Here is a 57671-nt window from a genome sequence, read left to right as displayed (position 1 = left end):
TCGGAGTCGGCCGGATCGCGGGCGAGATCGCCGCCTCCGACCAGCTCCCCGTCGTGTCCAAGGTGCAGACGATGGTCGGCGTCCTCGCCTCGCTCAACGTCGCCCTTCTGGTCTTCAACCTGGTGCCGCTGCTCCCCATGGACGGCGGCCACATCGCCGGCGCCCTCTGGGAGGGCCTGCGCCGCCGGATCGCCAAGCTCTTCGGACGCCGCGACCCCGGCCCCGTCGACATCGCCCGCCTGCTCCCGCTCACCTACGTCGTCGTCCTCGTCCTCGGCGGCATGAGCGCCCTCCTCATCTACGCCGACATCGTCAAGCCGATCACGCTGTTCTGAGTTGGATTCCACGCCGGGCCTCGCCCGGCGTGGCGCGGCCGGCTGCTCGGGGTGGGGCGTGGGTGGAGCGGGGTGCGGACGGCTAGGGCGAATCGCTGGCACGCGATTCACCCGTTCGCCTCGCGGGTGGCAGGACGGGCCTCGCCCGGCGTGGTGCGGTCGGCTCTGCGAGGTGGGGTGTGGGTGGAGCGGGGTGCGGGCGGCTGGGGCCGGTCGCTCGGACGGGATCGGCGGTTCGGCTCGGGGTGCGGCGACCGCGGATCGTCGTGCGGTCTCGGGCTGAGAGCAGGTGCGGTGGACGGGTTCCGAGGCGCGCAGGAGGGGCGGCGGCTGGGAAGGTGCGGCGAGCGGACGAGGGGTCCCGCGGCGCGCGTACGATGGGGCGCGTGCCAGCAGTGAATCTGGGTCTTCCCAAGGTCCCCATGACCCTCGCCCCCCGCCGCAAGTCCCGCCAGATCAAGGTGGGCAAGGTGCTCGTGGGCGGTGACGCGCAGGTCAGCGTCCAGTCGATGTGCACCACACCGACGACGAACATCAACGCGACCCTCCAGCAGATCGCCGAGCTCACCGCGTCCGGCTGCGACATCGTCCGCGTCGCGGTGCCGAGCCGCGACGACGCGGAGGCGCTGCCGATCATCGCCAAGAAGAGCCAGATCCCGGTCATCGCCGACATCCACTTCCAGCCCAACTACGTCTACGCCGCGATCGACGCCGGCTGCGCCGCGGTCCGCGTGAACCCCGGCAACATCCGCAAGTTCGACGACCAGGTCGGCAAGATCGCCGCCGCCGCGAAGGCCGCCGGCGTCTCGATCCGCATCGGCGTCAACGCCGGCTCGCTCGAGCCGAGCATCCTGCAGAAGTACGGCAAGCCCACCCCCGAGGCCCTCGTCGAGAGCGCCGTCTGGGAGGCCAGCCTCTTCGAGGAGCACGACTTCCACGACTTCAAGATCTCGGTCAAGCACAACGACCCCGTCGTCATGGTGAAGGCCTACCGCCAGCTCGCCGAGCGCGGCGACTGGCCCCTCCACCTCGGCGTCACCGAGGCCGGCCCCGAGTTCCAGGGGACGATCAAGTCCGCCACCGCCTTCGGCATCCTCCTCGGCGAGGGCATCGGCGACACCATCCGCGTGTCCCTCTCGGCCCCGCCCGCGCAGGAGGTCAAGGTCGGCCTGCAAATCCTCCAGTCGCTGAACCTCCGCGAGCGCAAGCTCGAGATCGTCTCCTGCCCCAGCTGCGGCCGCGCGCAGGTCGACGTCTACACGCTCGCCAACGACGTCACCGCCGGCCTCGAGGGCATGAGCGTCCCGCTGCGCGTCGCCGTCATGGGCTGCGTCGTCAACGGACCCGGCGAGGCCCGCGAGGCCGACCTGGGCGTCGCCTCCGGCAACGGCAAGGGCCAGATCTTCGTCAAGGGCGAGGTCATCAAGACCGTCCCCGAGGCCGAGATCGTCCAGACCCTCATCGAGGAGGCCAACCGCCTGGCCGCCGAGATGCCGGCCGACGACACCTCGACCGGAGCCCCGGTCGTCACCGTCGGCGCGAACTGACGGCGCGGGGCGGATCGACGTGGTCCGCCCCGCACTGCGCCTCGCGCTCGTGGTCGTCGCCGCCGCGCTCCTCGCCTCCGGTGTCGCCGCGCTCCGCAGCGGCCCGTCCTCCGAGGCCGGCGAATGCATCGACAGCCGCAGCCCGCAGGACCCCTTCGGCTGCGACCGCTGGGTGCTGACCGCGGCCGAAGGGGAGACCCCGTACACGGCCTGGGTCGAGGACGCCCGCGTCCGCCTCCGCTCCGAGAGCGTCGAGGGTGCGCCGACCCTGGTCGTCGGCACCGGCTGCCTCGTGGTCAGCGCCGCCTACCGGATCGACGACGGCGTGCTGATCCCCGGCGACGAGGTGACCGGATCCGACACCTGCTCCGACACGCCGAGCCCCGAGGCCATCCGGCTCCGGGCGCTCCTCTCCGGCCCGATGACGATCGGCGGCACCCCCGATGACGTGCTGCTGGACGGCACGGGCGGAGCGGTCGTCTTCTCGCGGATCCCCGACTGAGGCTCCCGGCGCCCTCGCGAGCCGGGGGAGCGCAGCGGATAGGATCGTCCCTCGTGGTCACCCGTCTCTCGCATCTGTTCGTCCGCACGCTCCGGGAGGATCCCGCCGACGCCGAGGTCGCGGGCCACCGCCTCCTCGTCCGCGCGGGCTACATCCGCCGTCAGGCGCCCGGCGTCTTCGCCTGGCTGCCGCTGGGCCTGCGCGTCAAGCGCCGCATCGAGCGGATCATCCACGAGGAGATGGAGGCGGCCGGCGCCCAGGAGGTGCACTTCCCCGCGCTCCTGCCCCGCGAGCCCTACGAGCTCTCGGGCCGCTGGACCGAGTACGGCGACGGCGTGTTCCGCCTGAAGGACCGCAAGGACGCCGACTACATGCTGGCTCCCACGCACGAGGAGTTCTTCACGCTGCTCGTGAAGGACCTCTACTCCTCCTACAAGGACCTGCCCCTGTCGATCTACCAGATCCAGGACAAGTACCGGGACGAGGCGCGGCCCCGCGCGGGCCTCCTGCGCGGCCGCGAGTTCACGATGAAGGACGCGTACTCCTTCGACTACACCGACGCCGGCCTCGACGCGAGCTACCAGCGCCAGCGCGACGCCTACGAGCGGATCTTCGCCCGCCTGGGCCTGGAGTACGTGATCGTGCAGGCCGACGCCGGAGCGATGGGCGGCTCCCGGAGCGAGGAGTTCCTGCACCCCACCCCCGTCGGCGAGGACACCTTCGTCCGGTCGGCGGGAGGGTACGCGGCGAACGTCGAGGCGTACCGCACGCCCGTCCCCGCGGCGCTGCCCGTCGAGGGCCTGCCCGAGGCGCGCGTCTTCGACTCGCCCGACACCCCGACCATCCAGACCCTGGTCGACCTGGCGAACGCGACGCAGCCCCGCCCCGACGGCCGCGCCTGGACCGCCGCCGACACCCTGAAGAACGTCGTCCTCGCGCTCACCGCGCTCGACGGCACCCGCGAGCTCGTGATCGTCGGCCTGCCCGGCGACCGCGACGTCGACCTCAAGCGCGCCGAAGTGGCCTTCGCCCCGGCCGAGGTCGAGGCCGCCACCGCGGAGGACTTCGCGAAGCACCCCGGACTGGTCAAGGGCTACATCGGACCCTGGTCGGCCGAGGGAGCCGTCCTGGGCGAGGAGTCGGCGACCGGCGTCCGCTACCTGCTCGACCCGCGCGTGGTCGACGGCACCGCCTGGATCACCGGGGCCAACGTCTCCGGGCAGCACGTCCTCGACCTGGTCGCCGGCCGCGACTTCCACGGCGACGCCACCGTCGAGGTCGCGGACGTCCGCACCGGCGACGAGGCGCCCGACGGCTCGGGCCCGATCGAGACCGCCCGCGGCATGGAGATCGGCCACGTCTTCCAGCTCGGCCGCAAGTACGCCGACGTCCTCGGGCTGAAGGTGCTCGACGAGAACGGGAAGCTCGTCACCGTCACGATGGGCTCCTACGGCATCGGCGTGACCCGCATCCTCGCCATCATCGCCGAGGCCACCCACGACGACCGAGGACTGCTCTGGCCCGCGAACGTCGCGCCGTTCGACGTGCACGTCATCGCGACCGGCAAGGACGCGGCGGCTCTCGAGCTCGCCGAGTCGGTCGGCGCCTCCCTCGAGGCCGCCGGCCGCGACGTGCTGATCGACGACCGCCCGAAGGTCTCGCCCGGCGTCAAGTTCGGCGACGCCGAGCTGATCGGGGTGCCCGTGATCGTCATCGCGGGCCGAGGAGCGGCCGACGGGATCGTCGAGCTGTGGGACCGCCGGTCCGGCGAGCGCGAGCAGCTCCCGGTCGCCGAGGCGCTCGCCCGGCTGGGCGCCTAGACCCGACACGCCGAGGGCCCCGCCACCGCTTCCCGTGGCAGGCGGGGCCCTCCGTGCGTCGGCAGGATCCGCGGGTGGAACCCCGGGCCGCGTCGGGTACCCTTGAGGGCTGATCCGGGTGAGAGCCCGGCAGGCGAACGACCGCGGTCACCACCGCGGCATCCAAGTGAATAGAGAGAAAGGCCCGCCCGTGGACATCGACCTGAGCGTTCTGCGACTCATGGAGCGCGAGCGCGAGATCCCCTTCGAGGAACTCGTGCAGATCATCGAGCAGGCGATCCTGACCGCCTACCTCAAGCACATCGGCCAGGCCGACGACGCCGACAAGGCCACCGCCGTCGACGCGCGCGTGCACCTCGACCGCAAGACCGGTCACGTCTCGGTCTTCGTGCCCGAGCTCGACGAGGAGGGCGCCGTCGTGGGCGAGGCCGAGGACTCCCCGCGCGACTTCGGCCGCATCGCCGCCTTCGCCGCGAAGCAGGTCATCAACCAGCGCCTGCGCGACATCGCCGACGAGCACGTGCTCGGCGAGTTCAAGGGCCGCGAGGGCGACATCGTCGCCGGCGTCATCCAGCAGGGCCCCAACCCGCGGATGATCCACGTCGACCTCGGCTCCATCGAGGCGATCCTCTCGCCCGAGGAGCAGGTGCCCGGCGAGGACTACAGCCACGGACGCCGCATCCGCGTCTACGTCACGAGCGTCGGCCGCGGACCCAAGGGCCCGTCGGTCCAGGTGTCCCGCACCCACCCGTCGCTGGTGCGCAAGCTGTTCGCCCTCGAGGTCCCCGAGATCGCGTCCGGCGTGGTGGAGATCGTCTCCCTCGCCCGCGAGGCCGGCCACCGCACCAAGATCGCGGTGCGCGCGACCGAGCCCGGCGTGAACGCCAAGGGCGCCTGCATCGGCGAGCTCGGCCAGCGCGTGCGCGCGGTGACCGCCGAGCTCAACAACGAGAAGATCGACATCGTCGACTACTCCTCCGACCTGCCGACCTTCGTCGCCAGCGCGCTCTCGCCCGCCAAGGTGACCAGCGCGTTCGTGATCGACCAGAGCCTCAAGGCCGTCCGCGCGCTCGTCCCCGACTACCAGCTCTCGCTCGCCATCGGCAAGGAGGGCCAGAACGCCCGCCTCGCCGCCAAGCTGACCGGCGCGAAGATCGACATCCAGCCCGATTCGGTGATGGACGGGGAGTGATCCCCGAGCATCGGCCGTGCGGGGGAGCGGTCCCGGAGGGGAGGGAGTAGAGTGGAAGCCGTCAGAACGTGCGTCGGCTGCCGTCTGCGCGCCCCCCGGGCCTCTCTTCTGAGGCTGGTCCTCCACTCGAACGTCCTCGCGGTAGACCCGCGTGCCGTCCGTACTGGTCGGGGAGCGTGGCTCCACGACACAGCCGACTGCTACGAGCTCGCGGTCAAGCGCCGCGCGTTCGGAAGAGCGTTCCGGACACGCGAGAGCGTGGACGCGAGCGAGCTGGAGCAGTACATCGCACGATCCGACCGGCTCGGCCCCTCGACCGGAGGGGCCGGAGCAGCGCACGATCACACCATAGAGAACAGGCAGAACGGCCCGTGAACTGATCATGAGCGAAGACTGATGAGCGGCTCGAAATGAGACCCGTCCGTTCGTGACGCCTGCCCCCGTCTTGGGTGCAGGCCCAAGACAGGAGAGAAGTGGCAAAACCACGCGTACACGAGATCGCATCCGAACTGGGTGTCGATAGCAAGGTCGCACTTGCGAAGTTGAAGGAGCTCGGCGAGTTCGTCAAGGGCCCGTCCTCGAGCATCGAACCCCCGGTGGCGCGCAAGCTCCGCCAGGCCCTCCAGGGCCAGGGCGGTTCCTCCGCGGGAGCGTCGGCGACCCCGGCCGCCCCCGCCGCCGGCGCCCGTCCTGGGGCCCCGCGCCCCTCCGGCGCCCGTCCGTCCGCGCCCACGCCAGGCCCGGCCAAGCCGCCCGCTCCGGCGCCCGCACCGCCGATGTCTGTCGCCGAGCGCCAGGCCCAGGCTCAGGCAGCCCAGGAGGCCGCGGCCGCTCAGCGCGCCCAGGCAGCCAAGGACGCGCCCGCCGAGGCCGCCGCTCCGGCTCCGACCGAGGCCCCCGCGGCTCCGGCCGCCGCCGAGAAGCCGGCGTCCGGCGCGACCCCCGGCGGACCCAAGCCCGTGACCCCGCGTCCGGCTCCCGCCACGAACACCCCGCGCCCCGGCGGCGTCTCGGGCGGCTCCAACCGCCCCGGCGGCACCCCGCGCCCGGGCAACAACCCGTTCGCCAGCAACCAGGGCATGGGACAGCGTCCCGCCGCCCCGCGCCCCGGCAACAACCCCTTCGCCAGCTCGCAGGGCATGGGATCGCGTCCGACCCCGGGTAACATCCCCCGCCCCGCTGCTCCGCGCCCCGGCGCGCCCCGACCCGGCGGACCCGGCATGGGCCAGCGCCCCGCCGGCTTCGGCCAGCGTCCCGGCGGACCCGGCGGCGGAGCAGGACGTCCCGGCGGTGCCGGTCGTCCGGCCGGCGGCGGCTTCCAGCGCCCCGGCGGCGCTCCCGGCGCCGGTGGCGGCTTCGCCCCGCGTCCCGGTGGCGGCGGCGGTCGCGGTCGCGGCCCCGGCGGTGGAACCGCAGGAGCCTTCGGTCGCGGTGGCGGCAAGAGCAAGGCCCGGAAGTCCAAGCGCACGAAGCGTCAGGAGTTCGAGCTCAGGGAGGCCCCGTCGCTCGGCGGCGTCAGCGTCCCCCGCGGCGACGGCAGGACGGTCATCCGTCTGCGCCGCGGCGCGTCGATCTCGGACTTCGCCGACAAGATCGAGGCCATGACCGGCGTGCCGGTGCCCCCCGGCAACCTGGTCACCGTCCTCTTCGCCCTCGGCGAGATGGCGACGGCCACCGAGTCGCTGGACGAGGCCACCTTCGAGGTGCTCGGCTCCGAGCTCGGCTTCAAGATCCAGGTCGTCTCGCCCGAGGACGAGGACAAGGAGCTCCTCGAGGGCTTCGGTCTCGACCTCGAGCAGGAGCTCGACGACGAGACGGACGAGGACCTCGAGATCCGTCCCCCCGTCGTCACCGTCATGGGTCACGTCGACCACGGAAAGACGCGCCTGCTCGACGCGATCCGCAACGCCAACGTCGTCGCCGGCGAGGCGGGCGGCATCACGCAGCACATCGGCGCGTACCAGGTCGTCGCGGAGCACGAGGGCATCGAGCGCCCGATCACCTTCATCGACACCCCGGGTCACGAGGCGTTCACCGCCATGCGAGCCCGCGGTGCCCAGGTCACGGACATCGCGATCCTCGTGGTCGCGGCGGACGACGGCATCATGCCGCAGACCATCGAGGCGCTGAACCACGCCCAGGCGGCCAACGTGCCGATCGTGGTCGCGGTGAACAAGGTGGACAAGCCCGACGCCAACCCGGCCAAGGTGCGCCAGCAGCTCACCGAGTTCGGGCTCGTCGCCGAGGAGTACGGCGGAGACGTCATGTTCGTCGACGTGTCGGCTCGCGCGGGCACCGGCATCCAGGACCTCCTGGACGCCGTGCTGCTCACCGCGGACGCCGGTCTCGACCTGCGCGCCAACCCCAACAAGGAGGCGCGCGGAGTCGCGATCGAGGCGAAGCTCGACAAGGGACGCGGTGCGGTCGCGACCGTGCTCATCCAGTCGGGAACGCTGCGCGTCGGAGACGCGATCGTCGCCGGAACGGCCTACGGCCGCGTCCGTGCGATGGCGGACGAGAACGGCAACGCCGTCCTCGAAGCCGTGCCGTCGCGTCCGGTGCAGGTGCAGGGACTCTCGTCCGTGCCCCGCGCCGGCGACACCTTCCTCGTCACCGAGGAGGACCGCACGGCCCGTCAGATCGCCGAGAAGCGCGAAGCCGCTCAGCGCAACGCCCTGCTGGCCAAGGCCCGCAAGCGCATCTCGCTCGAGGACTTCACCCGTGCTCTCGAGGAGGGCAAGGTCGAGTCGCTCAACCTCATCATCAAGGGCGACGTGTCCGGTGCCGTCGAGGCGCTGGAGGAGTCGCTCGTCAAGATCGAGGTCGACGACTCGGTGCAGCTGCGCATCATCCACCGCGGTGTCGGTGCGATCACGGAGTCGGACGTCAACCTCGCGACGATCGACAACGCGATCATCGTGGGCTTCAACGTCCGCCCCGACCCGAAGGCCCGCGAGCGCGCTGCTCGAGAAGGAGTGGACATCCGCTTCTACTCGGTCATCTACAACGCGATCGAAGAGGTCGAGAACTCGCTCACGGGCATGCTCAAGCCCGAGTTCGAGGAGGTCCAGTCCGGTGTCGCCGAGATCCGCGAGGTGTTCCGCTCCTCCAAGTTCGGCAACATCGCGGGTGTCATCGTCCGCTCCGGCACGATCACCCGCAACTCGAAGGCGCGCGTCATCCGTGACGGCGTCGTGGTCGGGGACAACCTGGCCATCGAGTCGCTGCGTCGCTTCAAGGACGACGTCACGGAGGTCCGTACGGACTACGAGGCCGGTATCGGACTCGGAAAGTACAACGACATCCAGATCGGCGACGAGATCGAGACGATCGAGATGAAGGAGAAGCCGCGAGGCTGATCCGCTCCACTGGAAGGCCCGGGTCCGCCCGGGCCTTCCGGCGTCTCACCGCGCTGTTCGTGCGGGATCGGGAGGGGACTCTCGTCCTCTCGCGCCCTGCGGGAGGAATCGGGGGCCGCCCGTGTCCCGGAGGTGCGGACCCTCCAGAGGGCGCTTCCGCACCTCCGGGCGTGGGAGGCCGTCCCCGATCAGACGTTCTTGCAGCGGTGACGGCGCCCGCTGAGCGAGCAGCGAGCCTGCGGGCGACGTCCGGCTCCCGATCCAGCACCTGAGCCTTCCCGCCCCCCGGTCCCCGAGGATCAGGGAGCCGCGAGAAGGCACCCCACCCGCGCCGTCGATGACGCGCGGTCGAGGGGCATCACGCCCCAGAAGCAAGGCCCCCTCGGACGCGACCGGTCGTCCGGGCGGAGAGTGGTTGAATGGCGAGCTGAACGGTTCGCCGAGAGAGATGTGAGGACCAGCCATGGCAGATCCGGCCCGGGCGAGGAAGCTCGCCGAACGTATCCAGGTGATCGTCGCGAAGCGGCTCGAGCGCGGTCTCCGCGACCCGCGCCTCGGCTTCGTCACCATCACCGATGTCCAGGTGACCGGCGACCTGCAGCACGCCTCGGTGTTCTACACGGTCTACGGCACCGATGAGGAGCGCGCCGATTCGGCCGCGGCCCTCAAGGCCGCCACCGGAATGCTCCGCACCGAGGTGGGCAGGAACATCACGTCCCGGCTCACGCCGTCGCTCGAGTTCATCCTCGACGCGGTGCCCGAGAACGCGAAGCACATCGAGGATCTGCTCGCCGCCGCGCGCAGCCAGGACTCGCAGGTGCAGTCGCTCGCCGCTCAGGCGGACTACGCCGGCGAGGCCGACCCCTATGTGAAGCCCCGCGAGGACGACGAGGACTAGGCGCCGAGCCCGAACACCGCGGAGCCCGTGGCGACGTCGACCGATTCCAGGACGACGACGACACGGGCTCCCGGCGTGAGCGGGGCCGGGACGTCGACGGTGATCTCCGGGTCGAGCAGCTGGACCGAGGAGCGGGTGCGCGCCGAGGAGACGACGATCCCGCTGAAGGAGGCTCCTTCGCGGCCTCGGAGGACGGCGGCCTCGACGATCGCGGTCGCCGCACGGGAGGCGGCTCCGGCCCGGCGGTCGCTCGCGGCGAGGAGCGGCGGGAGCAGGGGCAGCGCCTCGCGCAGCTGCGACGGGATCGTTCCGCCCCGGGACACCGCGAGGCAGACGGCGAGGCCGAACCGGTCGACCAGGCGCCGCAGCGGCGCGGTGACGTGCGCGTACGGCGCGGCGAGAGCCGCCTGCTCGGGATGCTCCGGCGGGGCGCCGTCGAAGGCGGTGTAGCCGGCGCCGCGGAACAGGCTCGCCGCGGCGTACATGATGGCGAGCTGGGCGGGGTCGGCGGTGTCGAGGCGGCGCAGGTAGGCGCCGTAGGCCTCCTCCTCGGGCCACGGGACGCCGAGCGCCGCGGCTCGGGAGCGGAAGGCCGCGACGGTGGCGGGGTCGGCCTCGGGCATGGTCCGGAGGATGCCGACCCCCGCGTCGAGCATCATCGTCGCCGCTGCCATACCGGTCAGCAGCGAGACCTGGGCGTTCCAGCCCTCGACGGCCAGGGGAGCGCGGCGCTCGACCCGGTAGCCGCCGTCGGCGGCGACGATCTCCTCCTCGGGCAGCGTCAGGCTCGCTCCTCCGCGCTCGGTCTCGCGCGCCAGGCGCTCGCGTCCGAACCAGGGGAGGAGGGCGAGGGAGGGGTGCGGATCGCCTGCGTCGACGCTGCGCTGCACGCCCTCGTAGTCGAGCCGGGCCACGCTGCGCACGAGCGCCCGCTCGAGGTGCACCGAGCGCGGCTCCGCCCGCTCGTCGAGGGTCAGCGTCCAGACCAGCGCTCGGCGCGTCTCGTCCGGCAGGAGCGACGCGGTCCCCTCGGAGAGGACCGCGGGGTGCAGCGGGACGCGGCCGTCCGGGAGGTAGTAGGTCTGGCCGCGGCGGCGCGTCTCGGCGTCGAGCGCTCCGCCGGTGCGGACGACCGCGGGCACGTCCGCGATGGCGTAGCGGAGGACGACGCCCTCCGACGTGCGCTCCAGGTGGAGGGCCTGGTCCAGGTCGAGCGAGCCGGGCGGGTCGATCGTCACGAAGGGGAGGTCCCTCCGGTCGACGCGGTCCTCGTCGTCCGCTCCGGCGTCCGCGTGCTCGGCCTCGGCCAGCGCGGCAGGCGGGAACGGGCCGGGCAGGTCGTTCTCGACGCGGACCGCGGCGAGGGCGCGCTGGACGTCCAGGGCGAGGTCGACGTCGAGGGCGCGCTCGACGGCGGCGTCGGGGCGGGGGAGGCGGAGGCGGCGACCGGTCACGGCGCCGACCCTACCCGCCTCCTCCGACGCGGACGGCGGTCGACGGGCCCTCAGGAGCCGGGGAGGAGGTAGCCGTCCTCCGGGCCGCCCGTCGCCAGGCCGTCGGCGAGGAGCCCGGCCAGGGCGCGACCGCGCTGGTCGGCGTCCGGCCAGAGAGACTCCACCTCGGCCGCGGTGACCGGGCCGTGCGCGGCGCGCAGCTCGGCGAGGATGAGGCCGCGGACCTGGCGGTCCGAGCCCTCGAACCGCTTCTGCTTCGCCTTCACGGGCCCGGTGTGCTCGGGGTACCCCTCCGCCCGCCAGCGGCAGAGGTCGCGGATCGGGCACTCGTCGCAGCGCGGAGCGCGGGCGGTGCAGACGATCGCCCCCAGCTCCATCGCGCCCGCGTTGAAGGCCGCCGCCTCGGAGAGCGACTCGGGCAGCAGCGCCGACATCGCGGCGAGGTCGGCCCTCGCGCGGGGCGGACCGGGCTCCGCCGCTCCGTCGACCGCGCGCGCGAGGACCCGGCGGACGTTGGTGTCGACCACGGGGTGCCGCCTCCCGTAGGCGAACACGGCGATGGCGCGGGCGGTGTAGTCGCCGATGCCGGGCAGCGCGAGGAGGGTCTCCACGTCGTCGGGGACCACGTCGCCGTGCTCCTCGGCGATCGCCACGGCGCAGGCGTGCAGGCGCAGGGCCCGCCGCGGGTAGCCCAGGGACTGCCAGGCGCGCACCGCCTCGCCGGGCGGGACGGCGGCGAGTGCGGAGGGTGTCGGCCAGCGCTCCAGCCACTCCGCCAGACGCGGGACGACGCGGACCACCGGGGTCTGCTGCAGCATGAACTCGCTGACGAGCGTGCCCCAGGCGGGGAAGCCCTCGCGGCGCCACGGCAGGTCGCGGGCGCTCGTGCGGAACCAGGCGGTGATCGCGTCGGCGAGAGGGTCGGAGGGCATCAGCCCACACTAGGCGGCGGCGCGTATCGTGGGCGGATGACCAGGTGGGCTCCGCAGAAGGCCGATGTGCTCGACGCTCTCGCGGCGGAGGTGCTGCACAACTACGGGCGCGGACGGGTCAAGGTCGGGATCGACGGCGACGACCCCGCGGTGAGCGCGGCGTTCGCGCTCGACCTCGCGGAGGCGCTCCGCCGGGCCGGCAAGGACGCGATCGTCGCGCACCTCGCCGACTTCCGACGTCCCCGCGCCGATCGGGACGACCCCGCCGTGCCCGACGAGCAGCGCTCCTACGCGGCCGGGTACGACTACGAGCTCCTGCGCCGCGTGCTGCTCGATCCGTTCACCCTCGGCGGCAGCACCGGGTTCGTGCTCGCGGGCTTCGACGCGGTGCGCGACGAGGCGCGGCAGGCGCGCTGGCGGACCGCCGGCCGCGACGCGGTGCTGCTCGTCGACGGCGAGTTCGCCCTCCGGCCGGAGCTGCGCGGAGCGTGGAGCACCAGCATCCGCCTCGACACGCAGGAGCCGCCGGTGGACGCGGCGTACCGCGCCACGACGGACCCGCGCCGGCTGGCGGGGATCCTCGTCGACATCCGCGATCCGGAGCAGCCCCGGCGCCTCTTCGCCGACTCCTGCTGAGCCTCGGGACGGAGGCCGCCGCCGCGGGCGGCATCCGTCCGACAGGGCCGCGCGCTCAGACCAGGGCGGCGCGGCGCACGACCTCAGCCGGCGGCACGAAGGCGCCCGCCCGCTCGACCTCGTGCACCAGGTCGACCAGCAGCTGGTTGACCGGTGCCTCGCGCCCGCCGCGGTGAGCGGTGCGGACCACGGCCCCGGCCAGGTGGTCGATCTCGCTCGGCACTCCGCGGCGGACGCTCTGCAGCGTCGACCCGGGGTTCGGCACCTCGCCCATCCGCGCGGCCATCCGGCGGGGGAGCAGCTCGACCAGGGGCAGGGGAGCGGCGGCCAGGGCGCGGACGGACGTGTTCGAGAGTCCCTGCAGCGAGCCGAAGCGGACGCCCGACGCGAGGCCCGTCCGGGCGGCCTCGCGCATCGACCGGGCGAGGACGCGCCGCAGCCCCGGATCGTCGATCGTCTCCTGGACCGAGAGCCCGGTGATCGCGGGCAGGGCGTTGACCTCGTTGATCAGCAGCTTCGTCCACTGCGCTCCGGTGAAGTCGTCGGTGACGGCGGTGGGGACCGCCTCGCCGAGCACGGCGGCGGCCCGTCGCACGTCGTCGTCGGCCGGGCGGCCGGGGACGCCGAGCGTGGTCGTGGCAGGAGCCGTGACGGTGACGCGGCCGGGTTCGAGGTGGCTCGCGGCGAAGAGGGCGAGAGCACCCACGAGCCGGGCGTCGCGCACCTGCCGGGCCGCCGCGGTGAGTCCGTCCAGTCCGTTCTGGACGACGACGACGAGGGTGCCGTCGACCGTGCGGCGGTTGGTGCGCAGCGCGTCCTCGGCGTCCTGCGCTTTCGTGCAGACGAAGGCGAGATCGGGCACGAGGTCGAGGGACTCGCCGCAGCGGACCCAGGCGGTGTGCTCGCCCCACGCCCCGTCGAGCCGGATCCCCGACCGGCGGATCGCGGTGAGGTGGTCGCCTCGGGCGGTGACCTCGACGTCGTGCCCGGCGCGGTCGAGAAGGGCGGCGATGGTGCCGCCGACGGCGCCTGCTCCGAGTACTGCGATCCTCATCCGGACAGCCTAGGACGGGCGGGCGAGGGCTCCGGCTCCACCCCGGGGGTACTCCCGATCCGTCCGTGTATCCTCGCACCCGTGCTCGAGACCCCCGCCCCGGCTCCGAACGGGATCCTCCTGCTGGACAAGCCCGGCGGCATCACCAGCCACGACCTCGTCTCGCGGACCCGCCGCCGCGCGGGGACCCGCAAGGTCGGCCACGCGGGGACGCTCGATCCGATGGCGACCGGGCTGATGATCCTCGGTCTCGGCCCCTCGACGCGCCTGCTCACCTACCTCGTCGGCCTCGACAAGCAGTACGAGGCGACGATCCGGCTGGGCTCCTCCACCACCACCGACGACCAGGAGGGCGAGGTGCTCGCCTCGGCGGAGCCCGCCCTCGTCGCGGCCCTCGCCCCGGAGTCGGTGTCCGACGCGATCGCGGCCCTCACCGGAGCGATCGAGCAGGTCCCGAGCACGGTCAGCGCGATCAAGGTGGACGGCCGCCGCGCCTACGCCCGCGCCCGCGACGGCGAGGAGGTCGTGCTCGCCTCCCGCCCCGTGACCGTCTCGGAGTTCGCCGTCCTGGCGAGCCGCCGGGTCGAGGGGTTCCTCGACCTGGACGTGCGCGTCACCTGCTCCTCCGGCACCTACATCCGCGCGCTCGCCCGCGACCTGGGCGCGTCCCTCGGAGTCGGCGGCCACCTGACCGCGCTGCGGCGCACCGCGGTCGGCCCCTTCTCCGTGGCCCAGGCCGGCGAGATCGACGAGCTCGACGTCCCCGCCGCGCTCCTGCCGCCGACGCTCGTGGCGGGCGAGCTGTTCCCCCTGCTGCGCCTCGACGCCCAGGAGGCGGGCGATCTCGCGAACGGCAAGCGCATCCCGGCCCCGGAGGCGGTGGCGGGCGCGAAGGGCCTCCTCGCCGCGGTCGGCCCGGGGGAGCGGCTGATCGGCCTCGCCGAGCGGCGCGGCACCCAGCTCAAGAGCGTCGTCAACTTCCCGACCGAGGACCTGCGGACGGCCGCCTCGTGATCGAGTGGTTCACGATCCTCCAGGTGGGGATCGCCGTCGCGGCCGGCCTGCTCTGCCTCGTGCTCGGGCTGCTCGCCCGCCGTCCCTCGGACGTCTCGGTCGGCGCGACGGCGATCGTCGAGCTGCTGCTGATCGTCCAGCTGGCGGTCGCGATCGTGTCGCCGCTGGTCGGCAACCGCCCGTCGGGGAGCCTGCCGGAGTACTACATCTACCTGATCTCGGCGCTTCTCCTGCCGCTTGCGGCCGGGTTCTGGGCGCTCATCGAGCGGAGCCGCTGGAGCACCGTGATCCTGGGTGTCGCCTGCCTCTCGATCGCGGTCATGGTCTACCGGATGCACCAGATCTGGTTCTTCCAGAGCGCCTGATCGGGCCCGCCACCGGGCCCGGCCCGGCGAGCGCCTAGCATGGACGTGCGATGTCGAAACCAGCCAGCGATGCGTCCGGACGGGCCGCTCACGACCCCTCAGTCCCCTCGGCCCCCGGGAGCGGCGAGCCGACCCGTTCCGCCCGCTCGCGCGGGATCGGCAGCCTCCTGGTCGTGGTCTACGGGATCCTCGCGCTCGCCGCGACGGGGCGCTCCGTCTTCCAGATCATCGACCGGTTCGACGAGGCGCCGCTGGCGTTCTCGCTCTCCGCGCTCTCGGCCGTCGTGTACATCGTCGCGACGGTCGCCCTGATCGTCCCGGGCCGCGCCTGGCAGCGCGTCGCGTGGGTGACGATCACCTTCGAGCTGGTGGGCGTGCTCGTGGTCGGCGCGCTCAGCCTCCTCGCTCCGCGGCTCCTCGGGCTCACGAGCGCCGACCCGTTCGGGCGCCAGTCGACGGTGTGGGCGGCCTTCGGCGCCGGCTACCTGCTGATCCCGCTCGTCCTGCCCGTGCTCGGCCTCTGGTGGCTCCGCGTGCAGGGGCGGCGCACGGCCCGGGCGGCCGCCTGATGCGCGTCGAGACCGGCCCCGGCGACCTGGCAGGGATCGGACCCTCCGCCGTCACGATCGGCAAGTTCGACGGCGTCCACTCCGGGCACCGGGCCGTCATCGGCCGGCTGCACGAGCGGGCCCGCGAGCAGGGGCTCGCCGCCGTCGTCGTCACCTTCGACCGCAATCCGCTCAGCGTGATCGCGCCGGAGAAGTGCCCGCCCGTCCTGGTCGGCAACGAGCAGAAGCTCGAGCTCCTCGCCGGGACCGGCGTGGACGCGACGCTGCTGCTCACCTTCGACGAGGCGTTCCGGGCGCTCTCGCCCGAGCAGTTCGTCGAGCAGGTGCTGGTGGAGGCGCTCGAGGCCCGCGTGGTCCTCGTCGGCTCCGACTTCCGCTTCGGCGCCCGGGGAGCGGGCGACGTCGACCTGCTGCGCGTGCTCGGCGGGCAGCACGGATTCGAGGTGGAGCTGATCGACGACGTGCGGCCCGAGGACGGGCGCCGCGTCTCCTCCACCTGGATCCGCGAGCTGCTGGCCGAGGGCGATGTGGAGCACGCGACGCGCCTGCTCGGGCACGAACCCGTGGTCCGCGGCGTGGTCGTGCACGGAGCGAAGCGCGGTCGCGAGCTGGGCTTCCCGACCGCGAACCTCTCGCCGGAGTCGCAGGGCCTGATCCCGGCCGACGGCGTCTACGCGGGCCGGCTCACCACCGACGGCGTCACGCATCCCGCCGCGATCTCGGTCGGCAGCAACCCGACCTTCGTCGGAGTGCCGCCCAAGCAGGTCGAGGCGTACGTGCTCGATCAGACGCTCGACACCCTCGACCTCTACGACCGCGTGGTCGACGTGGCGTTCGTCGGCCGGATCCGCGGCCAGGTCGCCTACGAGGGCGTCGAGCCCCTCATCCGCCAGATGAACCACGACGTGGTGCAGGTCCGCGAGGTCCTCGGCATCGACTGAGCGGGATGCCGGCCGCCGCCTAGCAGGGGCCGCGGGCCCGCACCAGCGGGAGAGGTCCCGGGGCCATCGGCGTACCGTGGCCGCATGAGCGAAACCCCCTCCGACTCGGCGCGCCCCCTCGCGCTCGTCACCGGCGCGACCGGCTACATCGGCGGCCGGCTGACGCCGCGCCTCCTCGAGGCGGGCTTCCGGGTGCGCGTCCTGGTGCGCGACCCGCGCAAGCTGGTCGACGTGCCGTGGGCGGAGGAGGTCGAGGTCGCCCAGGGCGATCTCGGCGATCCGGAGTCGCTGGAGGCCGCGGTCGAGGGCGTCGACGTCCTCTACTACCTCGTCCACTCGATGGGCTCGGGCAACGACCACGCCCACTTCGAGGAGGTCGAGAGCCGCGCCGCGCAGAACGTCGCCACGGCCGCGAGGTCGGCCGGCGTCGGCCGCATCGTCTACCTCGGCGGCCTGCACCCCGAGGGCCAGGAGCTCTCGAAGCACCTCCGCTCGCGCGCTGAGGTGGGCCGGATCCTGATGGAGTCGGGAGTGCCGACGATCGCCCTGCAGGCGGGCGTGATCATCGGCTCCGGGTCGACCTCGTTCGAGATGGTGCGCCACCTCACCGACGTGCTGCCGTACATGCCCGCGCCGCAGTGGGTGCGCAACTTCATCCAGCCGATCGCCGTGCGCGACGTGCTGCACTACCTGATCGGCTCCGCGTCGCTCGAGGACGCCACGCTCAACCGCACCTTCGACATCGGCGGGCCCGACGTGCTCCGCTACGGCCAGATGATGAACGGCTACGCGGTCGAGGCCGGACTCCCGCAGCGGCCGATCGCGTCCCTGCCGGTGTTCACCCCGTGGCTGGCCTCGCAGTGGGTCAACCTGGTCACGCCCATCCCGCGCTCGCTCGCGGTGCCCATCATCGCCTCGCTGCAGTACGACTGCGTCGTGCACGAGCAGGACATCCGCGCGCTCATCCCCGACCCCGAGGGCGGGCTGACCTCCTACCGCCGCGCCGTCCGGCTCGCGCTGGGAAAGATGCAGGCGGGCGAGATCGAGACGAGCTGGCAGAACGCGGAGGTCGTCGGCGCTCCCAGCGATCCGCTGCCGAGCGACCCGGAGTGGGCCGGCCACACGGTCTACGTGGACCTCAAGGAGCGCCGCACCCCGGCCGACCCGGCCAAGCTCTGGCGCGTCATCGAGGGCATCGGCGGCACCAACGGCTGGTACTCCTTCCCGCTCGCATGGGTGATCCGCGGCTGGATGGACCGCCTCGTCGGGGGAGTGGGCCTGCAGCGCGGGCGCCGCGACTCCGCGCGCCTGCACGCCGGCGACGCCCTCGACTTCTGGCGCGTCGAGGAGATCGAGCGGCCGAAGCTCCTGCGCCTGCGCGCCGAGATGAAGGTGCCCGGCGGGGCCTGGCTCGAGATGCGCGCCGAGCCCTCCGGAGACGGCGGCTCGGTCTACACGCAGCGCGCGGTCTTCTTCCCGCAGGGCCTCGCGGGCAGGCTCTACTGGTTCGCGATCCTGCCCTTCCACGGCATCATCTTCAACGGCATGGCCAACCGCATCACGGCCACCGCGGCCGACCTGCCGGACTCCGGCGACGAGCGCTCCCCTGGCGGGCGCCGGGTGCAGCGGTGACAATGGAGGGGTCCGGCGGCGGCGAGGCCGCCCGGGACGCCGACGAGAGGAGCACGATGAGCGAACGGTCGAGTACGGACGCGGGGCGCGGACTCCAGCTGGGGAAGGTCCTCTTCATCGGGGACAGCATCATCCAGGCGGGAGCCTGGGGCGAGTGGCTGACGGAGTCGACGGTCGTCGACGAGGGAGTCGGAGGGGCCACCACGGCGGACGTCGTCGCGCGGCTCGCCGAGCTGGTCGCGCAGGAGCCGGACACGGTGGTGCTGCTGATCGGCACCAACGATCTCGCCTGGCACCGCACGACGGAGCACGTCGTGCGCAACATCGAGACGATCGTCGCGACGTTCCGGCGCGATCTTCCGGACGTGCGCATCCTGGTGACCTCGGTCCTGCCGCGCGGACACGAGTTCGCACCGCAGATCCGCGAGATCAACCGCCACCTGTGGCAGTTCGCGCCCACGGCGCACGCGGGCTACCTCGACCTGTGGCCGGTGCTCGCGGGGGAGGATGGCGGACTGCTCGAGCAGTACTCGCCGGACGGCCTGCACCTCAACGAGGACGGCTACCGCGCCTGGCGCGAGGCTCTGGGCCCGGCGCTCGAGGCGGTCGTGCGGATGCCTCCGCGGACCCGCCCGATCACGCTGCCCTACGACGAGTTCGCGCGGCCGAAGACGGCCTAGCGCAGCACCGTGGAGGGGGAGTCGACCGCAGGGTCGGCTCCCCTTCCGTCATTCCGCGGCCAGGGCGGCCTCGAAGGCCGCGAGGGCGTCCGCGGAGAAGAGGACGAACCGGACCTCGTCGAGTGCGCCGTCCGCGGTCGCCTCGCGGACCGTCTCCACCGCGATGCGCGCCGCGTCGTCCATCGGCCAGCCGTAGACGCCCGCCGAGACGGCCGGGAAGGCGAGCGTCCGCGCACCGAGACCGACGGCGGTGCGCACCGACTCGCGGTAGGCCGAGGCGAGGACGGCGCTGCGGTCCTCCGACCGCGAGTGGACGGGACCGACGGTGTGCACGACCCAGCGGGCGGGGAGGCGGCCGGCGGTCGTGGCGACCGCGGAGCCGGCGGGCAGACCGTCCGGCAGCTCGGTCCCGCGGAGCCGGCGGCACTCGGCGAGGATCTCCGGTCCGCCCGCGCGGTGGATCGCGCCGTCGACGCCGCCGCCGCCGAGGAGCGACGAGTTCGCCGCGTTCACGATCGCGTCGACGTGCTCGCGGGTGAGGTCGCCGCGCACGGCTCTCAGGGTGGTCACGACTCCTCCTCCAGGCTTCGTCCGAGGGCAGCGATCGCCGCAGGTCCCACGCGGCAGCAGCCGCCGATCAGATCCGCTCCCGCCGCGCGCCAGGAGGCGACCAGCGCGGGGTCGAAGGCCGCGTCGCCTGCCCAGCGACGCTCGACGGCGTCCCACTCCTCGCCGCTGTTCGGGTACACGACGACCAGCTTGCCGGTGACGGAGCGGGCGATGCGGACCGCCTCGGCGACGTCGCCGGGCGGGCAGCAGTTCACTCCCACGCCGACGACCTCCTCGGAGGCGGCGGCGACGGCGAGCGCCTCGGCCAGGGGCTCGCCGGCCGCGGTGCGGCCCGAACGGCCGCTCACGCAGATCCAGGCGGGGACCGAGGAGCCCGCGAGGGCCTCCACGACGGCCCGCACCTCCCGCACCGACGGGATGGTCTCGACGGCGAGCAGGTCGGGCCCGGCCGCGGCCAGGGCCTCCAGGCGCGGCCGGTGCCAGGCGGCGAGATCGCCGACGGTGAGGCCGTCGTCGCCGCGGTACTCGGAGCCGTCGCCGAGGCTCGCACCGAAAGGGCCGACGGAGGCGGCGACCCAGCCGCTCTGCGCGCGCCGGGCCAGGTCGACGCTCTCCCGGAGGGCGCGCTCGGCGAGGCCCGGGGCCAGCCCCGCGGCTGCGAATCCGCTCGCGGACACCTGGTAGCTCGCGGTCACCGCGACCCGGGCCCCCGCCTCGGCGAAGGCGCGGTGCGCGGCGACGACCCGGCCGGGCTCCTCCAGCAGGACCCGGGCGCTCCAGAGCGAGGAGTCCACCGCGGCGCCCTGCGCCTCCAGCTCCGTGCCCAGGCCCCCGTCGAGCAGCAGCGGGCGCACCCGCGCCGCGGCGACGAGGCCGGCGGTCACGAGCGGTTGTTGGAGAGCTCGAAGATCTTCACGAGCTCGGCGATGGCCGCCTCGCGGGCGTCTCCGCCCTCCTCGAACATCGCGGTGATGTGCGTGCGGAGGTGGTTCTCGACGATGAGCTTGTTGAGCGAGCCGAGCGACTTCTGGATCGCGAGGGACTGCGTGACGATGTCGACGCAGTAGTCCTCGTTCTCGATCATCCGCTCGAGGCCGCGCATCTGGCCGCCCAGGATCCGGGCACGGTGCAGCGAGCGCTTCTTGAGGTCCTCGATCACTCCTCCAGCCTACGCGCCGCAGGCGGTACCCGGGCGGGGTATGCGCGCCTACGATCGAGGGGTGAGCACCCGCAAGCCGTCCCGCGCGACCGCCGCCCGCTACCCCTCGCGCGACCGCGCCCGCATGGCGCTCGCGCCCGGGATCCTCGGCGCGATCGTGCTGCTGGCCGGGCTCGCCCTCGTCGGCTCCGACGCCTACGACTTCATCCGCTACCCGGTCGCGATCCTCGCGGCGGTCATCGGCTGGTTCGCGATCCAGGCGCGCGCACTCCTCTGGCTGATCGGGCTCGTCCCCGTGCTCGTGCTGTGGAACCCGGTGCTGCCGTTCGCGTTCCCGGACGCGATCTGGTTCTCGCTGAGCCTCGCCGCGGTCGGCGTCTTCGTGGCGGCGGGTCTCGTGATCCGCGTCCCGACCCCGGAATGACGACGAGCGCGACCGTCCGCGCGGCGGAGCGCCGACCGGACCGCCCCGAGGAGTAGACTGGCGCCGCACCCGCACGCCGGGGATGCTGCGACCGGGTCCCAGACCCGTTGCTCGGAGCTCCCGACGGCCACCGGATGCACCGACGCCCGACGCCTCCCCGGAGGCGATCCGGCGGATGCACGGCGACGGCAGCGCGCGGGAACCCCTCCTCCGCCCCCCGTCACACATCGAGGAGGAGCATGGCTCGCAGCGGCCAGCGTCAGTCCGGTCAGACGCGACGAGCGTCGAACGCCGCCGGGAGCCGACCCCGATCGCGCTCGCGCGGCGTGGACAACGCGGGGATCATCCCGATCCTCGCCCGCCGCGTCCGCGAGGTGGAGGCGAAGGCCCAGACCGGCAAGGTCGGGCCGACCAACCGGACGAAATTCCTGGTGATCGCCCTCCTGATGCGCGAGGAGCGCAAGCGGGTCAAAGTCGATCCCTCGCTCAGCGACGCGCAGCGCGCCGAGGAGATGAAGCGCCTCGACGGCATCGCCACGATCCTGGCCAAGACGGCCGCCCGCGACACCAGCCTGATCGCGCTGCTCGAATCGGAGGCCGGCGTCACGGCGGCCGCGCAGAAGCTCCGCCGCGACTGGCTGCTCGAGGCGGGCGCGGAGCTCAGCCCCGACGAGCTGCTCATCGTGACCGAGCCGGAGCCCAAGCCCGAGGTGCCGGTCAACCAGGTCGTGCCGCAGTCGGTGCGCGCCCGCCAGCTGGCGAACCCCTTCCTCCCGCCGGACTTCTCGATCGCCGAGGCCTCGGCTCCGGCGCCGCGCCGCAGGCTCGACGACTGGGAGCTGCTCGGGCCGCTCTTCAAGGCGTTCGAGTACGGAGCGGGCGGACGGGCCGCGAGCATGGAGCTCCCGGAGCCGCCGAAGCTCGACCGGGTCTCGCCGCGCGGCCGCGAGCTGATGCCGCACCAGGCGCGCTTCATCGAGAGCGCCCGCGAGGGGCACCGCAGCTTCCTGCTCGCCGACGAGCCGGGTCTGGGCAAGACCGCGCAGAGCCTCCTCGCCGCCTCGGTGGTCGGGGCGTACCCGCTGCTCGCGGTGGTGCCGAACGTGGTCAAGATGAACTGGGCGCGCGAGGTCGAGCACTGGACCCCGCAGCGGCGCGCCACGGTCATCCACGGAGACGGCGGCACGCTCGACGCGTTCGCCGACGTGGTCATCGTCAACTACGACATCCTCGACCGGCACATCGGCTGGCTCGGGAGCCTGGGCTTCCGCGGCATGGTCGTCGACGAGGCGCACTTCATCAAGAACCTCCGCTCGCAGCGCTCGCAGAGCGTGCTCGCGCTGGCGTCGAGGATCCGCGAGACCACTCCGGGGCACGATCCGCTGATGATCGCGCTGACCGGCACCCCGCTGATCAACGACGTCGACGACTTCCGCGCCATCTGGCGCTTCCTCGGCTGGATCGACGAGACCAAGCCGGGGCCGGAGCTGATGGGCCGCCTCGAGGAGACGGGCCTCACTCCCGCCGACACGGGCTTCTACCCGGAGGCGCGCGAGGCCGTGATCGACCTCGGCATCGTCCGGCGCAAGAAGATCGACGTCGCCGCCGACCTGCCGTCGAAGCGGATCGTCGATCTGCCCGTCGAGCTGGACGACGACCTCGGCCGCTCCATCCAGAAGGCCGAGCGCGAGCTCGGCGCCCGCATGCTGCAGCGCTTCAGGGCGGTCACCTCCTCGATCACGCACGAGCTCGACGACGACGAGCGCGAGCGGTTCATCCGCATCGTGGCGCAGAGCGAGCTCGAGGAGTCGAAGTCGGCCAAGACCGGCGAGAACGTCTTCACCATGGTGCGCCGGATCGGCCAGGCCAAGGCGGCGCTGGCCGCCGACTACGCCTCGCAGCTGGCCCGCTCGGTGGGCAAGGTCGTCTTCTTCGCGAAGCACATCGACGTGATGGACCAGGCGGAGGACACCTTCGAGAAGCGCGAGCTGACGTCCGTCTCCATCCGCGGCGACCAGACTGCGGCGTTCCGCCAGACGCAGATCGACGCCTTCAACGAGGACCCGGACGTCTCTGTCGCCGTCTGCTCGCTCACCGCGGCGGGAGTCGGCGTGAACCTGCAGGCGTCGTCCAACGTGGTGCTCGCCGAGCTGTCGTGGACCTCGGCCGAGCAGACGCAGGCGATCGACCGCGTGCACCGCATCGGCCAGGAGGAGCCGGTGACGGCGTGGAGGATCATCGCGGCGCACACGATCGACGCGAAGATCGCGGAGCTCATCGACGCCAAGGCCGGTCTCGCCGCCCGGGCGCTCGACGGCGCGGACGCCGAGACGGCCTCGGCCGACACGGTGCAGCTGGACGCCCTCATGCACGTCCTGCGCGAGGCGATCGGCTGAGCGCACCCGGCCGGGCCGGCTGAGTGCACCCGGCCGGGCCGGCTGAGAGCTCAGCCGGTCCGGGCGAGCGGTGCGGCGAAGAAGTCCTTCTCGAACGAACTCGACCGCAGGAACGCGTCCCTCATCGCGGCGCGCTGCCTCGGTGAGGCGTCGCGGGCGGCCTGCTCCGTGAACTCGATCGCCCGCTCGGTGGCCGTCGCGAAGACCGGGTCGCCGTACGTGAGCAGCCAGTCCGCGTAGGGGTGCTCGGGGTGCCCGGAGGCGGCGAGGCGCGACCCGACGTCGGCGTAGAGCCAGAAGCAGGGGAGCAGGGCGGCGACGATCTCGCCGTAGCCGCCCCGCGCGGCGACCGCGAGCAGGTGGTCGGTGTAGCCGCGGGTCACGGGCGCGGGAGCCGCGTCCCTGGTCCCGAGCCGGTCGCGGTGCAGCTGCGCCTCCGCCGCGAGGGCGGACGCCGAGCCCTCGGCCCAGAAGACCTGCTCGGCGGTGGTCGGCGCGCGCTGCGCCGCCACGGCCAGGACGCGGGCGTACTCGGTGAGGTAGAGAGCGTCCTGCTCGAGGTACCACTCGAAGTCCTCCCGCCCGAGGGAGCCGTCGCCGAGGGCCCGCACGAACGGGAGCGCGTCGATCTCGTCGCGGAGGGTCCGGGTCCTCTCCCAGACGTCCGCGCAGAACGCCGGAGGACGTTGCCGGTGGAAGTGGTCGATCGGGCCGTTGCCGGTGCCGACCTCGAGAGCGTCGGCGGCGCGCAGGGCGCCGGTCAGCCACTCCTTGGCCTCCGTCAGCGCCTCGACCAGGGCGTCGGAGGAGGCGTCGCGCCCGGCCAGGAGCGTCGCCATCGCGGACGAGAGCGAGCACCCGGTGCCGTGCGTGTTCGAGGTGGCGACGCGCTCGCCGGGGACCTCGCGCACGAGGCCGTCGGGGGTGACGATCGCGTCCGGGGTGGCGGGGCCGTCGAGGTGGCCGCCTTTCACCAGCACGCCGGCGTCGAGGGCGCGGGCGAGCATCGCCCCCTGCGCGAGCGCGGCCGGCCAGTCGGAGGCGGTCGGCTCTCCGGCCAGCACGCCCAGCTCGGGGAGGTTCGGCGTCACCAGGTCGGCGCGGCGGAGCAGGTCGCGCACGGCGTCCTCCGCCTCGGGAGCGAGCAGCCGGTGACCGCTGGTCGCGACCATCACCGGATCCACGACCACAACGGGCGGGCGGACCTCATCGAGCCACTCGGCGACGACTCCGGCGTACTCGGCCGTGGCGAGCATCCCGATCTTCACCGCGTCGATCGTGACGTCGTCGCTCACCGCGTCGAGCTGCTCGCGGAGGAACGCGGCGGGCGGCAGGTGCACGGAGCGGACCCCGTGCGTGTTCTGCGCGACGAGCGCGGTGACGACCGCCATGCCGTAGCCGCCGAGCGCGCCGATCGACTTGAGGTCGGCCTGGATGCCGGCACCGCCGGTCGGATCGGTGCCGGCGATGCTGAGGACACGGGGGACGCGGGCGCCGGCGGTCATCGGTCCCACTCCGCTCGGATCAGGCGGGCGGCCGCCGCGGGGTCGGCGGCCGTGCAGAGCGCCGACACGACCGCGAGGCCGGCCGCACCGGCGAGGCGGAGTGGCCCCGCGTCCGCGGCTCCGACTCCGCCGATGGCGACGCAGGGCAGCGCCGTGGCCGCGGCGAGGGCGGCGAACCCGTCGACACCGAGGGGAGCGGGGTGGTCGGGCTTGGTCGCGGTGGGCCTAATGACGCCGACGCCGAGGTAGTCGACCGTCCCCGCGGGCAGGGCGCGGACGGCGGCGAGGTGCTCGGGGGTGTTCGCGGTGAGCCCGATCACCGCGTCGGGTCCGAGCAGCGAGCGGGCGGCGGTGACGGGGAGGTCGGACTGCCCGAGGTGGACGCCGTGGACGCGGGCGCCCGCGAGGCGGGCGGCGAGGGCGACGTCGACGCGGTCGTCGACCAGCAGGGTCGTGCGCTCGTCGAGGACGGCGGCGACGGCCCGGGTCAGGGCGACGAGCTCGGCGGCGGAGGCGTCGTGATCGCGGATCTGCACGGTCGTGACTCCGCCTCGGACGGCGGCAGCGGCCACGGCGGGCACGCCGCGCGGGCCGCACTGGGCGGTGTCCGTGACGAGGTAGAGCGAGAGGTCGAGGCTCATGCGATCCGCGCCCCGGCCTCGGCGTCGGCCGGCTGGAGGGCAGCGAGGGCGTCGAGGAAGCCGACGGCGAAGGACCCGGGACCGCTGCTCGCAGCGGCGGCCCGCTCGGCGGCGAGGCCCCAGACCGCGGAGGCGCTGACGGCCGCGTCGAGCGGGCGGGCGCCCGCGCCGAGGAACGCCGCCATCACGGCGCCGAGCGCGCAGCCGCCGCCGGTCACGCGGGTCAGCAGCGGGTGGCCCCCCGTGACCCGGACGATCCGCTCGCCGTCGGTGACGAGGTCGACCGCTCCCGAGACGGCGACCACGCCGCCGGTGCGGCGGGCGAGGACGCGGGCGGAGTCGAGCGCCTGCTCGGCGGTGTCGACGGCGTCCACACCGCGGCCGCCCGCACCGGCTCCCGCGAGGGCGAGGATCTCGGAGGCGTTGCCGCGGATGATCGCGGGCCGCGCCTCGAGCAGCTCCACCGCCAGAGCGGTGCGGACGGGCAGCGGGCCCACGGCGACCGGATCGAGCACCCACGGGGTGCCGGCGCGTCCGGCCGCGGCGACCGCCTCGCGAGCACCCTCGCGCTGCTCCGCTCCGGGCGTGCCGAGGTTGACGAGCACCGCGGAGGCGAGGCCCGCGAAGACGCCCGCCTCGCCGGGCAGGTCGCACATCGCCGGGCTGGCGCCGAGGGCCAGAAGGCTGTTGGCGGTGAAGCCGGTGACGACCGCGTTCGTGATGCACTGCACCAGGGGCCCGGCGGCGCGGAGCTCGGCGAGATCGCGACCCACGGAGGCCGGGTCGGGCGCCGTGTCGGCGGGGAGGGTCGGGTGGACAGGCGTGCGAATGCTCATTCGCGACATCCCTTCGCTAGTACGAACTAGATCAGGTTCAACGGGTCTTCTCTCAGCCCTGGCGGGCACCCCGTGTCACTGCGCACGACCCTAGCAGCGGGCGCGGGCGCGCTCGCTGCTGCAGTGCGAGAGGAGGGAGCGGGCCGTCGTCGCCCCTTCGCCCGGGAGCGGCCGCTCAGCCGGTGAGGATCGTCGAGTCACCGCGCGGCCCCACTGCGACGCGGAGGCCGATCGGCAGCCGCTCGCGCATCGCGTCGACGTGGCTGATCAGGCCGATCGTCCGACCGCCCGACCGCAGCTCGTCGAGCGTGCTGAGCGCCGTCTCGAGCGTCTCGGCGTCGAGCGAGCCGAAGCCCTCGTCGATGAACATGGTCTCGAGCGAGATGCCGCCGGACTGCGCCGTCACCACGTCGGCGAGGCCGAGGGCGAGGGCGAGCGAGGCGAGGAACGTCTCGCCGCCGGAGAGCGAGGCGGGCTGCCGGCGGACGCCGGTGAAGGCGTCGAGCACGTCGATCCCGAGGCCGGAGGCGGCGCCGCGGTAGGCGAGCGAGTCGTCGTGGGCGAGTGCGTAGCGGCCGCTGGTCATCGCGTCGAGGCGGAGGTTCGCCGCGGTCACGATCTCCTCCAGGCGTCCGGCGAGGGCGAAGGCCTCGAGGTCCATCCGGCGCGTGTTCTGCCCCCGGCCGGAGACGGTCTCGGCCAGCGCGCGCAGCTCCTCGTGGCGGCGGAGGCGCTCACCCAGCACGGCGAGGCGGCCCGCGGCCGTCGCGGCGAGCTCGGCCAGGCGCTCCGAGCGGTGCTCGAGCACGGAGAGGCCGGCTCGCGCCTCGTCGCGACGAGCGGAGGCCTCGCGCGAGCGCTCCTCGGCGGCGGCGAGGTCGACGGCCGTGCCCGGCAGTCCGCGGAGCTCCGGGTCGGCGAGCACCGCCTCCGTCGCGCTCCGCCGTCGCTCGTGCTCGGCGACGACGGCCTCGGCCCGCGCCCGGTCCCCGCTCGCCAGCGCGGCCGACTCGGCCTCCTCGGCGGTCGTGAAGCCGCGCTCGGCGAGGACCTCGGCGAGCTCCTCCCGGGCGGCGGCGGCGGCCTCGGACCGCGAGACGGCCGCCTCCTCGGCCTCGACCAGGGCGACGGCACGACGGCGCTGGGCGTTCAGCTGCTCGACGCGCGAGGCGACGCTCGTCGCGCCGTCGCGGAAGGCCTCGACGCGCTCCCGCAGCAGCCGCAGCGCTTCAGCGGCGAGGGCGGACTCGTCGGCGCGGGCGCGGTGCTCCTCACGAGCGGCGTCCCGCCCGGACGTGAGAGCGTCGATCCGGGTGCGCAGCCGGGTTCGCTCGCGCCGCAGCTCCTCCATGCGGGCGGCGGCGCGGCGCGCCGAGGCGAGCCGCTCCTCGTGCGCCGGGCGGAGCGACTCCGGATCCGCGTCCTCGCCCACACGCTCCTCGAGCGCCGCGAGAGCCCGAGCCGCGGCTCCCTCGCACTCGCGGGCGCCGTCGAGGGCGGCGGCGGCGCGCTCCACCGCGATGCGGGCCCGGTCGAGGTCGTCGGTGCCGACCGTCGTCGGGCCGTCGTGCTCGGCCGGGCGGGGGTGCTCGCACGAGCCGCAGACGGGGCAGGGCTCGCCCGGCTCCAGCCGCTCGGCGAGCTCCCCGGCGAACCCGGCGAACCGGCGCGCGATCAGGGCGGCCTGCTCCGCGGCGCGCTCGCCGTGGACGCGCGCCGCGTCGGCGTAGGCCGTGCGGAGCCGCTGCAGGCCCGCCGCAGTGAGATCGCGCTCGAGGGCCGCGGCGATCCTCCGCTCGAGCGCGGCGAGCTCGTCGATGCGCGCGGGGACGGCGGCGGCCTCCCCGGCCAGGGACTCCTCCTCGGCGGCGAGCGCGTCGACGCGGGCGGGCAGCTCGCGCAGCTCCGCCTCGATCCCCGCGAGCGCGGTCGCCGCCGCCTGCTCGGCGCGTGCGGACCGCTCGGTGACGCGCTCCGCGTCGGGGAGCCGGCGCTCCTCTGCCAGCGCCTCGGCGAGGGCGCCGAGGACAGCGGCGAGCCGTTCGGCCGTCTCGGCGGCCGGGCCCCCGGACGCGTCCCCGTAGGCGTCGGCGGCGAGGTCGCGCTGCTGCCGGGCGGCCCGCTCCTTCTCGGCGGCTGCCCGGGCGGAGCGGAGCAGCGGCAGCACGCCGTCGGCCCGGCGCGCGCGCTCGATCGCGGCCCGCTGCTGCTCGACGTGCGCCTCGGCGACCACGAGCTCCTCCGCCTCGATGAGGGCGCGCCGGCGCCGCTCCTGGCCCCGGGCGGTGCGCCGGGCCTCGTCGAGAGCGGCGCCCGCGGCCTCGTGCGCCGCGTCGGCCGCGGCGGAGCCGGCCCGGGCCGCCTCGAGCGGAGCGGCGAGCCGCGCCGGCAGCCCGGCGAACCAGGCGGCGTCCGGCAGAGGCGGCTCGGCTCCGTCATCGAGGAGCCGGACGGCCTCGTCCGCGAGCGCCGTCACGGCCGCGCGCTCCTCCTCGAGCCCGACGGCGCTCGCGTCGCGCTGCTCGAGCAGTCGGCGGCGGAGCAGATCGAAGCGCTCGGTCGCGAAGAGCGTGCGCAGGAGCCGCTGCCGGTCGTCGTTCTTCGCGAGCAGGAACTCGTGGAAGCGGTTCTGCGCCAGCAGGATCACCTGGAGGAACTGGTCCTTCGTCAGGCCGACGATCCGGCCGATGTCGGCGCCCACCTCCTTCGCGCTCGACGAGAGCCCGACCCAGGCGCCGTCGACCTGCTCCAGCAGCTCGACCTTCGCCGGCTGGGTCGTGGTGCCGGTGCCGCGCCGTTTCGGCCGCTCGTACTCGGGCGAGCGCCGGACGCGGTAGACGCGCCCCGCCGCCTCGAAGTCGAGCTCGGCGAAGGTCTCGTCCTCGGGGCCGCTGTGGTCGCTCCGGAGGCGCGAGGCGGTGCCGTCGAAGCGGGGGACCGAGCCGTAGAGCGCGAACGCGATCGCGTCGAGGATCGTCGACTTGCCCGCTCCGGTGCGCCCGGCGATGAGGTACACGCCCACGTCCTCGAGCCGGTCGAAGTCGACGCACTGCTCGGCGCGGAACGGTCCGAGTCCGGCGAAGGCGAGTCGGCGGATCCTCACCGCAGAGCCTCGGCCTCGACGGCCGCGAGCGCGTCGAGGGTGAGGGCGCGCTCGGTCTCCGTGGCGCCGTGACCGCCGCGGACGTGGGCGAGGAAGTCGTCGACGACCTCCACGTCGCTCCGCCCGCGGATCCGCTCGGCGTACGCGCGCGGCTCGGCCGCGGCGTGCGGGGGCCGGTGCTCGAGCGTGGCGCAGCCGGGGAAGCGCGACTGCAGGCGCGCCATCGCGTCGAGCGGGCGCACGGGATCGGTGAGCACCGCCGAGACCCAGTCGCCCTCCACCTCGGCCAGGGAGGGATCGCGCAGCAGCTGCTGGAGCTCGCCCTCGATCACGCTGAGCCTCCTCGGCACGGGGAGCGGCGACCACTCGACGCCCTCGAGCCCCTCGGGCCCGATCGTCACCAGCCAGGCACCGCGCGGCTTCGACGCCTCGCCGAACGAGTAGTGCAGCGGCGCTCCGGAGTAGCGCACTCCCGGCAGCAGCTCGGCGCGTCCATGGATGTGCCCGAGCGCCGCGTAGTCGGCCGCGGCGAAGTGCTCGACCGAGACGTAGTCGAGCCCGCCCGCCGTGATGTCGCGCTCGAGGACCGCGGCCGGGGCTCCGACCGCGAAGCAGTGCGCGAGCACGACCCAGGGACGGCCCGCCGCCTCGGCGGCGGCGCGCACCCGCGCCATCGCGAAGGCGAGCACGTCCTCGTGGCGGCGCAGCTGCTGCTCCGGGTGCCGGTGGCGGTAGAGGGCGGGCTCGAGGAAGGGGATGCCGTGGACGCCGACCTCGAGGCCGGACGCGTCGCGCAGCACGACCGGCTCGGCGTACGCCTCGGGGTCGGTGAGGACGTGGACGCCCGCTCCGCGCAGGAGCCCGGCCTGGAAGCCGAGCCGGGCGGGGGAGTCGTGGTTGCCGCTGGTGAGGACGACCTCGGCGCCGGCCGCGCGGATCGCCTCGAGCGTGCGGGTGAGGAGGGTGTAGTGCTCCGCGGCGGGCACGGCGGAGTCGAAGACGTCGCCGGCGATCAGCACCGCGTCCACGCGCTCGGCCCGCACCGTCTCGACCAGGGCCTCGAGCACGGTCGCGAGCGCCGCCGTCGTGGAGTGCCCGTGGAAGGTGCGGCCGATGTGCCAGTCCGAGGTGTGCAGCAGCTTCACGGTCGTCCTTCCTCTGCGTCGTCCGGGGGAGCGCCTCCAGGCTAGTGAGGCCCTCCGACACCGGCGGCGCAGCGGACACCTCCCGTTCACCGGGAGGTGCACAATAGGGCGTCGGTCGAGCAGAGGAGATGGTCGTGAAGCTGCCCCGCGTCCCCGCGACGATCCTGGGTCTGGGCTCGCGCACCCGCGCCGCCGCCGAGGACACCGCTCCCATCCAGCGTCTGCGCCCGGACGACGAGCCGGCCCGCACCAGCACGGTCGACAACGCGATCTACCAGGACGGCCGCCGGGTCGTCTCACCCGGCAGCATCCCGGAGGCGCTCGCCGCCCTGCAGAAGCTGCCCGACGCGATGGCGTGGATCGGGCTGTACCGGCCGAACGCGGCCGAGCTCGCCGCGCTCGAGGACGAGTTCTCGATGCACCCGCTCGCTCTCGAGGACGCGATCAGCGCGCACCAGAGGCCCAAGCTCGAGCGGTACGGCAGCGACATGTTCGTGGTGCTGCGCGCCGCCAGCTACTCCGACCAGCGCGAGGAGGTCGACTTCGGCGAGCTCCACCTGTTCGTGGGGTCGAACTTCGTCGTCACGGTCCGCCACTCCGAGAAGCCCGACCTCTCGCTGGTGCGGCGGCGGATGGAGGCCGATCCGGAGCTGCTGCGCGTGGGCCCGGTCGCCGTGCTGTACGCGATCCTCGACGCCGTCGTGGATCAGTACTCGCCCGTCGTCGCCGGTCTCGAGAACGACATCGACGAGATCGAGGCGCAGGTCTTCGAGGGCGACCCGGCGGTGTCCCGACGCATCTACGAGCTCAGCCAGGAGGTGCTGGACTTCCAGCGTGCGGTCGCTCCGCTGACCGGCATGCTCGGGCGGCTCGTCACCGACTTCGAGGTGTTCCAGTCGGATGTGGAGCTGCGCCGCTACATCCGCGACGTCGCCGACCACGTCGCGCTCGTCACCGAGCGGGTCGACGGCTTCCGCACCACGCTGCGGGAGATCCTGGCGGTGAACGCGACCCTCGTCGCCCAGCGCCAGAACGAGGACATGAAGAAGCTCGCGGAGGTGGGCAACCAGCAGAACGACGAGGTCAAGCGGATCTCCGCCTGGGCGGCCATCTTCTTCGCGCCGACCATGATCTCGAGCATCTACGGCATGAACTTCGACGTGATGCCCGAGCTGCACGTGGCGTGGGGGTACCCGGCGGCGCTCGCGGCGATGCTCGCCTCGAGCGTGGTGCTGCACCGGCTCTTCAAGCGGTGGGGCTGGCTCTGAGCCCGCGTCTCGCGACGTGTCAACATCGTGACGGTCCCGGAGGCTCCGCGTAGCGTCGCTCGCGGGCCGTCCGGCCCCTGAACGGAGGGACTCCCGATGACTCCGGAGGACACGACCACGACGGCCCCGCGGCCCCGCTCCCTCTGGCGGGCGGGCGCGGCTCCGATCCCCTCCGACGAGTTCGTCCCGGGCGCGCATTACGACGACGTCGTGGTCGGCGCCGGGCTCACCGGGCTGGTCACCGCGCTCCTCCTGCAGCGGACCGGCCGGCGCGTGCTGGTGCTGGAGGCGCGGGAGGTCGGCGCGGTCACGACCGGGAACACGACGGCGAAGCTCAGCCTCCTGCAGGGAGCGCACCTCTCCCGGATCGCGGAGCGCAACATCCCCGCGGTGACCGAGGCCTACGTCGCGGCGAACGTCGCGGGCTTCCGCTGGCTGCTCGACTACTGCGAGGGCGCGGGCGTGCCGGTGCAGAGGCGCACCGCCTACAGCTACGCGCAGACGCCCGAGGGCGTGGACGCCGTCCTGAAGGAGCACGCGACCGCGCGCCGCTTCGGCCTCGCGACCCGCCTCGTCGGCGAGCTCGACGTGCCGTTCCCCAGCACGGCGGCCGTCGCCCTCGACGACCAGGCCCAGTTCGACCCGATGGACGTCCTCACGGCGCTCGCCGCCGACTTCCGCGCCGCCGGGGGCAGCCTGGTGCAGGGCGTCCGGGCCCTCGGGATGCGAGCGACCGCTCCCGTCCGAGTCCGCACCAGCGCGGGCCCGGTGACCGGGGACCGGGCCTACCTGCTCACGGGGGCGCCGATCCTCGACCGCGGCCTCTACTTCGCCAAGATCGCCGCGCTGCGCTCGTACGCTGTCGCGTTCCGCACCGACGCGCCGATCCCCGACGGCATGTACCTCTCGGTCGACGAGCCGACCCGCTCGGTGCGCGACGCCGAGCGCGACGGCGAGCGGCTCCTCCTGATCGGCGGCAACGGCCACCCGGTGGGGCGCAGGCCCGTCACCTCGGAGGCGGTGGACGACCTGGTCGCCTGGACGCGGCGGTCCTTCCCGGGGGCGGAGCCGGTCGCGCAGTGGAGCGCCCAGGACTACGAGCCGTTCCACCGCGTGCCGTTCGTGGGCTGGCTGCCGCGGGGCCGCGGACGGATCTTCCTGGCGACCGGCTACGACAAGTGGGGGATGACCAACGCGGTGCAGGCCGCGCTGACGCTCGTCGCCGACCTCGAGGGCGGGGCGCCGGCCTGGGCGAGGACGCTGCACCGCCGGCCCACCCTGCCGCGGGTGATGGCGGAGGGGCTCGGCTCCGGGCTGGCGGTGGGCGCCTGGTACGCCCGCGGCTGGTCGGCAGCGCTCCGCGCGCCCCGCTCGGCCGGGGTGGTGCCGGCGGAGGGCCAGGGCTCGCTCGCCCGCGACGGCCTGCAGCCCGTCGCGGTCTCCACCGTGGAGGGGAGGCGCTGCGCGGTGTCGGCGGTGTGCCCGCACCTCGGCGGGATCGTCACCTGGAACGACTCGGAGCGCAGCTGGGACTGCCCGCTGCACGGCTCTCGCTTCGCAGCGGACGGGACGGTGCTGGAGGGTCCGGCGGTCGAGCCGCTCGGCCCGCTGGGCTAGGACGGCCGTCTGCTCCGCGGAGCCGAGCCGAGGCCGGCACCGCGGAGCAGACGGCTCAGTCCTCGTCCGCTCCGGGCTCCGCGACCTCGTCGCCGTCCGCGCCCGAGGCGTCGCCGGTCGTGTGCAGATCGGTGTCGCCCGGGATGCTGAAGTCGCTCAGCGGGTCCAGGGGCTTCTTGTCGTCGGTGTCGTCGCTCATGCCTGCCACCCTACGAGCGCCCGGCGAGGCGCTGCACCGCGGCGACCGGGATCGACAGCCACTCCGGCCGGTTGCGCGCCTCGTAGATCGCCTCGTAGACGGCCTTGTCGAGTTCGAACGCGTCGAGCACCGCCCGGTGCGCGGTGACCGCGTCGCCCGCCCGCTCGGTGTAGCCCTCGAGGAACGCGGCCCGGCTCGCCGCCGCCCAGGCCGCCCTCGAGGCGCCCGGCTCGGCCTGCTCGTGCGCGCCCGCCGCGTAGTCGAAGGACCGCAGCATCCCCGCCACGTCGCGCAGGGCCACGTCGGGAAGGCGGCGCTCGTGCATGGGCCGCAGCGGCTCGCCCTCGAAGTCGAGGAGCACCCAGCCGCGGTCGGGCACGGACAGGACCTGCCCGAGGTGGTAGTCGCCGTGGATGCGCTGGAGCCTCGGCCACGGCGCGGTCTCGGCGGCGCGGAACACGGCCTCGATCGCCTCCGAGTCCTCCGCGATCACGGGGACCTCGGCCGAGGCGATGCGCAGGCGACGGCGCATGGTCGCGACCATCCGCTCGACGACCTCGGACGTGGTGTCCTCGGTCGGCATGACCTCCGCCAGCGTCGCGTGCACCTCGGCGGTGGCGCGGCCCAGCTCGCGGGCGGGTCCGGTGAAGTCGGAGTCGGCGGCGACCGCCTCGAGGGCGACGCGCCACGCGTCCTGGACCCCGGGGAGGAACTCCTGCGCGAAGGCGAGGTGCCCGAAGGCGCGGCCCGTCTCCTCGCCCTCGTCGTCCCACTCGCCGGTCACGTTGCCGATCACGGGCGGGACGAGGGCGCTCCCGGCGGCGTTGAGCGCCGACTGCACCGTCACGTCCGGGTTGTCGCCGTGGTGGAGGGCGCGGAAGACCTTGACGATCACCGGGGTCGCGTCGGATCCGTCGTCGGCCGTGGTGCGGACGATCACCGAGGTGTTCGACTGCTCGCCGCTGAGCACCTTCGAGGACGCGAACGCCCCGATCGCGGCACCCGGCTGCCGGTGGCCCTCGGCGCGGGCGCCGCCCTGGGCGCCGTCCTCGTCGGAGCGGCCGCCGTCGGCGATCATGCCGAGCAGGGCGCGGGCGAACACCGGGTCGCGCGGAGCGTCGTACACGTAGTGCGCGTCGTCGGAGTAGACGAGGGCGTCCTCGAGCCCGGGCACCGGAGCCGCGTGGACGGTCACCGGCACCTGGTACAGCACCGGGCTCGTGCCTGCCCGGTCGATGAAGAGGTGGTCCACCACCTCCGCCTCGCCGGGGTGCAGCGACCAGGCGCCGCGGACCTCCAGCTCGGGGCGCCGCCCCTTGCTCGCGTACCACCTCTGGTCCGCCACCCATGCGGCGATGCGGTCGATCGACAGGCCTGCGCTCATGCTCTTCCCTCCGTCGGCACCCCGAACCCTACTGGCCGCGGACGACGGGCGGAGGGGCTTGCGGCGGGGCGCTCAGGCCAGCTCGAGCACGTCCAGCGTCCAGGCGTACTCGAACGCGATCTCGCGCCAGCGCTCGTAGCGTCCGCTCACTCCGCCGTGTCCCGCGGTCATCTCGGTGCGCAGCAGCGCGGGAGCGCCGACCTCGCGGAGCCTGGCCACCCACTTCGCCGGCTCCACGTACAGCACCCGGGTGTCGTTGAGGCTCGTCGTCGCGAGGATCCGGGGGTACTGCACGCCCTCGCGGACGTTCTCGTAGGGCGAGTACGACTTCATGTAGGCGTAGACCTCGGCGTCGTGCAGCGGGTCGCCCCACTCGTCCCACTCGATCACCGTGAGCGGGAGCGACGGGTCGAGGATCGAGGTGAGCGCGTCGACGAACGGGACCTGCGCGAGGACGCCGGCGAACGCCTCCGGGGCGAGGTTCGCGACCGCGCCCATCAGCAGGCCGCCGGCCGACCCTCCCTGCGCGACCAGGCGGTCCGGAGTGGTGAAGCCCGCGTCGACCAGGTGCCGCGCCGCGGAGACGAAGTCGGTGAAGGTCGTCCGCTTCGCCAGCGTCTTCCCGTTCTCGTACCAGGAGCGGCCCATCTCCCCGCCGCCGCGGACGTGCGCGACGGCGAAGACGACGCCGCGGTCGAGCAGCGAGAGGCGCGCGATCGAGAAGCCCGGGTCGATGCTCGCCTCGTACGAGCCGTAGCCGTAGAGGAGGAGCGGCGCGGGGGCCGAGTCCGGATCGGCGGCGTCGCGGCGCCAGACGAGCGAGAGGGGCACCCGCGTGCCGTCCTCCGCCACGGCCCACTCCCTCCTCTGCACGTAGAGCGCGGGGTCGTAGTCGCCGAGCACCGGCTGCTGCTTGAGCACCGTGCGCTCGCCCGTCGCGACGTCGAGCGCGAGCACGGTCGAGGGGGTGACGAACGAGGTGTAGGCGAGGCGGAGGGAGGGCTGCTCCCACTCCGGGTTCCCCGCCAGGCCCGCGTCGTAGAGCGGCTCGTCGAAGACGATCTCCTCGAGCCGCGCTCCGGCGCCGTCCTCGCGGAGGAGCCCGAGCCGGGTGGCTCCGTCGGCGCGGTACGAGACGACGACGTGCCCGGCGAAAGCGTCGACGCCCTCGATCCGGCGGCCCTCGCGGTGCGGCACCACCACGCGGCGCTCGCGGGCCCGGGCGTCGGCGTCGAGCGACAGGTCGGCCGGCTCCTCGACGATCTCGAAGTCGAGGGCGCCGTCGTTGTGCACGATCAGCAGGCGGTCGCGTCCGTCGACGACGGCGTGCTCGACCTCGTACTCCACGCCCTCGCGTCGCGGCCACACCGAGCGGAACGAGCCGGTCGGGTCGGACGCGTCCAGCAGCAGGCACTCGCTCGTGATCTTGCTGCCGATCTCGATGACGAGGAAGCGGCGGCTGCGGGTGAGGCCCACGCCGATCCAGTAGCGCTCGTCGGGCTCGGCGAAGACGACCTCGTCCGGGGTCCCGGCGCCGACTTCGTGCCGCCAGATCGTGTCGGGGCGCCAGGACTCGTCGACGGTCGGGTAGAAGACGAAGCGCGCGTCGGCGCCGAAGGTCGCTCCGCCGCCGGTGCCCTCGATGACGTCCGGCAGGTCCTCGCCGGTCTCGAGGTCGCGGATGCGGAGGGTGTAGCGCTCGTCGCCCTCGACATCGGTGCCGAAGAGCAGCCGTCGGCCGTCCGCCGAGACGTCGAAGCTGCCGAGCGAGAAGAAGTCGTGTCCCTCCGCCTCCGCGTTGCCGTCCAGGACGACCTGCTCGCCCTCGAGCGGACCGCCCTCGGCGATCGACGGCGGCGTCCAGTCGTCCGGCCCGCTGATCGGCGCCCGGCAGTGCACGGCGTACTGGCGGCCCTCGTAGGAGCGCGAGAAGTACCACCAGGAGCCCTCCCGGACGGGGACCGAGAGGTCGGTCTCCTTCGTCCGCGAGCGGATCTCCTCGAACAGGCGCTCGCGCAGCGGAGCGAGAGGAGCCAGCACCGCCTCGGTGTACGCGTTCTCGGCCTCGAGGTGCGCGATCACCTCGGGGCTCTCCTTCTCGCGCAGCCACTCGTAGTGGTCGACCACCACGTCGCCGTGGTGGCGGCGCTCGAGGGGGACGCGGCGGGCGACGGGCGGAACGGGCGCGGTCATCGCTCCAGCCTAGGGCGAGGGCGCCCCTGGCCGCCCCGGGGTGCCGCAGCGGCGCCGGGCGTGATCACAATGGAGCATGGCCAGCGGTGCGGAGAACGAGTCGGCGACGTCCCGGGCGGGCGGTGCGCGGAGAGTGCAGACCGAGGTCGAGCGCAAGTACGACGTCGACGCGGGCACCCGGCTGCCCGACCTGACAGGCACCGCGAGCGTCGCGAGCGTCCGCACGGAGGAGCCGGTGACCCTCCGCGCCGAGTACTTCGACACCGCCGAGCGCGCTCTGTCCCGGGCGCGGATCACGCTGCGCCGCCGCGAGGGCGGATCCGACCAGGGCTGGCACGTCAAGCTGCCCGGCTCCTCCGGCCGCACCGAGATCCACGCGGAGCTCACGGCCTCGCGCACGGTCCCGTCCGCCGTCCGCGAGCCGGTGCTCGGGCAGGTGGGGCGCGCGCCGCTCGAGCCGCTGGCGCTGCTCGAGACGGTCCGCTCGATCACCCGCGCCCTCGACTCCCACGGGCGGGAGCTCGCCGAGATCGCCGACGACCTGGTGACCGCGCGCGACCAGCGCACCGGCCGCGAGCGGCGCTGGAGGGAGTGGGAGGTCGAGCTCGTCGACGTCCCTGGGGACGAGGGCGAGCGGGTCCTCGACGCGATCGAGCAGCGCCTCCTCGCCGCGGGCGCCCGCCCGGCCGCCAGCGCCTCCAAGCTCGCCCGGGCCACCGGCGGCCCGATCGAGGAGACGGTCCCGGATCCGCGGAACGGCGGGGAGGCGGCGCTCGCCGCGGTCCGCTCGCTCCTGCGCGAGCTGCGCGCCGTCGACCCGCGGGTGCGCCTCGAGGCCGACGACGCCCTGCACCGGATGCGCGTGCTCGCGCGCCGGCTCCGGTCCGTCCTCGCCGCCTCCCGCTCCGTGCTCGACCGTGCGGCGACCGACCCCGTGCGGGACGAGCTGCGCTGGCTGGGAGGGGTCCTCGGCGCGGCCCGCGATCAGGAGGTGCTCGCCGAGCGGTTCCGCACCTCCCTGGCGGCCGTCGAGGGCGCCCCGAGCACCCCCTCCGCTCTGCTGGAGGAGATCGAGCACCGGCACGCCTCGGCGCTGCGCCGCGTGGACCGCACTCTGCGCGGCGGCCGCTACCTCGCGCTCCTCGCCTCGCTCGACGCCCTGCTCGCGGACCCGCCCCGCACCGCGCGGGCCGGCTCGAGCGCGACGGCGCTGGTGCGCCGCTCCGTCGCGAAGGACCTCGCGCGCATCTCCGCGGCGGGGTCCGCGGCGGCCGGCGGCTCGCTCGAGGCCAGACACGACCTGCGGAAGGCGGCGAAGCGGCTCCGCTACACCGTGGAGGCGTGGCGGGCGGTCGTCCCCGAGGCCGTCGGCGCCCGGCGCCGCTCGCTCGCCGAGGCGGGAGAGGACCTCGCCGACGCCCTGGGGGAGGAGCGCGACGCGCTCGCCGCCCGTGCGCTGATCCTGGAGGAGGCCGATCGCAGCGGGGAGGGGGCCTTCGCGCTGGGGGTGGTCGCCGCCGAGGAGCGGCACCGCGCCAGGCGGGCCGCGAAGGCCGCGGAGAAGGCGGGGGACCGTCTGGGGTCGCTCTCGCGCTGACCGTGCGGCCCCGCGGTCGCTGTCAAGCCGACGGCCCGGTCACACGGACGAAATCCACGGCGGATAATGTGAATCATGCCTTCCGTCCGTGCTCTTCCGTCACCGCTCCTGCGCCCGCGCCACTTCGACCGCGACGACGTCGTGGTCCATGCCGGCCTGTTCTCGCTGGTGAACTCGAGTACGACGCCCCGCGCGGCCTGGACCGAGGACCTGATCGCCATCGGCGAGGTCCTCGACGCCGCCGAATTCCCCTACCGCCTCATCCGCGGCACCGACGGCTCGCCCTTCCTCGCGGTGGACCGCGTGCTCGGCGCCGAGCTGGCCACGCTGCTGGCGCGTGCCTTCGCGACCGAGCCCTTCTACGCCAAGACGGTCGACAAGCGGGGCACCCCGCCCCAGCTCCTGGCCGAGGGCGTGCTCGCGCCGTACCCGCGCGCCTCCGTCTTCAAGCTCTTCCGCCCGCGCGTCTCCTCGACGGGATCGCTGCGCTACGGCGCCCGCAGCGGCGTCCGCCTCGAGCTGTGGAAGGTGGGCGAGGAGGAGATCATCACTCCCGCCGAGAACGCGCTCATGCGCAACAGCCTCCCCGTCGCCGAAGCCATCGACGCCCACGTCGAGGCGTACGGCCGCACCTGGCCGACGTTCGAGGGCATGTTCGAGCCGCTCGTCAGCGACATCCGCTTCGAGGTGGACATCGTCTTCTCGTGGGTCGACGGCACCGACCTGGAGTTCCAGCGCGCCCGTGCGGCCCGCATGGCGAGCTACGTGGTGGGCGAGGGCGACGACGCTCCGGCGCGCTTCCGCCAGATCGACGAGCTCAAGTACGCCCTGCGCAGCGTCTACATGTACGCGCCGTGGATCCGGCACATCTACATCGTCACCGACTCCCCTCGCCCGCGCTGGCTGGACGAGCACCCGGACGTCACCCTCGTGCGCAGCGAGGACCACTTCCGCGACCTCTCGGTGCTGCCGACGCACAACTCCCACGCGGTCGAGAGCCAGCTGCACCGCATCCCGGGGCTGGCGGAGCACTTCCTCTACTCCAACGACGACATGTTCTTCGGGCGCCCGGTCGACCCGTCGATCTTCTTCTCGCCCGGGGGCATCACGAAGTTCATCGAGGCGACGACCCGCATCGGCATGGGCGACTCCAACGCCTCCCGCAGCGGCTTCGAGAACGCTGCCCGCGTCAACCGGCGCCTGCTCCGCGAGCGCTTCGGCGCGATGACGACCCGTCACCTCGAGCACGCCGCCACGCCGCTCCGCAAGACCGTGATGGCCGAGCTCGAGGCCGAGTTCGAGCCGGAGTTCACCGCGACCGCCGCGAGCCGCTTCCGCTCCGCGAGCGACGTCTCCGTGACCAACTCGCTCTACCACTACTACGCGCTGATGACCGGCCGCGCGGTCGTGCAGGAGAACGCCTCGGTGAAGTACGTCGACACGACGATGCACCAGGGGCTGAAGGACATGCGCAAGCTCCTCAAGAACCGCGGAGTCGACTTCTTCTGCCTCAACGACGGCAGCTTCCCCGAGATCTCGGCGGAGGCGCGCACCAAGGCCGTCATCGGGTTCCTCGAGGAGTACTACCCGATCCCGGCTCCGTGGGAGCGCGAGGACTGACCGTGGGCTGGGCCGTCGGGGGAGCGGTGGCCGGGCTGCTGCTCGGCCTGGCGAGCTCGCTCGTGTTCCCGGGCATCGGAGTGGGAGCGGGCGTCGGCGTGGGCGTCGCGCTGGCCGCGGCGCTGGCGTTCGCCGGATGGCTGTTCGCGCGGGACCGCGCCGGCGGGCGCTGACACCCCGGCCGTGTCCGAGGACGCGGTCGACGCGGCGCCCGGAGGCGTCGGGGCGACCCCGACGCCCCGTCGCGTCGCTACGCGCTGACGCCCACCCGCTCCACGAGCGGCGGGTAGAGCTCCTCGTCCCGGGCGACCGGGGCCGCCGTCGCCGCGGCGATCTCGACGCCGTGGTCCGCGAGGATCCGCTGCGTCTCGTTCGCCGAGACGTAGGACACCTCGGTCGAGGCGCCGATCGGCACCACCGAGTGCAGCACCGTGCCGTCGTAGACGTGGATCAGGTTGAACGCCTGGGCGCCGTTGCGGGCGCGGGTCGCGCCCACCGGCACGTTGAGGTCCTGGGTGTAGCAGGTGGCCGACGCGACCGAGACCGGGATGCCGGCGAACATCGCCGTCGACGAGTAGTGCAGGTGGCCCGCGATGATGCTGCGGACGTCGGAGCCCTCGAGCACCTCCGCGAGGGCGGGCTGGTCGCGCAGCTCCACGAGGACCGACAGGTCGAGCACGCTCGGCACCGGCGGGTGGTGCAGCGCGAGGATCGTGCCGTGCGGGGCCGGGCTGGAGAGCTCCTCCGCCAGCCAGTCGAGCTGCGCGTCCGAGATCTCGCCGTAGTGGGCGCCGGGCACGGTGGAGTCCAGCGCGATGATCCGGAGCCCGTTGACGTCGTGCACGCGGTCGACCGGCTGCGTGGTCGGGAGCTGGTCGAGCAGCCCCGAGCGGAACGCGCCGCGGTCGTCGTGGTTGCCCATCACCCAGATCACCTCGGCGCCGAGGCGTGCGGCCGCGGGCTCGACGACGGCGCGCAGCTTCGCGTACGCCTCCGGCTCGCCCTTGTCGGCGAGATCACCCGTGATGACGATGGCCTCCGGACGTCCGCCGGACGCCTCCAGCTCGTCGAACAGGAGCCGCAGCTGGGCCTCGCTGTCGACGTCGGAGCCGTACAGGCCGCCGTCTCCGGCGATGAAGTGGGTGTCGCTCAGGTGAAGGATGAAGTGGTTGGGCCGGGGGTACTCGGCCTGGCGGAGGGACATGATCCTCGGGTTCCACGATCGGCGGGAGCCGGATCACGCGACCCGGCGTCGGCACTTGCGCACTGCTCCAGCGGAGGCGACCCCGCTGCGATCAGTCCATCATCGCGGGGTGAACTCCGGGCCAACACCGGTCGGCGCGTCATCGAACGGTTCTCCCAGGTTGCCGGTCGCTGCGCGGTCCTCCCCGACCCCGGAGGACCGCCGCGATCAGAGCCGGGCGAGCAGCCGCGCGTAGAACTCGATGGCGCGCTCGAACTGGTCGGCCTCGACCGACTCGTCGACCCCGTGGATCCCGAGCTGCTGCCGCGGGCTGATCTCGAACGGGATGAAGCGGTAGACGTGGTCGCTGATGGCGTGGAAGTGCCGGGCGTCGCTGCCGCCGGTCTGCACGTAGGGGGCGACGACCGCGTCCGGGAACGACTCCTGGACGACCGCGCGGAGCAGGTCGTACGGCCCGCCGTCGCCGGGTTCGCCGGTGGGGGAGACGGGGGAGGGCTCGTGGGCGACCTTCACCTCGACCTCGACCTCCGGGTCGTCGATGACGGCGCGGATGCGCTCGACCACGCCCGCCACGGTGCCGCCCGGGTTGATCCGCACGTTCGCGGTGGCGCTGGCGCTGGAGGCGAGGACGTTCGCTCCGGTGCTGCCGCGCAGCTCGGTGATCGCGACCGTCGTCCGCAGCATCGCGGCAGAGCGGTTGGAGTGGGCGGCGAGCGCGCCGACGACGGCGTCCGGGTGCTCGTGCGGGCGGGCGTACCAGACGGCGTGGGCCGCGTCCGCGTGGTCGGCCGCCGCGCGCACCAGCTGGGCGATCGGCTCCGGGAGGGTCGAGGGGAACGGGTTCTCGGTCAGGCGGTGGATCGCCCTCGCGAGCCGCTGGGTGGCGAGCAGCCCGGGCGGGGGCGGCGGAGCGGAGGCGTGGCCGCCGACGTCGCGGCAGGTCAGCTCGAGGTTCATGATCCCGCGCTCGGTGACGCCGATCACGGCGATCGGGGTGGTGACGCCGGGCAGGATGCCGCGCCGCACGTTCCCGCCCTCGTCGAGCACGAGGCGCGGGCGGACCCCGCGCGCGCCGAGCAGGGCGACCACCGAGGGGGCGCCGTCGCCCGCCGTCTCCTCGTTGTGCGTGGAGAGGAGGTACACGTCGTGCCGGGGCCGCTCGCCCCGCAGGACGGCCGCCTCGACCGCCTCGAGGAGGGCGACGAGGGAGCCCTTGTCGTCGAGGGCGCCGCGCGCCACGACGGAGGTGCGGCCGTCCGCGGCGACGATCGTCTCGGCCGCGAACGGGTCGTGCGACCACTCCGCCGCCGTCACGCTGACCACGTCGTAGTGGGCCATCAGCACGGCCGACTCGCCCGGCTCCTCACCGCGCCAGCGCCAGAGGAGGGAGTGGCCGGCGACTGTCTCGAAGTCCAGGGCCGCGTGCAGTGCCGGGTAGAGCTCGGCGACGAGCGTGCGGAACGCCTCGAAGCGGCTCCAATCGGTGGCCGTCTCGTCCGAGTGGGACACCGTCTCGACGCGCAGCAGGGCTTGGAAGCGCTCGAGCGCGGTCGTCGTCACCGGGCTAGCCTACGACGGCGGTGCCGGGCTCCCGGCCCCGGCGAGCGGAGGTGCGCGGTGGGACTGCCCGAGGTGTGCGTCGTCTACGTCCTCCGCGAGGGCCCGCGGGGCGCGGAGGTGCTGCTCGGCCGGAAGCGCCGCGGCCTCGGCGAGGGGCGCGTGGTCGCTCCCGGCGGCAAGCTCGAGCCCGGCGAGTCGCCCGTCGCCGCCGCCGTCCGCGAACTGCAGGAGGAGGCCGGGCTCGTCGCCCGAGCGGCCGATCTGGAGCCGCGCGGCGTGCTCGACTACTCCTTCCCGCACCGGCCGGCCTGGAGCCAGCGCTCGCATGTCTTCCTCTGCCGCCGCGTCACCGGCGAGGTCACCGAGTCGAGCGAGCTCGCCGCCGCCTTCGTCCCGGTCGAGGAGGTGCCGTTCGAGCGGATGTGGGATGACGCCCGCCTCTGGCTGCCGGGCGTGCTGCGCGGGGGCGCGCCCGTGCGCCTCCGGGTCGAGTTCGGTGCCGACCTCGCGAGCGTGGCCTCGTGGGGGCCGGCCGACGCTCAGACGAACGTTCCCGCCACCAGCAGCGCCAGCAGCGAGATCACCGAGGCGATCGAGAGCGTCAGCGAGTAGGCGGTGAACGTGCCCCGCACGGTGAGGCCGAGCACGGACTTGAAGAGCCAGAACGCGTTGGCGTTGACCATCCCGAGGAAGAGCGCGCCGGAGCCGGCGGCCAGGGCGATCAGCGCCGGGTTCACGTCGAGCACGGGGATCAGCGGGGCGACGATGCCGACCGCGGTGATCGCGGCCGTCGAGACCGAGCCGATCGCCGCGTGCAGCACGGCCGCGACGACCCAGGTGAGCAGGATCGGCGAGAGGGCCCGCCCGTCGAAGGCGCCGGCGAGCGCGTCGCCGACCCCGGTTCCTCCGACCACGGCGGCGAGGCTGCCGCTGACCCCGGTCAGGACGACGATCGGGCCGCTGCGGGTCAGTGCTCCGCCCAGTGCCGTGGCCACGGCGCCCTTCGGGAGCGTCCGCAGTGCCGTCGCGTAGGCCAGCACCAAGCCGGCCAGCAGCGCGATGTGCGCGTCGCCGAGGAACCGCAGGAGGGGGACGTCGAGCTCGGCCAGCTGGGTGAGCGAGTTCGCGGCGATCAGCACGATGGTGAGGGCGATCGGAGCGACGGCCAGCGCGAGCGGCACCCGCCGCGTCGCGAGCGCCGTGCCTCCCGTGGCCGCGCCCGCCTCGGGCTCGAGAGCGGGCCCCGGGACCGCCCCGCCCTCGAGGTCGCGCTCGTCCCGCCAGCCGCCGCGCTTCACCAGGGCGCTGTACACCAGCACGGTCAGCACGATGGTGACGATGCCCAGCGGGGCGCCGATGGCGACCATCGACGGCAGGGGAGCGCCCGCGATGCCTGCCGTGGCCAGCGCGGCGGCTCCGGGGACGACGAAGACCACGCCCACGATCATCCCGACGATGGAGGAGCCGGCCAGCAGCCCGTAGCCACCGGCACCGAGCCCCCGCGAGGCCAGACGAGTCAGCGGTGCGCTCATCACGACCAGCACGTCGGAGTAGATCGAGGGGAAGGCGACGCCCAGGGTCAGCGCGTAGGCGACCGGGAGCGCGCGCCGACCGAAGCGCTTCACGAGCCAGCGGGCGAGCAGCGGGGCCACGCCCAGCGCCTCCAGGAGCGATCCGAGCAGCAGGCCGAGCGCGATCAGCAGGCCGATGTCGCCGAGGACCGCGCCGAATCCGGACGTCATCGCGGTCACCGTCCCCTCGCCGCCCTGCCCCGAGACGAGGCCGAGCCCGAGGGCCGAGACGAGGAGGGCGATCACCGGCTCGACCTTCAGCACGACGATCAGGACCACGACGGCCACGATCGTGAGCAGGATGAGGAGCACGGGCCAGTAGTCGGTCATGGGCGGTCCTTCTGTCGAGGAGCGGGAGGGCCCGGAGACCGGGTCGCCGCGAGCCGTCCAGCCCCGGCCGTGGTGCGCCGCCAGACGGACGATCGCGCGGATCCGCGGAGCCGGGAGAACGCCGCTGAGATGCGGCGCGTCAGCGGAACATACCGATCCCCGACCCTGCTCCCCGACGTCGACGACTTCTTTCGTCATGCAGCGTCGCGAACACGCGGGCCGGATGCGCACCCTGCTACTTTCACCGGGCAGACGTCCTCGGGGGGAGGACGCAGCCGCATCTCTCCTCCGTGGTCACCCGCATCCGGACGGCCTCCGCCGTCCGACCCGCCAGGCGCCCTCCGTGGGGCGCCGCCGTCAGCGGGCCACACGACAGCGACGCGATCCGGCCCCGCCCGGACGCGCCCGAGCGCAGCAGGAGCACTACCCATGACGGCACAGATCATCGACGCGACCGATCTCGACGAGCTCCGGCGCGTCGGGCAGGAGCTCCGCGAGGGCGCGACCGTCATCGCGCAGACCGACACGAACTACGGCGTGTTCGCCAGCCCCTTCTCGCGCAGCGCCTGCTTCCGCCTCTACGACATGAAGAAGCGGGACGGCGCGAAGCCGCTCACCCTCTTCGTCTCCGCGCCCCGCGACTGGGCGACCTGGGCCTTCGCCCCGGAGACGGCCGACATGGACGCGCTCGTCGCAGCGTTCTGGCCGGGGCCGCTGAACGTCATCCTGCGCCGCAAGCCCGTCGTCCCGGACTGGGTCACCTCGGGCCAGGACACGGTGTCGGTCGTGCACAACCTCAGCGCCCCGATCAACCTGCTCTCGATATTCGCGGGCCTGCCGCTCGCGGCCACCTCCGCCAACATCAGCGGCACGGTGTCGACCGGACTCGTCGACTTCGACCTCGCCGCGGAGCACCTCGGCGGCGACAGCGACTACCTGATCCGCAGCACCACCGCCCCCGACTCCACGATGAGCAGCACGATCGTCTCCCTCGTGGGCGGCGCGTCGATCGTCCGTCAGGGCGACGTGGGCGCCGACGCACTGCGCGTCGTCGTGCCCTCCCTTGTCTGACCTCGGGCGCGGGGACGCCCCGCGCGGCCGCAGCGCCGCCGGGCTGATCACGGTCTACCGGATCGTCTCGCGCGCCTACTTCCACCTGCCCGTGGTCGCGGTGTTCCTGCTGGCGCGGGGCTACCCGATCCTGGCCGTGGCGCTGCTGCTGGCGCTCTACGGAGTGGTGGCGGCGCTCGCCGACGGCCCGCTCTCGCCGCTCACACGCCGCCTGTCCTCGGCGGGCGCGCTCGTCGTCGGCGAGGGCGTGAAGGCACTGGGCCTCGTCGTGATCGTGCTGGACGCGGATCCGGTCGCCGTCGTGATCAGCCAGCTGCTCGCCGGCTGCGGCTTCTCGCTGACGGCCGGGCGGGACGCCGCGCTGGCCTCCTCGCTGCGCGCCGGAGCCGATGCTCGCCGCCAGGAGACGCGGGTGCAGAGCGGAATGTTCCTCGCCTCCTTCGGCGCGGGAGTGCTCGGGGCCGCCTCGCTCGCGCTCTGGGACCGGCTGCCGTTCCTCCTCAGCGCGCTCGTGTCGTGCGCCGCGCTGGCCGTGGTGCTCCTTGCCCGCCTGCCGCTCGGCGCGAGCGCCGCCTCGGGAGTGGCGGCGCGCGCCGTGCGGCCGGCCGTCCTGCCCGCCGCGGTGCGCTTCTGGTCCCTCTACTACTCCGTGAACCGCGCCGTCCTGCTCGCCGCTTACACCTTCGTGATCCCGCTGCTGCTGTTCCAGGAGCTGCGTCTGACGCTGCCCGCGTTCGGCCTGGTGCTCGGCCTCTACACGCTCGCCGGCCTGGCCGCCGCCCGGCTCTCGCCGCTCATCGCCGGCACGCCCCTGGTCTTCCGGCTGACGGCGCTCACCCAGGTGCTGGGCCTCGCCCTGACCACCCTCGGGGTGCTCGGCGCCGCGATCGCCGGCCTGGCCCTGCTCGGGATCGCGGGCGGCTTCGTGCGGCCCGCGACGATGATCGCCCTGGCGCCGGCGATGAACGGGCTCGAGGACGGCGCCCGGGTCGCGGTGATGCGCGGACTGGAGCGCAACCAGGGGATCCTCCAGGCCGTCCTGCTCGTCGGCGCCGGGATACTCGTCCCCCTCACGGGAGGGACCGCGCCGACCCTCATCGTCCTCGTCGTCCTCGCGGTCCTCGCGCAGACGATCGGGGCCGTCTCGATGCGACGACAGGAGAGGAGGGCCGTCACCGCGGAAGCGGAGTGACAGAGGAAGTCCGGGACGAGCCCGCCGGCGGCGTCCCTCATCCACGTGCAAGGAGTGAAGCAATGCAGCCCATCTACACGTTCTCCGATTCCGACAGATCGACCCTCCAGCAGTCGCTGCTGGCGGTCGCCATCGACCCCTACAAGGACTACGACCGCTTCCGCGACGCGATCGCCGCGCTGATCGACAGCGGCGACGTCCCGCAGGGCTTCGTCGACGCGCTCGCCCGCATACGGCGCGAGCGCGACGAGAAGATCACCTACGCGCACCTGATCTCGAACAACCCGGTCGACGACGAGATCCCCTGGCTCGACCAGGACGACGCGCTCGAGGACAAGTACCGCAAGAAGCTGACGTTCGTCGGCGAGGGCCTGCTCGAGCTGCAGTCGCAGTACCTCGGCTCGCCGCTGCTCGCGTACGCCACCCGCAACAACGGCGACTTCTTCCAGGACGTCTACGCCGACAACCGCTTCTCGAACACCCAGACGCAGAAGACCGACGGCGAGCTGTACTGGCACAACGAGCGGACCGCGCACCCGGTGCGCGCCGACTTCATCTCGCTCCTGGGACTGCGCACGCCCGAGACCGACCTCGTCTACACGAAGTACGTCGACGGCCGCGAGATCCTGCGCTTCATCTCACCCGAGAACCAGGCGCTCCTGCGCGAGGCGGTCTACATCACCCCGTTCGACGAGCTCTCGCGCGCCCAGAACAAGAACCAGATCGTGTCGGACCAGCACGCTCTGCTCGAGAACGAGCACAGCTTCCGCTACTACGACACCCGGACGGTGCCGGCCGACCCGGACGACCTGCCGCACCTGTGGGCGCTCTGGCAGTTCCGCGATGCGCTCTCGAAGGTCAGCGAGCAGTACCACCGGATCCGCGACGCGGACCTGCTGATCATCGCGAACCAGGACGGCCTGCACAGCCGTCAGCTCGTCGACGTCCAGGACCGCGACAAGACCCGCTTCCGCTGGCTGCTGAAGACGTACTCGTTCCGCGACGCGGCGACCGCGGACCGCCACTCCGACTACTGGCTCGACGGCGTCCGCGGCCGAGTCACCGACTGAGAGAGAAGGAGAACGACATGACCGATCTGACCAGGAGCACGCCCCCGCACCCGCTCGACTTCCTGCCCGCGACGGCGCCCCTGGAGGTGTCCAGCGACGACGTGACCGACGGCGAGCGGCTCGCCGAGGCCCAGGGGAGCGGCGACACCAGCCCGTCCCTGCGCTGGAGCGCCGGCCCCGAGGGCACGCAGTCGTACGCCGTGACCGTGTTCGACCCCGATGCGCCGACCCTCGGCGGCATCCACCACTGGGTCCTGGTCGACATCCCGAAGGAGGTCACCGAGCTGGCCGCCGGCTCGACGGAAGTGGGGCGCCCGGCGCTCAACGACCTCGGGTCGCTCGCCTACGCCGGTGCGGCCCCGCCGCCCGGTGACCGCCCGCACCGCTACCTCTTCACGGTGCACGCGCTCGGAGTGCCGACGCTGCCGGTCGACGAGTCGACTCCGGCCTCGCTGGTCGGCTTCCATCTGACCGTCAACACGCTCGCGCGAGGCTCGCTCACGGCCCTCGCCTGAGCCGTCCCGTCGGCGCGCGCGGCGCGGACGGGCGCGCACCGGGCACCGGAGTCGATCCGGAGCCCGGTGCGCGTCCGTTCGCGGCATCACCGCCGTGGACGACGGGAGGCGATCCGCTAGGCTTCCGCTCGGCCGGGGCCCCGCCCATGGCGTCTCTGGACACCACGAAAGGGAAAGAATGACCAGCACGACGGTGATCGAATGGCGTGAGCAGGCTCCTGCGGAAGCGGTGGACGCGCTCTACGCCCCCGGTGGACTGGTCGTCTGCGCGACCAAGGTCGGCTACATCCTGATGACGACCGACGGAGCGGGCCTCGAGCGCAAGTTCTCGGCCAAGCAGCGCAACCGCAACAAGCCGGGCGTCGTGCTCTGCTCCAGCATCGAGCAGCTCACCGAGCTCGCCGAGCTCAACGAGGAGGTCCTCGCCTTCTACCAGAAGCACTGGGACCAGGACGTCCTGCTCGGCTGCATCCTCCCGTGGAAGGCCGAGGCCGTCGACCTGATCGACGAGGACGCCCGCGAGCTGGTCCGCGACGGACGGGGCACCAGCTGCTTCGTCATCCGCTTCGGCCGCCCGGCCGAGCAGCTGGTCGCCACCATGTGGGAGCGCGACCGCACCCTCACCTTCGCCAGCTCGGCCAACCCCTCGGGCGTGGGCAACCGCGGCCGCGTCGCGAACATCGGCGAGCGGATCGAGAACGAGGCCGACGTCATCGTCTCGGCCGACTCCTACGTCTCCTCGATCCAGCCGGACAAGGACGAGGACTCCCGCCACGAGCAGGGCGTCATGGTCTCGATGGTGGACGCCTCGGGCGCCCTCATCCCCGTGCAGGGCGGCGAGCGCTCGATCACCCCGGGCCCCGTGCTGATCCGCCGCGGCCTCGACTACGAGCGCATCATGCTGAACCTCGCCGAGCAGTTCAACTCCTGGGACTACCGCCAGGGCGAGTACTACTGATCCGGTGAGGGATCGGATCGACGGCCGGGCCGGGGCGCGCCCCCGGCCCGGCCGTCGTCGTTGCACCGCCAGGACTCCAGCAGGCCGTGAGGGGTCGTCGACCCCTCGCTTCACCGGCGGCCGACGCTCGCCGGCCCCCTCGAGGACCTCGTGATCGACGTCTCCGATGGCGCGGAGCCCCGCGCGCTGCGCGTTCTCGGGTGGGCCGCAGCCGTCTCCCTCCTCCCGGTCGGCGTGATGGCGGCGCTGGCGGGACTCGGAGCGCTCGTGGAACCCGGCTTCGCCTCCCTCCTCCTCTTCCTCGCGGGGGTCGGGCTCCTTCCTGGAGCGCTCGTCTTCGTCCTCCGGTGTGCGGCGCTGGCACTTCGGCGATCGACGTCGACACCGTCGCTCGCTCCGGCCCTCGTCCTGGTTCCAGCGTGGCTGGCAGCCCTAATCGTCGTGTCGCCGTCGATAGCGCTCGTGGTCGGCGTGGCCGACGGGCAGCCGAGCGCGAGCAGTGTCCTGCAGGCGGTCGCTCCGGGCCCGGCGCTCCTCGTCGCCGTCCCGCCGAGCATCCTCGCTCTGGGCCTCTCCCTGCTGCTTCTCGCGCTCGGGCGACGGCGGCTCCGCCGGTCCGGTGAGCCACGGCACGAGGAGCGGGCGCCCGGATGGTACGAGTGATCGCGGGCGAGTCCCGCCGTCAGAGCTCCAGCACGTCGCCCGGCTCGAGGGCGTGGTACTCGCCGCCGCCCTCGCGCACCGCCCAGCCGAGCCGGTCGTGGCCGAGCGAGCGCCCCGCCTCCGAGAGCACCTGCTCGTGGGTCGCGAAGGCGTGCCGCGGGGCGAGCTCGAGCACGTAGTCCATCGCCTCGGCGATCTTCATCCACGGTGCTCCCGAGGGAGCAGCGAGGATCTCGACATCGAGGCCCTCCGGCACTGTGAACGAGTCGCCGGCGTAGTAGACCCGGCCGTTCACGAGGACGCCCACGTTGTCGATGACGGGGATGCTCCGGTGGATCACTGCGTGGCGGGCGCCGAAGAAGCGCAGCTCGAACGGGCCGACCGTCACCACGTCGCCGTCGGCGACCGTCTCGACGTCGAAGCCCTCGGCCGCGGCGGCGACCCCGGCCGGGCCGAGGATCCGCAGCGACGGGGCCGCGTCTCGCAGGCGCTGCAGCTGCTCCGGGGTCCAGTGGTCGGCGTGCTCGTGGGTGAGCACCACGGCGACGGTGTCGGCCGTCCCCTCGACGGGCCGGGTGAAGGACCCCGGATCGATCACCAGCCGGGCGCCGTCCTCCTCGATCAGGACGGCGGCGTGCTCGAGTTTCGTCAGTCTCATGACCCGAGCCAAGCGCCTCGGCAGGCGGCGGGCAAGGCCCCGGCCGAGCGGAGACCGGGTGGGCCGGGCGCTCGATTTGCATCGATGCGGATCCGTGTGCAACACTCTTCGAGTTGCAAAAACGCGGCCCCATCGTTTAGCGGCCTAGGACGTCGCCCTCTCACGGCGGTAACGCGGGTTCAAATCCCGCTGGGGTCACCACGGCAACACGAGAAGAACCCCCGGTCTGACCGGGGGTTCTTCTCGTTTAACACCCGGGTGCTCGCGACGCGGCACCCGCTCGACGCATCGCGCCGATCGCCTCGTTCCCGCTCCGCCGCCTCGGGGCCGCATCCGGCCGGATCGGCGCTAGGATCGCATCCGCGAAGGGGAGTATCCCGCCTTTCCGCTCCCGTCAGTACGCACCGCCCCTGCGCGGTGCCGGGGGCGGGACGGGTGACGCGGACCGGCACGGCCGTCCGCTCCCCGGGGAGAGACTTTCGGCCCCCACCCACTCGGAAGGCCCTCATGCTCGATCTGCCCGTCTGGTTCGTGATCGGCTCGTTCGTCGTCCTGAGCCTGATCCTCGCCGCCGACCTGCTGCTGGTCTACAAACGCCCGCACGTGCCGAGCCTGAAGGAGTCCGGCCTCTGGGTCGGCTTCTACGTCACGCTCGCGCTGATCTTCGCGCTGGCGATGCTGATCCTCGGCGGCGGCGAGCTCGCGGGCCAGTTCGTCGCGGGCTGGCTGACCGAGTACAGCCTCTCGATCGACAACCTGTTCGTCTTCGTCATCATCATGGGCCGCTTCGCGGTGCCGGCGAAGCTGCAGCAGGAGGTGCTGATGGTGGGCATCATCATCGCGCTGGTCTTCCGCGGGATCTTCATCCTCCTCGGCGCGCAGCTCATCGAGAGCTTCAGCTGGATCTTCTACCTGTTCGGCGCGTTCCTGGTCTACACGGCGTGGAACCAGGCGTTCGGCAAGGAGGACGAGGACGAGGGCACGGACAACCTGCTCATCCGCCTCCTGCGCAAGCGCGTGAGGATCTCGGACGAGTTCGACGGCTCGAAGATCCGCACGGTCAAGAACGGCACGACGTTCTTCACCCCGATGCTGATCGTCTTCCTGGCGATCGGCTCGACCGACCTGCTCTTCGCGCTCGACTCGATCCCCGCGATCTTCGGCATCACGGAGAGCCCGTTCATCGTCTTCACCGCGAACATCTTCGCCCTGATGGGGCTCCGCCAGCTCTACTTCCTGCTCGGCGGCCTCATCGACAAGCTCGAGTACCTCAAGTACGGCATCGCGTTCATCCTCGCCTTCATCGGTGTGAAGCTCGTCCTGCACGCCCTGCACGAGAACGACCTGCCCTTCATCAACGGCGGCGATCCCGTGCCGGTGTGGGACATCGACACGATCACCTCGCTGGTGGTCATCGTCCTGAGCATGACCGTCGCGACGCTCGCGAGCCTGGCGAAGATGCGCCGCGAGCACCGCCACATCGAGATGCACGACGGGCACCCCGAGGTCGTCTCGGACGACGCCCGCTCGGCCGCCGAGGAGAAGTGACCCCGTGATGACGACCACCACCGTCGACCTGCCCCAGGGGGCGCTGCGGCTCGCCGTCAGCAGCAGCACCGACGTCGGAGCCGTCCGCCGGGTCAACGAGGACTCCCTCCTCGCCGACGAGCTGCTGCTCGCGGTCGCCGACGGGATGGGCGGGCACGCCCGCGGCGACCTCGCGAGCGCCGCGGCGGTCGGGGCTCTGCACGAGAACCGGCCGACGGCCCTCGGACCTGTCGACGCGGTGTTCGACCTGGTCGAGGGCGCCAACACGGCGGTGCGCGCGCTGGACGTGGGCGGTGCGCTCTGCGGCACGACGCTCACGGGGCTGATGCTCGTCCTGCCCGAGCCCTCCGGGCCCGCCCGCTGGGCTCTCTTCAACGTCGGCGACTCCCGCGTCTACCGCTGGGACGGGACGGAGCTCGAGCAGCTGACCGTCGACCACTCGGCCGTGCAGGAGCTCGTCTCGGCGGGCCTGCTCACGCGGGAGTCCGCCGAGTCGCACCCGGACCGCAACATCGTCACCCGCGCCCTCGGCGCCGACGAGGAGGTCGAGACGGACGTCTGGACGCTGCCCGTCGTGCCGCGCGCCAGCTACCTGCTCTGCTCCGACGGGCTGACGAAGGAGCTCTCCGACCAGCGGATCGCCGCCCTGTTCGCCCGCCGCGACTCCGGCGACCCTGCCGACCTCGCTCAGGCGCTCGTGCGTGCGGCGGTCGAGGCCGGCGGACGGGACAACGTCACCGTCGTCGTCGTCGACGCCGTGCTCGACGCCCGCGCCTGAGCCGGGCGACTCCGTGCCGCGCCCGCCCGGGAGGCGGGGGAGCGCGGTGCTATTCTCGGTCCATGCTGAGTGGCCCGCACCTCCTTCCGTGCCGCGACGAGACCTCGAACTGACGGCCTCCCTCGTCGCGGTGCCTCGCCCGGCCGAGCAGCGACTCCAGGAGGAGAAGGAACCGTCATGATCGAGACCACACCCGGCACAGCCGCGCCCGCGTCGAGTGGAGCAGGGACCGGCAGGAGAGCCGAGAAGCCGCGCACCCTCGCCGAGAAGGTCTGGGACGACCACGTCGTCGTCGCGGGCGAGAACGGCGCTCCCGACCTGCTCTACATCGACCTGCACCTGCTGCACGAGGTGACCAGCCCGCAGCCGTTCGACGGCCTGCGTGCCGCGGGGCGCCCGCTGCGCCGGCCGGACCTCACCATCGCCACCGAGGACCACAACACGCCGACCCTCGAGATCGGACGCCCCATCGAGGATCCGATCAGCCGCACCCAGATCGACGCGCTGCGCCGCAACGCCGGCGAGTTCGGCGTCCGCCTGCACTCCCTGGGCGACGTCGAGCAGGGCATCGTGCATGTCGTCGGCCCCCAGTTGGGCCTGACGATGCCCGGCGTCACGGTGGTCTGCGGCGACTCGCACACCTCCACGCACGGCGCGTTCGGCGCGATCGCCTTCGGCATCGGCACGAGCGAGGTCGAGCACGTGATGGCGACGCAGACGCTGCCGCTGCAACCCTTCAAGACGATGGCGATCACGGTCGAGGGCACGCTGAAGGAGGGGGTGACGGCCAAGGACATCATCCTCGCGGTCATCGCCCGCATCGGCACCGGCGGCGGCCAGGGCTACATCCTCGAGTACCGCGGCTCCGCGATCCGCGCGCTCTCGATGGAGGGCCGGATGACGATCTGCAACATGTCGATCGAGGCGGGTGCGCGGGCCGGCATGGTCGCGCCGGACGAGACGACCTTCGCCTACCTGCACGGCCGCCCGCACGCTCCGGCGGGCGAGGACTGGGACGCCGCGGTCGCCTACTGGCGGACGCTGCCGAGCGACGAGGGCGCCGTGTTCGACGCCGAGGTCGTGATCGACGCCGACGCGCTCGAGCCGTTCGTCACCTGGGGCACGAACCCCGGCCAGGGCGTCTCGCTCTCGCAGGCGGTACCGGACCCTGACGTCCTCGACGATCCGAACGAGCGCGCCAGCGCTCTGCGAGCGCTGGAGTACATGGCGCTGGAGCCCGGCACGCCGATGAAGGAGATCCCGGTCGACGTGGTCTTCATGGGCTCCTGCACCAACTCGCGGATCGAGGACCTGCGGGCCTTCGCTGCCGTCGTCGAGGGGCGCACCAAGGCCCCCGGCGTCCGCGTGATGGTCGTCCCCGGCTCCGCCCGGGTGCGGCTCGAGGCCGAGGCCGAGGGGATCGACCGGATCGTCACCGCGTTCGGCGCGGAGTGGCGCTTCGCCGGCTGCTCGATGTGCCTCGGGATGAACACCGACCAGCTCGTCCTGGGGGAGCGCGTGGCCTCCACGTCCAACCGCAACTTCGAGGGTCGTCAGGGCAAGGGGGCGAAGACCCACCTCGTCTCGCCCCTCGTCGCCGCGGCCACGGCCGTGCGCGGCACCCTCTCCAGTCCCTCCGATCTGGAGCCGGTCCGCGAGAGAGCAGGAGTCTGACCGTGCAGAAGTTCGAGACCGTCACCGCGATCGCCGCGCCCCTGAAGCGCGCCAACGTCGACACCGACCAGATCCTCCCCGGCATCTACCTCCGCCGCATCACGAAGACCGGCTTCGAGGACGCGCTCTTCCACGGCTGGCGGCAGGACGCGGACTTCGTCCTCAACCAGGAGCGCTACCGCGGCGCCGGCATCCTCGTCGCCGGCCCCGACTTCGCCATCGGCTCCAGCCGCGAGCACGCCGTCTGGGCGCTGCGCGACTTCGGCTTCCGGGTCGTCATCTCCCCCCGCTTCGGCGACATCTTCCGGGGCAACGCCGGCAAGCAGGGACTGCTCGCGGCCGTCGTCTCGGAGCCCGACGTCGAGCGGCTGTGGGAGATCATCGAGGGCACCCCGGGAATAGAACCGACGGTGGATCTGGTTGCGCGTACGGTCACCGCCGGTGGCGAGACCTTCGACTTCGAGATCGACGACTACACTCGATGGCGCCTGATCGAGGGCCTGGACGACATCGGCCTGACCCTGCGCGACGAAGCGCTCATTTCCGAATTCGAGACCCGCCGCGAGAGCTGGCGGCCCAAGACATTGCCGGTGAAATAGCGTGAACACACTTCTTCAGGACGCCAAGGCCCTGCAGGACGCCAAGGCGTCGGGAGCACGGGTGGGAATGACGACCGAGCGGATCACCATCAACGGCGGGCGACCGCTCGTGGGCCGGATCGAGCTCAAGGGGGCCAAGAACCTGGTCACCAAGGCGATGGTCGCGGCGCTGCTCGGCGAGACCGCCTCCACCCTCCGCGACGTGCCCGACATCAGCGACGTCCGCGTCGTGAAGGGCCTGCTCGAAGTCCACGGCGTCAAGGTGAAGCAGGGCGCCGAGGTGGGCGAGCTGATCCTCGACCCCTCCAACGTCGAGTCCGCGCACTTCGCCGACATCGACGCGCACGCCGGCTCCAGCCGCATCCCGATCCTCTTCTGCGGCCCGCTGCTGCACCGCCTGGGCGAGGCGTTCATCCCCGACCTCGGCGGCTGCCGCATCGGCGACCGCCCGATCGACTACCACCTCGAGGTGCTGCGCAACTTCGGCGCCGTCGTCGAGAAGCTGCCCTCGGGCATCCGGATGTCGGCACCCGAGGGCCTGCACGGCGCCAAGGTGTCGCTGCCCTACCCGAGCGTCGGAGCGACCGAGCAGGTCCTCCTGACCGCGGTGCGCGCCTCCGGCATCACCGAGCTCTCGGGCGCGGCGATCGAGCCCGAGATCATGGACCTGATCAACATCCTGCAGAAGATGGGCGCCATCATCTCGGTCGACACCGACCGCGTGATCCGCATCGAGGGCGTGGACCGGCTCACCGGCTACTCCCACCGCGCGCTCTTCGACCGCAACGAGGCGGCCTCCTGGGCGGCCGCGGCCCTCGCGACCGACGGCGACATCTTCGTCGGCGGCGCCCGCCAGCAGGAGATGACCACCTTCCTCAACGTCTTCCGCAAGGTCGGCGGCGCGTTCGAGATCGCCGAGGACGGCATCCGCTTCTACCACCCGGGCGGCGAGCTCAAGCCGGTCATCATCGAGACCGACGTGCACCCCGGCTTCATGACCGACTGGCAGCAGCCGCTGGTCGTGGCGCTCACGAAGGCCAAGGGCGTCTCGATCGTGCACGAGACCGTCTACGAGCAGCGCTTCGGCTTCGTCGACGCGCTCGTCGAGATGGGCGCGACCATCCAGATCCACCGCGAGTGCCTCGGCGGGCAGGCCTGCCGCTTCGGGCAGCGCAACTTCATGCACTCGGCCGTGATCTCGGGACCCTCGAAGCTGCACGGCGCCGACATCGTCGTGCCGGATCTGCGCGGCGGCTTCTCGCACCTGATCGCGGCGCTCTCGGCCGAGGGCACCTCGACGGTCTCGAACGTCGGCATCATCAGCCGCGGCTACGAGAACTTCCTCACCAAGCTCGAGCTGCTGGGCGCCGACTTCTCGCTCGACGCGTAGCCGCCCACCGGGACCCCGGTGCCGAGGAGGACGACCGTCCTCAGCGGCCCGGGGTCCTGTCGCGCCCGGGCGCGCCCCACGCGGGCGGTTCCGCGGCCTCCTCCAGGCGTCCCCGGATCCGCTTCTCGAGGAGCGCGAGCGTCGTCTCCGGCGCGGGCCGGAGGCCCAGCGGTCCGGGCGACTCGACCAGGACCAGCGTCAGGCGTCCGCGTCGCGTCCCGGCCAGGACGACCTCGAGGGCCTCGCGCGGACGCAGGCCCACCAGCACCCACCGCCGCTCCAGTCGCGCGATCCGCGCCCAGG

The 57671-nt window shown here is 73.2% G+C and carries 53 protein-coding genes, 1 tRNA gene and 1 riboswitch (1 of these 55 running past the window's edge); of the genes, 35 read left to right on the top strand and 19 right to left on the bottom strand.

Annotated elements, in window-relative coordinates; genetic code table 11:
- The 8 genes from C5C49_RS09870 to rbfA all read left to right on the top strand — a co-directional run.
- Positions 1-335, top strand: partial view of an RIP metalloprotease gene (locus C5C49_RS09870; protein ID WP_258068432.1) — the 3' portion only. Its footprint begins 1051 nt before the window's first position; the window shows 335 of its 1386 coding nt (coding positions 1052-1386); its start codon lies beyond the left edge, outside the window; it ends in the stop codon at positions 333-335.
- A 386-nt stretch (positions 336-721) separates the two neighbouring features.
- Positions 722-1882, top strand: coding sequence for a flavodoxin-dependent (E)-4-hydroxy-3-methylbut-2-enyl-diphosphate synthase (ispG, locus tag C5C49_RS09865; RefSeq protein ID WP_173244694.1), 1161 nt, complete (start codon positions 722-724; stop codon positions 1880-1882).
- 19 nt (positions 1883-1901) lie between these two features.
- Positions 1902-2384, top strand: coding sequence for a hypothetical protein (locus C5C49_RS09860; protein WP_104346066.1), 483 nt, complete (start codon positions 1902-1904; stop codon positions 2382-2384).
- A 53-nt stretch (positions 2385-2437) separates the two neighbouring features.
- Positions 2438-4204, top strand: a complete 1767-nt coding sequence (locus C5C49_RS09855) for a proline--tRNA ligase (RefSeq protein WP_104225179.1) — start codon at positions 2438-2440, stop codon at positions 4202-4204.
- 190 nt (positions 4205-4394) lie between these two features.
- On the top strand, positions 4395-5396 hold the full coding sequence (gene nusA / locus C5C49_RS09850) for a transcription termination factor NusA (protein WP_104225180.1): 1002 nt from the start codon (positions 4395-4397) through the stop codon (positions 5394-5396).
- 51 nt (positions 5397-5447) lie between these two features.
- Positions 5448-5771, top strand: a complete 324-nt coding sequence (locus C5C49_RS09845; protein WP_104346065.1) for a YlxR family protein — start codon at positions 5448-5450, stop codon at positions 5769-5771.
- A gap of 98 nt (positions 5772-5869) precedes the next feature.
- Positions 5870-8755, top strand: a complete 2886-nt coding sequence (gene infB, locus C5C49_RS09840; protein WP_104346064.1) for a translation initiation factor IF-2 — start codon at positions 5870-5872, stop codon at positions 8753-8755.
- A 463-nt stretch (positions 8756-9218) separates the two neighbouring features.
- Entirely contained in the window at positions 9219-9653 is a 435-nt protein-coding gene (gene rbfA / locus C5C49_RS09835; RefSeq protein WP_104223052.1) for a 30S ribosome-binding factor RbfA, read from the top strand.
- Here the strand turns inward: rbfA and C5C49_RS09830 are convergent.
- Positions 9650-11107, bottom strand: coding sequence for an RNB domain-containing ribonuclease (locus C5C49_RS09830; protein WP_258068431.1), 1458 nt, complete (start codon positions 11105-11107; stop codon positions 9650-9652). The two genes, rbfA and C5C49_RS09830, sit on opposite strands and share 4 nt — an antisense overlap.
- A 50-nt stretch (positions 11108-11157) precedes the next feature.
- Positions 11158-12039, bottom strand: coding sequence for an A/G-specific adenine glycosylase (locus C5C49_RS09825; protein WP_104225596.1), 882 nt, complete (start codon positions 12037-12039; stop codon positions 11158-11160).
- Positions 12040-12075: 36 nt separating this feature from the next.
- On the opposite strand from C5C49_RS09825, the gene C5C49_RS09820 reads away from it, so the two are divergent.
- Entirely contained in the window at positions 12076-12675 is a 600-nt protein-coding gene (locus C5C49_RS09820; protein WP_146083143.1) for a hypothetical protein, read from the top strand.
- A 55-nt stretch (positions 12676-12730) separates the two neighbouring features.
- Here C5C49_RS09820 and C5C49_RS09815 read toward each other — a convergent pair whose 3' ends face one another.
- Positions 12731-13729, bottom strand: coding sequence for a ketopantoate reductase family protein (locus C5C49_RS09815; RefSeq protein ID WP_104249600.1), 999 nt, complete (start codon positions 13727-13729; stop codon positions 12731-12733).
- Positions 13730-13810: 81 nt separating this feature from the next.
- Here C5C49_RS09815 and truB point away from each other — a divergent pair, with 81 nt between their 5' ends.
- From truB to C5C49_RS09785, 6 genes are all read left to right on the top strand, one after another.
- A complete protein-coding gene (gene truB, locus C5C49_RS09810; protein ID WP_104346063.1) occupies positions 13811-14743 on the top strand; it encodes a tRNA pseudouridine(55) synthase TruB in 933 nt (310 codons plus the stop codon).
- Positions 14740-15108, top strand: a complete 369-nt coding sequence (locus C5C49_RS09805; protein WP_104223058.1) for a hypothetical protein — start codon at positions 14740-14742, stop codon at positions 15106-15108. Before truB ends, C5C49_RS09805 begins: the two co-directional genes overlap by 4 nt.
- 50 nt (positions 15109-15158) lie before the next feature.
- On the top strand, positions 15159-15677 hold the full coding sequence (locus C5C49_RS09800; RefSeq protein ID WP_258068430.1) for a hypothetical protein: 519 nt from the start codon (positions 15159-15161) through the stop codon (positions 15675-15677).
- Entirely contained in the window at positions 15677-16618 is a 942-nt protein-coding gene (locus C5C49_RS09795) for a bifunctional riboflavin kinase/FAD synthetase (protein ID WP_104346089.1), read from the top strand. The genes C5C49_RS09800 and C5C49_RS09795 overlap by 1 nt, the downstream gene beginning before the upstream one ends.
- Positions 16619-16702: 84 nt before the next feature.
- Positions 16703-18250 (top strand): SDR family oxidoreductase, encoded by a 1548-nt coding sequence (locus tag C5C49_RS09790; protein WP_104225599.1) that lies wholly within the window; start codon positions 16703-16705, stop codon positions 18248-18250.
- A gap of 56 nt (positions 18251-18306) precedes the next feature.
- On the top strand, positions 18307-18930 hold the full coding sequence (locus C5C49_RS09785) for a GDSL-type esterase/lipase family protein (protein WP_104225671.1): 624 nt from the start codon (positions 18307-18309) through the stop codon (positions 18928-18930).
- A gap of 48 nt (positions 18931-18978) precedes the next feature.
- Here the strand turns inward: C5C49_RS09785 and C5C49_RS09780 are convergent, their stop codons facing one another.
- From C5C49_RS09780 to C5C49_RS09770, 3 genes are read right to left on the bottom strand one after another with little or no spacing between them, the layout of a single operon-like run.
- Positions 18979-19500, bottom strand: a complete 522-nt coding sequence (locus C5C49_RS09780) for an O-acetyl-ADP-ribose deacetylase (RefSeq protein ID WP_104225600.1) — start codon at positions 19498-19500, stop codon at positions 18979-18981.
- On the bottom strand, positions 19497-20384 hold the full coding sequence (gene mmuM, locus C5C49_RS09775; RefSeq protein WP_104346062.1) for a homocysteine S-methyltransferase: 888 nt from the start codon (positions 20382-20384) through the stop codon (positions 19497-19499). Before mmuM ends, C5C49_RS09780 begins: the two co-directional genes overlap by 4 nt.
- Positions 20381-20659 (bottom strand): metal-sensitive transcriptional regulator, encoded by a 279-nt coding sequence (locus tag C5C49_RS09770; RefSeq protein ID WP_104223062.1) that lies wholly within the window; start codon positions 20657-20659, stop codon positions 20381-20383. Before C5C49_RS09770 ends, mmuM begins: the two co-directional genes overlap by 4 nt.
- A 61-nt stretch (positions 20660-20720) precedes the next feature.
- On the opposite strand from C5C49_RS09770, the gene C5C49_RS09765 reads away from it, so the two are divergent.
- Positions 20721-21083, top strand: a complete 363-nt coding sequence (locus C5C49_RS09765; RefSeq protein ID WP_258059290.1) for a DUF6804 family protein — start codon at positions 20721-20723, stop codon at positions 21081-21083.
- A 239-nt stretch (positions 21084-21322) separates the two neighbouring features.
- Positions 21323-23479, top strand: coding sequence for a DEAD/DEAH box helicase (locus C5C49_RS09760; protein WP_104225603.1), 2157 nt, complete (start codon positions 21323-21325; stop codon positions 23477-23479).
- Between the two features lie 50 nt (positions 23480-23529).
- On the opposite strand, the gene thiD is transcribed toward C5C49_RS09760, so the two are convergent.
- From thiD to C5C49_RS09735, 5 genes are all read right to left on the bottom strand, one after another.
- Positions 23530-24984: a bifunctional hydroxymethylpyrimidine kinase/phosphomethylpyrimidine kinase gene (gene thiD, locus C5C49_RS09755; RefSeq protein ID WP_104346061.1), complete on the bottom strand. Its 1455-nt coding sequence runs from the start codon at positions 24982-24984 to the stop codon at positions 23530-23532.
- Positions 24981-25625 (bottom strand): thiamine phosphate synthase, encoded by a 645-nt coding sequence (thiE, locus tag C5C49_RS09750; protein WP_104291503.1) that lies wholly within the window; start codon positions 25623-25625, stop codon positions 24981-24983. The genes thiD and thiE overlap by 4 nt, the downstream gene beginning before the upstream one ends.
- Positions 25622-26461, bottom strand: a complete 840-nt coding sequence (thiM, locus tag C5C49_RS09745) for a hydroxyethylthiazole kinase (protein ID WP_104346060.1) — start codon at positions 26459-26461, stop codon at positions 25622-25624. Before thiM ends, thiE begins: the two co-directional genes overlap by 4 nt.
- A riboswitch (TPP riboswitch) is annotated at positions 26453-26544 on the bottom strand. (Overlaps the previous gene by 9 nt.)
- 92 nt (positions 26545-26636) lie before the next feature.
- A complete protein-coding gene (locus C5C49_RS09740; RefSeq protein WP_104346059.1) occupies positions 26637-29564 on the bottom strand; it encodes an AAA family ATPase in 2928 nt (975 codons plus the stop codon).
- Positions 29561-30709, bottom strand: coding sequence for an exonuclease SbcCD subunit D (locus C5C49_RS09735; RefSeq protein ID WP_104346058.1), 1149 nt, complete (start codon positions 30707-30709; stop codon positions 29561-29563). Before C5C49_RS09735 ends, C5C49_RS09740 begins: the two co-directional genes overlap by 4 nt.
- Before the next feature lie 128 nt (positions 30710-30837).
- Here C5C49_RS09735 and C5C49_RS09730 point away from each other — a divergent pair, with 128 nt between their 5' ends.
- Both C5C49_RS09730 and C5C49_RS09725 read left to right on the top strand, forming a co-directional pair.
- A complete protein-coding gene (locus tag C5C49_RS09730; RefSeq protein WP_104223070.1) occupies positions 30838-31977 on the top strand; it encodes a magnesium and cobalt transport protein CorA in 1140 nt (379 codons plus the stop codon).
- A 96-nt stretch (positions 31978-32073) separates the two neighbouring features.
- Positions 32074-33594 carry an FAD-dependent oxidoreductase gene (locus C5C49_RS09725; protein WP_104346057.1) on the top strand — a complete coding sequence of 507 codons (1521 nt, stop codon included), beginning with the start codon at positions 32074-32076 and terminating at the stop codon, positions 33592-33594.
- 55 nt (positions 33595-33649) lie between these two features.
- On the opposite strand, the gene C5C49_RS16985 is transcribed toward C5C49_RS09725, so the two are convergent.
- The 3 genes from C5C49_RS16985 to C5C49_RS09715 all read right to left on the bottom strand — a co-directional run bounded on the left by C5C49_RS16985 (position 33650) and on the right by C5C49_RS09715 (position 37370).
- A complete protein-coding gene (locus C5C49_RS16985; RefSeq protein WP_159914626.1) occupies positions 33650-33793 on the bottom strand; it encodes a hypothetical protein in 144 nt (47 codons plus the stop codon).
- A gap of 10 nt (positions 33794-33803) precedes the next feature.
- Positions 33804-35177, bottom strand: coding sequence for a phosphotransferase (locus tag C5C49_RS09720; RefSeq protein ID WP_104346056.1), 1374 nt, complete (start codon positions 35175-35177; stop codon positions 33804-33806).
- Between the two features lie 72 nt (positions 35178-35249).
- Complete coding sequence (locus tag C5C49_RS09715; protein ID WP_104268502.1) at positions 35250-37370, bottom strand: S9 family peptidase; 2121 nt, start codon at positions 37368-37370, stop codon at positions 35250-35252.
- A gap of 76 nt (positions 37371-37446) precedes the next feature.
- Between C5C49_RS09715 and C5C49_RS09710 the strand changes: the two genes are divergently transcribed.
- From C5C49_RS09710 to C5C49_RS16980, 3 genes are all read left to right on the top strand, one after another.
- Positions 37447-38967 carry a CYTH and CHAD domain-containing protein gene (locus C5C49_RS09710; RefSeq protein ID WP_104346055.1) on the top strand — a complete coding sequence of 507 codons (1521 nt, stop codon included), beginning with the start codon at positions 37447-37449 and terminating at the stop codon, positions 38965-38967.
- 75 nt (positions 38968-39042) lie between these two features.
- A complete protein-coding gene (locus C5C49_RS09705; RefSeq protein WP_104233778.1) occupies positions 39043-40587 on the top strand; it encodes a stealth family protein in 1545 nt (514 codons plus the stop codon).
- Positions 40588-40589: 2 nt separating this feature from the next.
- Complete coding sequence (locus C5C49_RS16980) at positions 40590-40760, top strand: hypothetical protein (protein ID WP_159939285.1); 171 nt, start codon at positions 40590-40592, stop codon at positions 40758-40760.
- Positions 40761-40837: 77 nt separating this feature from the next.
- Here C5C49_RS16980 and C5C49_RS09700 read toward each other — a convergent pair whose 3' ends face one another.
- Complete coding sequence (locus C5C49_RS09700; protein WP_104249612.1) at positions 40838-41791, bottom strand: phosphodiesterase; 954 nt, start codon at positions 41789-41791, stop codon at positions 40838-40840.
- Positions 41792-41998: 207 nt separating this feature from the next.
- On the bottom strand, positions 41999-43351 hold the full coding sequence (locus C5C49_RS09695; RefSeq protein ID WP_104346054.1) for a M20/M25/M40 family metallo-hydrolase: 1353 nt from the start codon (positions 43349-43351) through the stop codon (positions 41999-42001).
- Positions 43352-43408: 57 nt separating this feature from the next.
- Here C5C49_RS09695 and C5C49_RS09690 point away from each other — a divergent pair, with 57 nt between their 5' ends.
- Complete coding sequence (locus tag C5C49_RS09690) at positions 43409-43963, top strand: 8-oxo-dGTP diphosphatase (protein WP_181065444.1); 555 nt, start codon at positions 43409-43411, stop codon at positions 43961-43963.
- Here the strand turns inward: C5C49_RS09690 and C5C49_RS09685 are convergent.
- On the bottom strand, positions 43891-45252 hold the full coding sequence (locus C5C49_RS09685; protein ID WP_181028702.1) for a GntP family permease: 1362 nt from the start codon (positions 45250-45252) through the stop codon (positions 43891-43893). The genes C5C49_RS09690 and C5C49_RS09685 overlap by 73 nt on opposite strands.
- Before the next feature lie 429 nt (positions 45253-45681).
- On the opposite strand from C5C49_RS09685, the gene C5C49_RS09680 reads away from it, so the two are divergent.
- The 6 genes from C5C49_RS09680 (at position 45682) to C5C49_RS09655 (ending at position 50721) form a co-directional block, all read left to right on the top strand.
- Entirely contained in the window at positions 45682-46323 is a 642-nt protein-coding gene (locus C5C49_RS09680) for an L-threonylcarbamoyladenylate synthase (RefSeq protein ID WP_104225616.1), read from the top strand.
- Positions 46316-47515: a hypothetical protein gene (locus tag C5C49_RS09675; RefSeq protein ID WP_104225617.1), complete on the top strand. Its 1200-nt coding sequence runs from the start codon at positions 46316-46318 to the stop codon at positions 47513-47515. Before C5C49_RS09680 ends, C5C49_RS09675 begins: the two co-directional genes overlap by 8 nt.
- Positions 47516-47577: 62 nt before the next feature.
- Positions 47578-48585, top strand: a complete 1008-nt coding sequence (locus tag C5C49_RS09670; protein WP_104223082.1) for a TauD/TfdA family dioxygenase — start codon at positions 47578-47580, stop codon at positions 48583-48585.
- 17 nt (positions 48586-48602) lie between these two features.
- Entirely contained in the window at positions 48603-49100 is a 498-nt protein-coding gene (locus C5C49_RS09665) for a YbhB/YbcL family Raf kinase inhibitor-like protein (protein ID WP_104223083.1), read from the top strand.
- A gap of 178 nt (positions 49101-49278) precedes the next feature.
- Positions 49279-50058, top strand: coding sequence for an L-threonylcarbamoyladenylate synthase (locus C5C49_RS09660; RefSeq protein ID WP_104223084.1), 780 nt, complete (start codon positions 49279-49281; stop codon positions 50056-50058).
- 150 nt (positions 50059-50208) lie between these two features.
- On the top strand, positions 50209-50721 hold the full coding sequence (locus C5C49_RS09655; protein WP_104346051.1) for a hypothetical protein: 513 nt from the start codon (positions 50209-50211) through the stop codon (positions 50719-50721).
- Between the two features lie 19 nt (positions 50722-50740).
- Here the strand turns inward: C5C49_RS09655 and C5C49_RS09650 are convergent, their stop codons facing one another.
- The gene (locus C5C49_RS09650; RefSeq protein ID WP_104346050.1) at positions 50741-51379 is read right to left on the bottom strand and encodes an MBL fold metallo-hydrolase; all 639 of its coding nucleotides are present in this window, start codon (positions 51377-51379) and stop codon (positions 50741-50743) included.
- A gap of 125 nt (positions 51380-51504) precedes the next feature.
- On the opposite strand from C5C49_RS09650, the gene C5C49_RS09645 reads away from it, so the two are divergent.
- From C5C49_RS09645 to murA, 6 genes are all read left to right on the top strand, one after another.
- Positions 51505-51580, top strand: a tRNA-Glu gene (locus C5C49_RS09645).
- A 306-nt stretch (positions 51581-51886) separates the two neighbouring features.
- Positions 51887-52927: a TerC family protein gene (locus C5C49_RS09640; RefSeq protein ID WP_104255122.1), complete on the top strand. Its 1041-nt coding sequence runs from the start codon at positions 51887-51889 to the stop codon at positions 52925-52927.
- 7 nt (positions 52928-52934) lie between these two features.
- Complete coding sequence (locus tag C5C49_RS09635; RefSeq protein ID WP_104255123.1) at positions 52935-53705, top strand: PP2C family serine/threonine-protein phosphatase; 771 nt, start codon at positions 52935-52937, stop codon at positions 53703-53705.
- Between the two features lie 177 nt (positions 53706-53882).
- Positions 53883-55379, top strand: coding sequence for a 3-isopropylmalate dehydratase large subunit (gene leuC / locus C5C49_RS09630; RefSeq protein WP_104223088.1), 1497 nt, complete (start codon positions 53883-53885; stop codon positions 55377-55379).
- A gap of 2 nt (positions 55380-55381) precedes the next feature.
- Positions 55382-55978 carry a 3-isopropylmalate dehydratase small subunit gene (gene leuD, locus C5C49_RS09625; RefSeq protein WP_104223089.1) on the top strand — a complete coding sequence of 199 codons (597 nt, stop codon included), beginning with the start codon at positions 55382-55384 and terminating at the stop codon, positions 55976-55978.
- Positions 55979-56045: 67 nt separating this feature from the next.
- Positions 56046-57368 (top strand): UDP-N-acetylglucosamine 1-carboxyvinyltransferase, encoded by a 1323-nt coding sequence (gene murA / locus C5C49_RS09620; RefSeq protein ID WP_181067970.1) that lies wholly within the window; start codon positions 56046-56048, stop codon positions 57366-57368.
- Between the two features lie 40 nt (positions 57369-57408).
- Here murA and C5C49_RS16975 read toward each other — a convergent pair.
- The coding region (locus tag C5C49_RS16975) for a hypothetical protein (protein WP_181135747.1) at positions 57409-57671 on the bottom strand (263 nt) is incomplete at its 5' end.

The sequence above is a fragment of the Rathayibacter sp. AY1E2 genome (assembly GCF_002932325.1).
Lineage (GTDB): Bacteria > Actinomycetota > Actinomycetes > Actinomycetales > Microbacteriaceae > Rathayibacter.
The sequence above is the reverse complement of the archived record's forward strand: the minus strand, read 5'-3'. Positions and strand labels throughout refer to the sequence as shown.

Coding starts and splice junctions, on each gene's coding strand:
- rbfA (WP_104223052.1), top strand. CDS start 9,219: ATGGCAGATCCGGCCCGGGCGAGGAAGCTCGCCGAACGTATCCAGGTG.
- C5C49_RS09825 (WP_104225596.1), bottom strand. CDS start 12,039: ATGCCCTCCGACCCTCTCGCCGACGCGATCACCGCCTGGTTCCGCACG.
- C5C49_RS09820 (WP_146083143.1), top strand. CDS start 12,076: ATGACCAGGTGGGCTCCGCAGAAGGCCGATGTGCTCGACGCTCTCGCG.
- C5C49_RS09815 (WP_104249600.1), bottom strand. CDS start 13,729: ATGAGGATCGCAGTACTCGGAGCAGGCGCCGTCGGCGGCACCATCGCC.
- C5C49_RS09800 (WP_258068430.1), top strand. CDS start 15,159: ATGTCGAAACCAGCCAGCGATGCGTCCGGACGGGCCGCTCACGACCCC.
- C5C49_RS09795 (WP_104346089.1), top strand. CDS start 15,677: ATGCGCGTCGAGACCGGCCCCGGCGACCTGGCAGGGATCGGACCCTCC.
- C5C49_RS09790 (WP_104225599.1), top strand. CDS start 16,703: ATGAGCGAAACCCCCTCCGACTCGGCGCGCCCCCTCGCGCTCGTCACC.
- C5C49_RS09785 (WP_104225671.1), top strand. CDS start 18,307: ATGAGCGAACGGTCGAGTACGGACGCGGGGCGCGGACTCCAGCTGGGG.
- C5C49_RS09760 (WP_104225603.1), top strand. CDS start 21,323: ATGGCTCGCAGCGGCCAGCGTCAGTCCGGTCAGACGCGACGAGCGTCG.
- thiD (WP_104346061.1), bottom strand. CDS start 24,984: ATGACCGCCGGCGCCCGCGTCCCCCGTGTCCTCAGCATCGCCGGCACC.
- thiE (WP_104291503.1), bottom strand. CDS start 25,625: ATGAGCCTCGACCTCTCGCTCTACCTCGTCACGGACACCGCCCAGTGC.
- thiM (WP_104346060.1), bottom strand. CDS start 26,461: ATGAGCATTCGCACGCCTGTCCACCCGACCCTCCCCGCCGACACGGCG.
- C5C49_RS09730 (WP_104223070.1), top strand. CDS start 30,838: ATGGTCGTGAAGCTGCCCCGCGTCCCCGCGACGATCCTGGGTCTGGGC.
- C5C49_RS09725 (WP_104346057.1), top strand. CDS start 32,074: ATGACTCCGGAGGACACGACCACGACGGCCCCGCGGCCCCGCTCCCTC.
- C5C49_RS16985 (WP_159914626.1), bottom strand. CDS start 33,793: ATGAGCGACGACACCGACGACAAGAAGCCCCTGGACCCGCTGAGCGAC.
- C5C49_RS09720 (WP_104346056.1), bottom strand. CDS start 35,177: ATGAGCGCAGGCCTGTCGATCGACCGCATCGCCGCATGGGTGGCGGAC.
- C5C49_RS09715 (WP_104268502.1), bottom strand. CDS start 37,370: ATGACCGCGCCCGTTCCGCCCGTCGCCCGCCGCGTCCCCCTCGAGCGC.
- C5C49_RS09710 (WP_104346055.1), top strand. CDS start 37,447: ATGGCCAGCGGTGCGGAGAACGAGTCGGCGACGTCCCGGGCGGGCGGT.
- C5C49_RS09705 (WP_104233778.1), top strand. CDS start 39,043: ATGCCTTCCGTCCGTGCTCTTCCGTCACCGCTCCTGCGCCCGCGCCAC.
- C5C49_RS09700 (WP_104249612.1), bottom strand. CDS start 41,791: ATGTCCCTCCGCCAGGCCGAGTACCCCCGGCCCAACCACTTCATCCTT.
- C5C49_RS09685 (WP_181028702.1), bottom strand. CDS start 45,252: ATGACCGACTACTGGCCCGTGCTCCTCATCCTGCTCACGATCGTGGCC.
- C5C49_RS09680 (WP_104225616.1), top strand. CDS start 45,682: ATGACGGCACAGATCATCGACGCGACCGATCTCGACGAGCTCCGGCGC.
- C5C49_RS09670 (WP_104223082.1), top strand. CDS start 47,578: ATGCAGCCCATCTACACGTTCTCCGATTCCGACAGATCGACCCTCCAG.
- C5C49_RS09665 (WP_104223083.1), top strand. CDS start 48,603: ATGACCGATCTGACCAGGAGCACGCCCCCGCACCCGCTCGACTTCCTG.
- C5C49_RS09660 (WP_104223084.1), top strand. CDS start 49,279: ATGACCAGCACGACGGTGATCGAATGGCGTGAGCAGGCTCCTGCGGAA.
- C5C49_RS09650 (WP_104346050.1), bottom strand. CDS start 51,379: ATGAGACTGACGAAACTCGAGCACGCCGCCGTCCTGATCGAGGAGGAC.
- C5C49_RS09640 (WP_104255122.1), top strand. CDS start 51,887: ATGCTCGATCTGCCCGTCTGGTTCGTGATCGGCTCGTTCGTCGTCCTG.
- C5C49_RS09635 (WP_104255123.1), top strand. CDS start 52,935: ATGACGACCACCACCGTCGACCTGCCCCAGGGGGCGCTGCGGCTCGCC.
- leuC (WP_104223088.1), top strand. CDS start 53,883: ATGATCGAGACCACACCCGGCACAGCCGCGCCCGCGTCGAGTGGAGCA.
- murA (WP_181067970.1), top strand. CDS start 56,046: ATGACGACCGAGCGGATCACCATCAACGGCGGGCGACCGCTCGTGGGC.